Origin of the sequence: Arthrobacter sp. B10-11 (assembly GCF_033142195.1) — a bacterium.
GTDB classification, from domain to species: Bacteria; Actinomycetota; Actinomycetes; order Actinomycetales; family Micrococcaceae; genus Arthrobacter; species Arthrobacter oryzae_C.
Genome location: NZ_JAWMTH010000002.1, coordinates 851601 through 907959, shown reverse-complemented (window position 1 = coordinate 907959; position 56359 = coordinate 851601). Strand labels below are relative to the sequence as shown.

At 66.4% G+C, this 56359-nt stretch carries 53 protein-coding genes and 1 pseudogene (2 of these 54 only partly in view); 23 read left to right on the top strand and 31 right to left on the bottom strand.

Going from position 1 to position 56359, the window contains the following annotated elements; genetic code table 11:
- The 3 genes in view from RW112_RS09870 to RW112_RS09860 are tightly spaced (each overlapping or abutting the next) and all read right to left on the bottom strand, a layout consistent with a single transcriptional unit that may run on beyond the window.
- Positions 1 to 1191, bottom strand: the 5' portion of a protein-coding gene (locus tag RW112_RS09870) for an NAD(P)(+) transhydrogenase (Re/Si-specific) subunit beta (protein WP_317781563.1). The gene continues 183 nt to the left of window position 1, outside the view; 1191 of the gene's 1374 nt are visible here — the first part of the coding sequence; the start codon lies at positions 1189 to 1191; its stop codon lies off the left edge, out of view.
- On the bottom strand, positions 1188 to 1484 hold the full coding sequence (locus tag RW112_RS09865; RefSeq protein ID WP_317781562.1) for an NAD(P) transhydrogenase subunit alpha: 297 nt from the start codon (positions 1482 to 1484) through the stop codon (positions 1188 to 1190). Before RW112_RS09865 ends, RW112_RS09870 begins: the two co-directional genes overlap by 4 nt.
- Positions 1484 to 2656: a Re/Si-specific NAD(P)(+) transhydrogenase subunit alpha gene (locus tag RW112_RS09860; protein ID WP_317781561.1), complete on the bottom strand. Its 1173-nt coding sequence runs from the start codon at positions 2654 to 2656 to the stop codon at positions 1484 to 1486. Before RW112_RS09860 ends, RW112_RS09865 begins: the two co-directional genes overlap by 1 nt.
- A gap of 135 nt (positions 2657 to 2791) precedes the next feature.
- On the opposite strand from RW112_RS09860, the gene RW112_RS09855 reads away from it, so the two are divergent.
- From RW112_RS09855 to RW112_RS20875, 3 genes and pseudogenes are all read left to right on the top strand, one after another.
- Complete coding sequence (locus RW112_RS09855) at positions 2792 to 3778, top strand: TIGR03885 family FMN-dependent LLM class oxidoreductase (protein ID WP_317781560.1); 987 nt, start codon at positions 2792 to 2794, stop codon at positions 3776 to 3778.
- Positions 3775 to 5466 (top strand): alpha-amylase family protein, encoded by a 1692-nt coding sequence (locus tag RW112_RS09850; protein ID WP_317781559.1) that lies wholly within the window; start codon positions 3775 to 3777, stop codon positions 5464 to 5466. The genes RW112_RS09855 and RW112_RS09850 overlap by 4 nt, the downstream gene beginning before the upstream one ends.
- Positions 5427 to 5513, top strand: a pseudogene (locus RW112_RS20875) (hypothetical protein); the annotation flags it as partial. The gene RW112_RS09850 and the pseudogene RW112_RS20875, both read left to right, overlap by 40 nt.
- Before the next feature lie 121 nt (positions 5514 to 5634).
- Here RW112_RS20875 and RW112_RS09845 read toward each other — a convergent pair.
- Positions 5635 to 8796 carry a glucan 1,4-alpha-glucosidase gene (locus RW112_RS09845; RefSeq protein WP_317781558.1) on the bottom strand — a complete coding sequence of 1054 codons (3162 nt, stop codon included), beginning with the start codon at positions 8794 to 8796 and terminating at the stop codon, positions 5635 to 5637.
- Positions 8797 to 8952: 156 nt separating this feature from the next.
- On the opposite strand from RW112_RS09845, the gene RW112_RS09840 reads away from it, so the two are divergent.
- Both RW112_RS09840 and RW112_RS09835 read left to right on the top strand, forming a co-directional pair.
- Positions 8953 to 10203 carry an ROK family transcriptional regulator gene (locus RW112_RS09840; protein WP_317781557.1) on the top strand — a complete coding sequence of 417 codons (1251 nt, stop codon included), beginning with the start codon at positions 8953 to 8955 and terminating at the stop codon, positions 10201 to 10203.
- 191 nt (positions 10204 to 10394) lie between these two features.
- Entirely contained in the window at positions 10395 to 10631 is a 237-nt protein-coding gene (locus tag RW112_RS09835) for a hypothetical protein (RefSeq protein WP_305942854.1), read from the top strand.
- 5 nt (positions 10632 to 10636) lie between these two features.
- On the opposite strand, the gene RW112_RS09830 is transcribed toward RW112_RS09835, so the two are convergent.
- From RW112_RS09830 to RW112_RS09820, 3 genes are read right to left on the bottom strand one after another with little or no spacing between them, the layout of a single operon-like run.
- Positions 10637 to 10924 carry a MoaD/ThiS family protein gene (locus RW112_RS09830; protein ID WP_317781556.1) on the bottom strand — a complete coding sequence of 96 codons (288 nt, stop codon included), beginning with the start codon at positions 10922 to 10924 and terminating at the stop codon, positions 10637 to 10639.
- Positions 10925 to 10933: 9 nt separating this feature from the next.
- Positions 10934 to 12067, bottom strand: a complete 1134-nt coding sequence (locus tag RW112_RS09825) for an exo-alpha-sialidase (RefSeq protein ID WP_317781555.1) — start codon at positions 12065 to 12067, stop codon at positions 10934 to 10936.
- Between the two features lie 60 nt (positions 12068 to 12127).
- Positions 12128 to 12328 carry a hypothetical protein gene (locus RW112_RS09820; RefSeq protein WP_011693915.1) on the bottom strand — a complete coding sequence of 67 codons (201 nt, stop codon included), beginning with the start codon at positions 12326 to 12328 and terminating at the stop codon, positions 12128 to 12130.
- Positions 12329 to 12464: 136 nt separating this feature from the next.
- Between RW112_RS09820 and RW112_RS09815 the strand changes: the two genes are divergently transcribed.
- The 6 genes from RW112_RS09815 (at position 12465) to RW112_RS09790 (ending at position 18181) form a co-directional block, all read left to right on the top strand.
- Positions 12465 to 12971, top strand: a complete 507-nt coding sequence (locus tag RW112_RS09815; protein WP_317781554.1) for a universal stress protein — start codon at positions 12465 to 12467, stop codon at positions 12969 to 12971.
- Entirely contained in the window at positions 12968 to 13501 is a 534-nt protein-coding gene (locus tag RW112_RS09810) for a DinB family protein (protein ID WP_317781553.1), read from the top strand. Before RW112_RS09815 ends, RW112_RS09810 begins: the two co-directional genes overlap by 4 nt.
- Before the next feature lie 219 nt (positions 13502 to 13720).
- Positions 13721 to 14914 carry an MFS transporter gene (locus tag RW112_RS09805; RefSeq protein WP_317781552.1) on the top strand — a complete coding sequence of 398 codons (1194 nt, stop codon included), beginning with the start codon at positions 13721 to 13723 and terminating at the stop codon, positions 14912 to 14914.
- 41 nt (positions 14915 to 14955) lie between these two features.
- A complete protein-coding gene (locus RW112_RS09800; protein ID WP_317781551.1) occupies positions 14956 to 15303 on the top strand; it encodes a metal-sensitive transcriptional regulator in 348 nt (115 codons plus the stop codon).
- Between the two features lie 94 nt (positions 15304 to 15397).
- Positions 15398 to 15628, top strand: coding sequence for a heavy-metal-associated domain-containing protein (locus RW112_RS09795; RefSeq protein WP_305942864.1), 231 nt, complete (start codon positions 15398 to 15400; stop codon positions 15626 to 15628).
- Positions 15629 to 15748: 120 nt separating this feature from the next.
- A complete protein-coding gene (locus RW112_RS09790; RefSeq protein ID WP_411709890.1) occupies positions 15749 to 18181 on the top strand; it encodes a heavy metal translocating P-type ATPase in 2433 nt (810 codons plus the stop codon).
- Between the two features lie 29 nt (positions 18182 to 18210).
- On the opposite strand, the gene RW112_RS09785 is transcribed toward RW112_RS09790, so the two are convergent.
- Positions 18211 to 18483 (bottom strand): DUF2277 domain-containing protein, encoded by a 273-nt coding sequence (locus RW112_RS09785; RefSeq protein ID WP_309967734.1) that lies wholly within the window; start codon positions 18481 to 18483, stop codon positions 18211 to 18213.
- 231 nt (positions 18484 to 18714) lie between these two features.
- Here RW112_RS09785 and RW112_RS09780 point away from each other — a divergent pair, with 231 nt between their 5' ends.
- A complete protein-coding gene (locus tag RW112_RS09780; protein WP_305942867.1) occupies positions 18715 to 18978 on the top strand; it encodes a hypothetical protein in 264 nt (87 codons plus the stop codon).
- Positions 18979 to 19104: 126 nt separating this feature from the next.
- On the opposite strand, the gene RW112_RS09775 is transcribed toward RW112_RS09780, so the two are convergent.
- Complete coding sequence (locus RW112_RS09775; RefSeq protein ID WP_317781605.1) at positions 19105 to 20049, bottom strand: DMT family transporter; 945 nt, start codon at positions 20047 to 20049, stop codon at positions 19105 to 19107.
- 173 nt (positions 20050 to 20222) lie between these two features.
- Between RW112_RS09775 and RW112_RS09770 the strand changes: the two genes are divergently transcribed.
- Positions 20223 to 20765, top strand: a complete 543-nt coding sequence (locus tag RW112_RS09770; protein WP_317781549.1) for a CGNR zinc finger domain-containing protein — start codon at positions 20223 to 20225, stop codon at positions 20763 to 20765.
- Positions 20766 to 20792: 27 nt separating this feature from the next.
- Here the strand turns inward: RW112_RS09770 and RW112_RS09765 are convergent, their stop codons facing one another.
- From RW112_RS09765 to RW112_RS09755, 3 genes are all read right to left on the bottom strand, one after another.
- Entirely contained in the window at positions 20793 to 21185 is a 393-nt protein-coding gene (locus RW112_RS09765; RefSeq protein ID WP_317781548.1) for a hypothetical protein, read from the bottom strand.
- Positions 21186 to 21267: 82 nt separating this feature from the next.
- Complete coding sequence (locus RW112_RS09760) at positions 21268 to 21864, bottom strand: hypothetical protein (RefSeq protein WP_317781547.1); 597 nt, start codon at positions 21862 to 21864, stop codon at positions 21268 to 21270.
- A gap of 86 nt (positions 21865 to 21950) precedes the next feature.
- On the bottom strand, positions 21951 to 23303 hold the full coding sequence (locus tag RW112_RS09755) for an MATE family efflux transporter (protein WP_317781546.1): 1353 nt from the start codon (positions 23301 to 23303) through the stop codon (positions 21951 to 21953).
- 153 nt (positions 23304 to 23456) lie between these two features.
- Between RW112_RS09755 and RW112_RS09750 the strand changes: the two genes are divergently transcribed.
- The 3 genes from RW112_RS09750 (at position 23457) to RW112_RS09740 (ending at position 29988) form a co-directional block, all read left to right on the top strand.
- Positions 23457 to 23891 carry a DoxX family protein gene (locus RW112_RS09750; protein ID WP_317781545.1) on the top strand — a complete coding sequence of 145 codons (435 nt, stop codon included), beginning with the start codon at positions 23457 to 23459 and terminating at the stop codon, positions 23889 to 23891.
- Positions 23892 to 24404: 513 nt separating this feature from the next.
- Complete coding sequence (locus tag RW112_RS09745) at positions 24405 to 28880, top strand: fibronectin type III domain-containing protein (RefSeq protein WP_317781544.1); 4476 nt, start codon at positions 24405 to 24407, stop codon at positions 28878 to 28880.
- Positions 28881 to 28986: 106 nt separating this feature from the next.
- On the top strand, positions 28987 to 29988 hold the full coding sequence (locus RW112_RS09740; protein ID WP_317781543.1) for an acyl-CoA thioesterase: 1002 nt from the start codon (positions 28987 to 28989) through the stop codon (positions 29986 to 29988).
- Between the two features lie 3 nt (positions 29989 to 29991).
- On the opposite strand, the gene dnaB is transcribed toward RW112_RS09740, so the two are convergent.
- On the bottom strand, positions 29992 to 31374 hold the full coding sequence (gene dnaB, locus RW112_RS09735; RefSeq protein WP_043479700.1) for a replicative DNA helicase: 1383 nt from the start codon (positions 31372 to 31374) through the stop codon (positions 29992 to 29994).
- 682 nt (positions 31375 to 32056) lie between these two features.
- Between dnaB and RW112_RS09730 the strand changes: the two genes are divergently transcribed.
- Together RW112_RS09730 and RW112_RS09725 are read left to right on the top strand one after the other, a co-directional pair.
- A complete protein-coding gene (locus RW112_RS09730) occupies positions 32057 to 32524 on the top strand; it encodes a hypothetical protein (protein WP_317781542.1) in 468 nt (155 codons plus the stop codon).
- A gap of 2 nt (positions 32525 to 32526) precedes the next feature.
- The gene (locus RW112_RS09725; RefSeq protein WP_317781541.1) at positions 32527 to 33153 is read left to right on the top strand and encodes a hypothetical protein; all 627 of its coding nucleotides are present in this window, start codon (positions 32527 to 32529) and stop codon (positions 33151 to 33153) included.
- 59 nt (positions 33154 to 33212) lie between these two features.
- Here RW112_RS09725 and RW112_RS09720 read toward each other — a convergent pair whose 3' ends face one another.
- Both RW112_RS09720 and RW112_RS09715 read right to left on the bottom strand, forming a co-directional pair.
- Positions 33213 to 33587 carry a zf-TFIIB domain-containing protein gene (locus RW112_RS09720; RefSeq protein WP_317781540.1) on the bottom strand — a complete coding sequence of 125 codons (375 nt, stop codon included), beginning with the start codon at positions 33585 to 33587 and terminating at the stop codon, positions 33213 to 33215.
- A 75-nt stretch (positions 33588 to 33662) separates the two neighbouring features.
- Complete coding sequence (locus RW112_RS09715; RefSeq protein ID WP_317781539.1) at positions 33663 to 34289, bottom strand: FMN reductase; 627 nt, start codon at positions 34287 to 34289, stop codon at positions 33663 to 33665.
- Between the two features lie 148 nt (positions 34290 to 34437).
- Between RW112_RS09715 and RW112_RS09710 the strand changes: the two genes are divergently transcribed.
- On the top strand, positions 34438 to 34860 hold the full coding sequence (locus tag RW112_RS09710; RefSeq protein ID WP_317781538.1) for a DUF1801 domain-containing protein: 423 nt from the start codon (positions 34438 to 34440) through the stop codon (positions 34858 to 34860).
- A gap of 120 nt (positions 34861 to 34980) precedes the next feature.
- Here RW112_RS09710 and rplI read toward each other — a convergent pair whose 3' ends face one another.
- The 4 genes from rplI to rpsF all read right to left on the bottom strand — a co-directional run bounded on the left by rplI (position 34981) and on the right by rpsF (position 36753).
- The gene (gene rplI / locus RW112_RS09705) at positions 34981 to 35433 is read right to left on the bottom strand and encodes a 50S ribosomal protein L9 (protein ID WP_050057159.1); all 453 of its coding nucleotides are present in this window, start codon (positions 35431 to 35433) and stop codon (positions 34981 to 34983) included.
- 17 nt (positions 35434 to 35450) lie between these two features.
- Positions 35451 to 35690: a 30S ribosomal protein S18 gene (gene rpsR / locus RW112_RS09700; RefSeq protein WP_003800144.1), complete on the bottom strand. Its 240-nt coding sequence runs from the start codon at positions 35688 to 35690 to the stop codon at positions 35451 to 35453.
- Between the two features lie 126 nt (positions 35691 to 35816).
- Positions 35817 to 36392 carry a single-stranded DNA-binding protein gene (locus RW112_RS09695; protein WP_317781537.1) on the bottom strand — a complete coding sequence of 192 codons (576 nt, stop codon included), beginning with the start codon at positions 36390 to 36392 and terminating at the stop codon, positions 35817 to 35819.
- Between the two features lie 55 nt (positions 36393 to 36447).
- The gene (gene rpsF / locus RW112_RS09690) at positions 36448 to 36753 is read right to left on the bottom strand and encodes a 30S ribosomal protein S6 (protein ID WP_055802737.1); all 306 of its coding nucleotides are present in this window, start codon (positions 36751 to 36753) and stop codon (positions 36448 to 36450) included.
- A 268-nt stretch (positions 36754 to 37021) separates the two neighbouring features.
- On the opposite strand from rpsF, the gene RW112_RS09685 reads away from it, so the two are divergent.
- Entirely contained in the window at positions 37022 to 37690 is a 669-nt protein-coding gene (locus tag RW112_RS09685; protein WP_317781536.1) for a DUF1345 domain-containing protein, read from the top strand.
- A 216-nt stretch (positions 37691 to 37906) separates the two neighbouring features.
- Positions 37907 to 39166: a hypothetical protein gene (locus RW112_RS09680; protein WP_317781535.1), complete on the top strand. Its 1260-nt coding sequence runs from the start codon at positions 37907 to 37909 to the stop codon at positions 39164 to 39166.
- A gap of 68 nt (positions 39167 to 39234) precedes the next feature.
- On the opposite strand, the gene RW112_RS09675 is transcribed toward RW112_RS09680, so the two are convergent.
- Complete coding sequence (locus RW112_RS09675) at positions 39235 to 40578, bottom strand: M18 family aminopeptidase (RefSeq protein WP_317781534.1); 1344 nt, start codon at positions 40576 to 40578, stop codon at positions 39235 to 39237.
- A gap of 63 nt (positions 40579 to 40641) precedes the next feature.
- Positions 40642 to 41553: an intradiol ring-cleavage dioxygenase gene (locus RW112_RS09670; RefSeq protein ID WP_317781533.1), complete on the bottom strand. Its 912-nt coding sequence runs from the start codon at positions 41551 to 41553 to the stop codon at positions 40642 to 40644.
- Between the two features lie 259 nt (positions 41554 to 41812).
- Here RW112_RS09670 and RW112_RS09665 point away from each other — a divergent pair, with 259 nt between their 5' ends.
- Positions 41813 to 42304, top strand: coding sequence for an Hsp20/alpha crystallin family protein (locus RW112_RS09665; protein ID WP_317781532.1), 492 nt, complete (start codon positions 41813 to 41815; stop codon positions 42302 to 42304).
- Between the two features lie 77 nt (positions 42305 to 42381).
- Positions 42382 to 42627, top strand: a complete 246-nt coding sequence (locus tag RW112_RS09660) for a hypothetical protein (protein WP_317781531.1) — start codon at positions 42382 to 42384, stop codon at positions 42625 to 42627.
- A gap of 59 nt (positions 42628 to 42686) precedes the next feature.
- Here RW112_RS09660 and RW112_RS09655 read toward each other — a convergent pair whose 3' ends face one another.
- From RW112_RS09655 to RW112_RS09610, 10 genes are all read right to left on the bottom strand, one after another.
- Positions 42687 to 44102 (bottom strand): amino acid permease, encoded by a 1416-nt coding sequence (locus tag RW112_RS09655; RefSeq protein ID WP_317781530.1) that lies wholly within the window; start codon positions 44100 to 44102, stop codon positions 42687 to 42689.
- A 229-nt stretch (positions 44103 to 44331) separates the two neighbouring features.
- Positions 44332 to 45084, bottom strand: coding sequence for a response regulator transcription factor (locus RW112_RS09650; protein ID WP_317781529.1), 753 nt, complete (start codon positions 45082 to 45084; stop codon positions 44332 to 44334).
- A complete protein-coding gene (locus tag RW112_RS09645) occupies positions 45081 to 46397 on the bottom strand; it encodes a sensor histidine kinase (protein WP_317781528.1) in 1317 nt (438 codons plus the stop codon). The genes RW112_RS09650 and RW112_RS09645 overlap by 4 nt, the downstream gene beginning before the upstream one ends.
- 29 nt (positions 46398 to 46426) lie before the next feature.
- The gene (locus RW112_RS09640) at positions 46427 to 47353 is read right to left on the bottom strand and encodes an ABC transporter permease (protein WP_317781527.1); all 927 of its coding nucleotides are present in this window, start codon (positions 47351 to 47353) and stop codon (positions 46427 to 46429) included.
- Positions 47354 to 47356: 3 nt separating this feature from the next.
- Entirely contained in the window at positions 47357 to 48301 is a 945-nt protein-coding gene (locus RW112_RS09635) for an ABC transporter ATP-binding protein (protein WP_305942891.1), read from the bottom strand.
- Between the two features lie 162 nt (positions 48302 to 48463).
- Positions 48464 to 49972 carry a bifunctional phosphatase PAP2/diacylglycerol kinase family protein gene (locus RW112_RS09630; RefSeq protein ID WP_317781526.1) on the bottom strand — a complete coding sequence of 503 codons (1509 nt, stop codon included), beginning with the start codon at positions 49970 to 49972 and terminating at the stop codon, positions 48464 to 48466.
- Between the two features lie 67 nt (positions 49973 to 50039).
- Positions 50040 to 51242: an MFS transporter gene (locus RW112_RS09625; protein WP_317781524.1), complete on the bottom strand. Its 1203-nt coding sequence runs from the start codon at positions 51240 to 51242 to the stop codon at positions 50040 to 50042.
- Entirely contained in the window at positions 51239 to 52009 is a 771-nt protein-coding gene (locus RW112_RS09620) for a DeoR/GlpR family DNA-binding transcription regulator (RefSeq protein WP_317781522.1), read from the bottom strand. The genes RW112_RS09625 and RW112_RS09620 overlap by 4 nt, the downstream gene beginning before the upstream one ends.
- 197 nt (positions 52010 to 52206) lie before the next feature.
- Positions 52207 to 55032, bottom strand: coding sequence for an FAD-binding and (Fe-S)-binding domain-containing protein (locus RW112_RS09615; protein ID WP_317781521.1), 2826 nt, complete (start codon positions 55030 to 55032; stop codon positions 52207 to 52209).
- Positions 55032 to 56359: the 3' portion of an L-lactate permease gene (locus tag RW112_RS09610; RefSeq protein WP_317781520.1), read on the bottom strand. The gene runs 412 nt beyond the window's last position; 1328 of the gene's 1740 nt are visible here — the last part of the coding sequence; its start codon lies beyond the right edge, outside the window; it ends in the stop codon at positions 55032 to 55034. Before RW112_RS09610 ends, RW112_RS09615 begins: the two co-directional genes overlap by 1 nt.

Sequence of the window (56359 nt, the reverse complement as noted above, 5' to 3'; positions counted from 1 at the left end):
GGGCGATCCGGACGAGGTCTTGGCGGCGGGGTTGACCACGTCATTGGCGCCAACCACCAGGGCGACGTCCGCGGTCTTGAAGTCCGCATTGATCTCGGTCATTTCCCGGAGCTCCTCGTACGGAACGTTGGCTTCGGCAAGGAGCACGTTCATGTGCCCGGGCATCCGGCCCGCCACGGGATGGATGGCGAAGTCCACCTGGATTCCCCGGAGCTGCAGTGCCTTGGCCAGTTCCGCGGCGGTGTGCTGGCCCTGGGCCACGGCCAGGCCGTAGCCGGGAACAATGATCACGCGCTGCGCGTAGCCCAGCAGCACGGCGACGTCCTCCGCGCTGGAGGAGCGCACCGGGCGGTCACTGACCGCGGTGGAGCCCGCCGTCGAACCTCCCCTGAAAGCTCCGAACAGGATGCCCGCCACGCTGCGGCCCATGGCGGCAGCCATGGCCCGGGTCAGGATGGTACCCGAGGCTCCCACCAGGGTGCCGGCCACAAGCAGCAGTACATTGCCCAGCACCAGCCCCGAGGCCGCGACTGCCAGGCCCGTGAAGGCGTTCAGCAGCGAGATGACGATCGGCACGTCCGCGCCGCCCACGGGCAGCACCAGGAAGATGCCCGCGCCGAGCCCCAGGACCAGCAGCACCAATGCCAGCGGCAGCGAGCCGGTCAGGACGACGGCGACACCGGCGCCCAGCGCGGCCAGCAGCACCGCCGCCATGACCACGGGCAGTCCGGGGAACACCACCGGACGGGTGGTCATGAGCTCCTGCAGCTTGGCGAAGGTCACGGCGGAACCGGCGAAGGACACCGCACCCACCAGCAGGGTGAACGCGATGGCCAGACGGACCCAGGCTTCCGCCGTGTGCCCCAGTTCGAGGAGTGCCACGAGCGCAGCGGCACCGCCGCCCACGCCGTTGAACGCGGCGACGAGCTGCGGCATCTGGGTCATCTTGACGCGCCGGGCCACGGGGGCGGCAACCGCCGAACCCACGGCAATCGCGCCGAGGATCCAGGGAATGTTTTCCAGCCGGGCCGAGAGGAACACGGTGGCCACGCCCAGCACGGCGCCCGCGGCGCCCACGAGGTTGCCCCGGCGGGCGGTGCGGGGCGAGTTCAGGCCCATGAGCGCCAGGATGAACAACACGGCTGCCACCAGGTAGAGGAGGCCCGTCCAGGTGGGGTCCAGGATGCTCATTGCGGACCCTTCCCGTCCCTGCGCCCGCGGAACATCTCCAGCATGCGGTCGGTCACCACGAATCCGCCCACGAGGTTGGCGGTGGCCAGCACGACGGCGAGCAGGGCGACGCCGAGGACCCACGGGTCCGCGGCCTGGCCGGCCACGATGATGGCACCCACCAGGATGATGCCGTGGATGGCGTTGGCCCCGGACATCAGCGGTGTGTGCAGGGTGCTGGACACCTTCGAGACCACTTCGAAGCCCACGAAAACCGCCAGCACGGTAATCGTGAGCAGGCTGATGCCGTCCATCAGGCCACCCCCTCGTTGTCGAACTTCCGGTTCGCTACTGCCAGGGCGTCCGCCGTGGGCGCATGCCGCACCACGCCGTCGTGCGTCAGGCACGTGCCGGCCACCACTTCGTCGCCGAAGTCGAGGGCCAGGGTTCCGTCCCGGACCATCAGGGCCAGCAGGTTGGCCACGTTCTTGGCATACAGCCGGGACGCGTCCGCCGGCATGGCAGAGGCGGCGTCCTTCATACCCACCAGGGTCACGGTGCCCTGGCCGTCGGCGGTCTCCACCGCGATGTCCTGCCCGGGAACCGATCCCTCCACATTGCCGCCGGACTCCGCGGCAAGATCCACCACCACGGAGCCGGGGCGCATCCCCTGCACCATCTCCCGGCTCACCAGGAGCGGGGCCCGCCTGCCGGGGACAGCCGCCGTCGTAATCAGCACGTCCGCCTGGGCAACGTGCGGCGCCAGAAGCTGCCGCTGCAGGGCGCCGCGGTCGGCGCTTAATTCCCGCGCATAGCCGCCGGAGGCCTCGGCCGTCTCCAGGTCCAGCTTGATGAAGGTCCCGCCCATCGAGGCAACCTCGTCCGCCGAAGCGGGCCGGATGTCGTTCGCGGAGACCCGGGCGCCCAGCCGCTTTGCCGTTCCGATGGCCTGCAGCCCCGCCACGCCGACGCCGAGCACCAGGACTCGTGCCGGAGGGATGGTTCCGGCCGCTGTCATGAACAGCGGGAAAAAGCGGGGCAGGCGGATGGCCGCTTCCAGCACGCAGCGGTAGCCTGCCACGAGGGCCTGGGAGGACAGGGCGTCCATCGACTGGGCCCGGGAAATCCGGGGCACCAGTTCGAGTGCGAAGGAGGTTACACCGGCGGAGGCCAGCGCCTGTACAGCGGGCAGTTCGGACGACGGCGATGCGAGGCCAACGGTCACGGCACCGCGGCGCAGTGCCGCCGCCGTCGCCGGTTCCAGCGGGCGCACATGGGCGAGGACATCGAGTGAACCGGGATCCAGTTCGGGGACGATCCGCGCGCCGGCGCGGACGTAGGAGTCGTCACTGTGGCCGGCCGCGGTTCCCGCCCCGGATTGGACCAGGACCTCAAGCCCCAGGCCGATCAGCTGCTGCACCGTCTCCGGCGTCGCGGCAACGCGCCGCTCGCCCTCGCGGTGTTCCCGCACAATGCCTAACTCCACCCCGCCACTCCCTTTCCAGCGTCATCGCTGTCCGGTGTCCCGCTGTCCCGGGTCGGTATGGCTAGAGTCTATGCAGAATCCGTGTCCGCGCGTGCTTTCCTCGACACGCGCACTCCCCGCCGGTAGACATTAACGATGGCAACTATCGGATTTCACGCATCGCATGAACAGATCAGCCCGGGCCAACTGCTCCAGGACGTCCAATTAGCAGAGCAAGCGGGATTCGACGCCGCCATGTGCTCGGACCACATCGAGCCGTGGTCCGCGCGGCAGGGCCACTCCGGCTTCGCCTGGTCCTGGCTGGGGGCAGCACTGGCCACCACCTCGCTCCGCTTTGGCGTGGTCACGGCGCCGGGCCAGCGCTACCACCCGGCCATCATCGCGCACGCCTCGGCCACGCTGGCGGACATGTTCCCCGGACGGTTCTGGATGGCTCCGGGCAGCGGAGAGAACATGAATGAACACATCACGGGCGATGCGTGGCCAGCCAAGGAAACCCGCCAGCAGCGACTGGAGGAGTGCGTGGACGTCATCCGACGCCTGCACAGCGGCGAGGAGGTGACCCACCACGGCCTGGTCACGGTGGAACAGGCACGGCTGTGGGATGTCCCGGAGACCAAACCGCCGCTGATCGCCCCTGCCATCAGCGTGCAGACCGCACGGCGGGCAGCGGACTGGGCGGACGGCCTGGTCACCGTCAACCAGCCCCACGCAAAGCTGAAGGAAATGCTCGCCGCCTACCGGGACAACGGCGGCCGGGGCAAGGCAGTGCTCCAGATCCACCTGTCCTGGGCGCCGCGGGAGGAAGACGCGGTTTCGGTTGCCCTGGACCAGTGGCGGTCCAACGTCTTCGCGCCGCCCATCCCTTGGGACCTGCCCACTGCAGCCCACTTCGACGGCGTCAGCACCGACGTCGGCGAGGACCAGGTCCGCAGGGCCGTCAACATTTCCGCCAGCCTGGACCAGCACGCCACGTGGCTGCAGGAATACGCGGACCTGGGCTTCGATGAGCTGTACCTGCACTTCGTGGGCCAGGAGCAGAAACCCTTCATCGAGGCGTTCGCAGAACACGTCCTCCCCCGGCTCCGGGCCGGCAGCGCTTCCCGTGAGGTGACGGCATGAGGATCGCGGAAACATCCGACCTGTGGTGGAAGAACGCCGTGGTCTATTGCCTGGACCCGGAAACCTTTTTCGACGACGACGGCGACGGCACCGGGGATTTCGGCGGCCTGATCCAGCGCGTGGATTACCTGGCGGCGCTGGGGGTCACGTGCATCTGGCTCATGCCGTTCTACCCGTCCCCGGACCGGGATGACGGCTACGACATCACTGACATGTACGGTGTGGACCCGCGCCTGGGCACCCTGGGCGACGTGGTGGAGTTCATCCGGACCGCGAAGGACCGGGGAATGCGGGTGATCGCGGACTTCGTCATCAACCACACCTCGGACAAGCACCCCTGGTTCAAGGAGTCCCGGAAATCCGTGGACAACCCGTACCGGGACTACTACGTCTGGCGGAAGGACACTCCCCCGGACACGTCGGAACAGGTGGTGTTTCCCGGCGAGGAAACGTCCATCTGGACCCAGGACAAGGCCACCGGCGAGTGGTACCTGCACATGTTCGCCAAGCACCAGCCGGACCTGAACGTTGCCAACCCGAAGGTCCGGGACGAGATCGCCAAGTCCATGGGCTTCTGGCTGCAGATGGGCCTGGACGGGTTCCGGCTGGACGCCGTGCCGTTCTTCCTGGAGCTGCAGGGCGTGTCCAAGGAGGACGCGGGGAAGATCGATCCGCACGACTACCTGGCGGCCCTGCGCAGCTTCCTCAACCGGCGCAACGGGAGCGCTGTGCTCCTGGGCGAGGTCAACCTTCCCTACAAGGACCAGGTGAAGTACTTCGGCGGGCCGGACGGCAACGAGCTGAACATGCAGTTCGACTTCCTGAGCATGCAGAACCTGTACCTTTCCCTGGCCAGGGAGGATGCGCGTCCGCTGGCCAAGACCCTGACCGGCAGGCCGGCCATCCACCCGGACAACCAGTGGGCCATGTTCGTGCGCAACCACGATGAGCTGACGCTGGACAAGCTCACCGATGAGGAGCGGGCCGAAGTCTTCGCCGCCTTCGGGGCGGATCCGGACATGCAGATGTATGGACGCGGACTCCGGCGCCGCCTGCCCCCGATGCTCGACGGCGATCCCGCCCGGCTCCGCATGGTCTACTCGCTGATGTTTTCCCTCCCCGGAACGCCGGTCCTGTTCTATGGCGAGGAAATCGGCATGGGTGAGGACCTGCGCGCCGAGGGCCGGTCGGCGGTTCGGTCCCCCATGCAGTGGAACGACACCGACAACGGCGGATTCTCCACCGCGCCCGCGGACAAGCTGGTGGCGCAGGTGGTTGACGGCTACTTCGGGCCCAAGAACATCAACGCCGCGCAGGCCGTCCGGGACCCTGACTCACTGTGGAATTTCATCGCCACTCTCATCCGGCGCTACCGGGAAAGCCCGGAACTCAGCTGGGGCGACTTCGAGCTCATCAAGCAGGCCAATCCCGGGGTGCTCCTGCACAGCTGCACCCGTGCCGGTTCCACGCTGGTCCTGGCCCACAACATGGCCGCGCAGCCGGCCTCCGTCACTGCAAGGGTTTCGTCGCCGGAAGATCCCAAGGAGACGTTCGGCGGCGCCATCCTGCTGGACCTGCTAGACGGCGAAAACATCGCCCTGGCAGACGACGGCGGCTTCGAACTGGAGCTGGAGCGCTACGGCTACCGCTGGTTCAGGATCCAGCGTCCCGCCGACAGGCGGATATAGCGCAGGCGGATCGGACACAGGCGGATCTGACGCAGACGGATCTGACGCAGACGGATCTGACGCAGGCGGATATAGCGCAGGCGGATCTGACGCAGCAAAGCACGACGCCGGCGGCCCCGTTTCCGGGAAACGCCGGCGGCGTGTTTCCAGTTGCGGCGGTGACGGCTGCTAGGGCGTCAATCCCACCATCGGGACCACCACGGGCGATCCTGCGCGCCAGTCGAGGACGGTGGCCTGGCTCTGGCCGTCGCCCACGATCACGTCCAGGGCATTCGGATCCCTGGTGTCGGTGTCACGGGAGTCCAGGCCGCCGTCGAAGACTCCGGCGCCGCCGCCGAAGCGCCATTCCTTGATCCATGACGGATCGCCGGCTGCCCAGTAATCGCCGTCGTACACCGGACGGACGTTGCCGATCCCTTCGCCTGCCTCGGCGTTCCCGAACATCGCGACGGACATCCGGGCAGTAGCCGGATCAAGGCTGCCCAGTGCCGCTTTGGGCACACGGGTGACAATTTGCCGCGCCTCAGGGACAGCCAGCAGGCTCACGGCGGAGGTCCGCGTGCCGTCGGGCGAGAAGACACCGGCGCCGTCGAAGCGGCCGTCCGTGACGATGACCGCGTCCCAGGCGTGTTCAACATTGATGTTGGTGCCGGGCAGGCCTGGAGCAGGGCCGCCGGTGCCGGTGCCCAGGTAGATGTTCACGCGCTGGTGCGAGATGCCCTGGCCGCCCCAGGGGTTGGTGACCTCCCCGGCGATGGTGGTGATAAACGCGTAGTCCTCGCCGGCGTCGTACACCTCCACTCCGGTGAGGTCGAAGGCGCCGGGCACATAGGCCGGGTTGGTGGGGTAGGTGTAGCTGCCGGGACCGTTGTCGTCACCGCCCGGATCCGCGAGGGCTCCGAGGCGGGTGCCGTAGTAGAGCACGGTGGTTTCTTCCTGGGCGGTGCCTCCGTCAGCGGCCACGCCCGCGACGACGATCTTGTTTTTCGCCCCGGTCAGCGGAACATCGAGCGAGAAGGACCCGACGCCGTCCGCACCGGCCGTGACCGGCGCCTCGGTGACCGCGCCGTTCACGGAAACATACACCGTGGAAGCGTTCGTAGTGCCGGCGACAGTGGTGGTGGCGGCGTCCGCGGTGGACAGGGCAGCAGGGCTCGTCAGGTCCAGCTCCGGTGTGGAGACGGTGGCGCCGGAGGCATAGCGGGCAGCCACGTTGGCCGGCGTTTCCACCGGGGAACCGTTGTTCACGCCGGCCGCGAGCCGCACGTACTGGGCCATCGCCCAGGACAGCGGCGAGGCGGAGCCGGTGCTGCGTCCCAGTTCGTGGCCGTAGGAGGTGGGCTCTTCCGAGTCCCAGACCTGCTCCGGGATCATGAACCCGGCGTTGGCTGCCGAATGCATGGTCTGCAGGTACGGCAGTGCGTCCTCGCCGTTGGCCAGCGCGTACTCGCCGCGCTCACCGCTCAGCAAAGGCCAGAGCCGCCCGATCCCGGTGCCGTCCCACGGCGAGCCGTCCGCTTTTTCGCCATAGCCGTCGTAGGTGTAGCGGTGCCACATGCGGCCGCCGGGGGTCTCCTGGGAGATGGAGGCGTCCGTTTCAGCCAGCGAATCCGCCACAAACGGGTCGTCAGGAGCCTTGACGCCCAGGCGCACCAATTCGAGGAAGCCTGCGTCCAGCACTGCGTTCTCCGGATGCTGGCCGGCGCCGTTGCCCCAGTCACGGGACGCGCCGTCGTTCGGGTTGCCGCTCGCGCTGATACGGAGGTAGTAGCTGCCGTCGCCCACGGGACCGTTGGTGGTGAACATCCACTTCTCCGTGCTTCGCTGCCACTCGTCGGCCGTGGCGCGGTAGATCGCGGCTGACGCGGCGTCGTGGTTCTTCTCGGCGATGTCCGCAGCGGCGGCAAGCGCGGCGATCTGGGAGGCGAGAGTCGACGTCGAGTACCCGCCGGTCTCCTCCCAGCGCTCCTGGGGCGTCTTGGCACCGGCCGCCACGAGGTAGTCCGCGGCCGGTTTGAGTTCCTTGCGGTAGAAACCGCCGTCCGTGCGGCCCACCTGGTTGGCAAGCAGGATGGGGAAGGCCGTTTCGTCCAGCTGGATGCCGTTCTGGCCGATTGTTCCGTCCACCTTCGAGGTCTGCGGGAAATGTCCGTCCGGCTGCTGCTGGTACTCGAAGAGCCAGTCGACGCCGCGGCGGGCGGCCTGGGTGTCACCGGCGGCCAGGAGAGCCGTGACCGACTGGTACATGTCGCGGGCCCACACCGCGTGGTAGCCCTCACGGTGCGTTTCCGCGCTGGCAACCTGGCCCCACGGGATGGTCAGGGAAGCGATGAAGGCACCGGGGTAGGTCTTGTCCTCATGCGATTTCACGGTCATGAGCGAAACGTCATACTGCGTCCGGAGCCCGCCTTCCAGTCGGCCGGAGGGTTCGTTGAGCGAATCGAGGTACTTCCGCCATTCGCCGGTGTACTTCTGGGCAACCTTCGCGTAGCCGCTCTTGAGGCTGGCCGTGGCCGTGGCCAGCGCCTCCGCGGTATCGGCGCCGAAGCCCATGGCCAGTGAGAACTCCGTGCGACCGCCGGGAGTCAGCGGAATCTGCCCCGTCTGGGAGATATTGCCGGGGCCTGCGGCCGGATGTGCGCCGTCCAGCGTGCCGTCGGACGCGAGGTCCGTCCAGCCGTCGCTGCTGCCCACATAGCCGTTGCCCATGGCCGTGAAGCCGGCAGACGAGACCAAGGCTGTGGCCACCGGTGTGGCGGCATCTTCCAGGTCGGAGGCCAGCAGCGCGCCATCGGCAATGCTGGCAGTGTCCCCGCCCGAGGTCCCTGCCAGGGACGGATCGGAGAGCACGAACAGCTGGTAGTCGCCGCCGTCGAGGACTTCGAAGGTGACACCGAGCATGACGGTGGATCGGGCAGGGTCCGTGACGTACGTCTTGGTCAGCCGCCAGCGGCCCGCGTCGTCGGTGGTGATCTGCCGGTAGCTGAGGGCCTTGGGGTCGGCCAGCTCAACGGTGCGGCTGGCCTGGTCGCTTTCGCGCTGTGCCGTGGTGCCGTCGCTGACGGCGAACTGCAGTTCACGGGTGTTAGGCGTGTCGGCGCGGGGATAGTAGACCTCGCTCATGGTCCCCTCGGTCAGGGTGTACCAGACCTTTGACGCCGTGCCGAGGGCCGTGCCTACGCCCTCTTTGTCGCCCTTGGTCCAGGTGGCGGCTGATCCCGGTGCGCCCGGCGCATCAGCGGCTTCTGCGACGGCGGGGGTCAGGCCCAGGGCCGAGACCGCCACTGCCAGTACGGTTGCCGCGCAGGCAGATTTGAGGCGTTGCTTCATTGCTCTCCTCGAAGGTGGGTTGAGTGATGGCCAAGCCCGGACTCCCACGTCTGTCGGTCCAACTTGAGCCTGATGGGTATTTATTAGAGACTCTAATAAACCACTGCCAGTTAGTATGTGAGCTGGATGATTGCCACGTCAAGGGGGTGCTGGAAGATGTCCGAGCGACGCACCGCCGCCACAACACCCGTCCTGCGCCGCATCACGGCGGAGGCTGTGCTGAGCGCCCTGGTCACCTCAGGCGAACTCAACGCCAACGACCTCATCACCGCCACCGGCCTGTCCAGGCCGACAGTCCACTCGGTGTGTGACGAATTGATCGCCCTCGGCTGGGTGGTGGAGACCGGCGGGGCCGGGGGTACGCCAGGGGGTCCTCGGGCAGATGCCGCACCGGGTCCTGTCCGTTCCGGACGGCCGTCGCGCCGGTACTCCCTCAACGCCGGGGCAGGATTCGTGGCAGGCGTGGACCTGGGCGCCACCAAGGTCACGTGCTGCCTGGCCGACCTCAAGGGCCGGATCGTCGCGGAACGCACCGAGGCCTGGCGGGACGAACACGTGGGCGCGCCCGAGCGTCTCCGGATCACCCGGAAGCTGCTGCAGGAGCTGCTGCCGAAGGCCGGGATCGATCCCCGCAACGTGCTGTCCTGCGGCATGGCAGTACCTGCCCCTGTCACGTCGGACGGGCATGCCGTGGCCCTGGAGTCCTACCTGCCGGGAATGGCAGCCCTGGACCTGCGCGAATCCCTTCAGCCGGACTTCAGCTGGCCGGTGCTGGCGGAAAACGATGCGAACCTGGCCGTGCTGGCGGAGCGTTGGCTGGGGGTCGCCCAAAATGTGGACAACGTGATAGTCCTGCTGGCGGGCGAACGCCTGGGAGCAGGGATCTGCCTGGGCGGCCGGCTGATCCGCGGGGGCGGTGCCGCAGGCGAGATGCGGTTCCTGGAACTCGTGGAGGGCGTCGGCAACACGGACGCGGTGGGCGGGATGTGCCGCGAACTCGGAGCCGTCGCCGCAGCGGAAATCATTGCGGGCGAACGGGACGAAGCCCCCGGCGGCAGCGCCCTGGTGGCATTGTCCGGAGGGAACCCCGGCAGCATGACCGCCGAAATTGTGGTCGATGCGGCCCGGCGAGGGGACCCGGCCGCCGTCGAAGTCATCGCGGTGGTGATGGAGCGCACTGCCCGCGCTGCCGCCGTCGTAAGCACGCTCCTGGACCCGGAACTCCTGGTGCTGGCCGGCGGACCTGCGGGCGCCGGGGACGTCCTGCTTCCTGCCCTCGAACAAGAGCTGAGCCGGCTCGACTCCGCCCGGCCAAGGCTGGCGGCTTCCACGCTTGGCGACCACTCAGCCCTGACGGGTGCCGTCCGCCTCGCCCTGGACCACGCCTTCGAGGTTTTGCTGGACTGACACCGGACGAGCCGCTGGCGGCCACGGGTCCGGGGGACAGCCCGGTGGCCCGGGGGGCCGGAAACAGCGCGGGCGCGGAAAACTAACGCGGCCATTACCGGCATGAAACGCAGCGGCAACAATGGCGCCGGACACTGGATGTGCCGGCAATTGCAGGCACATCCACAAGCTCCGGCTCAGGAGGCCCCGCCATGTTGAAGGAAGCCAAAGCACATGTAACCCGCGTTCGCGCCCTGGACCAGCTGCACCGCGGCGACGAGATTGAAGCCCGCCTCTCGGTGGGGCCCAGCTATGACGATGTAGTGATCCGCCGGGGTCGCGTGCAGGAAACTGCGCCGGGCATCGGTGTGGTGTGGATCATGGATCGCCTGACCGGGATGCGCAAGGCGATCAATTCGGACGAGTGCAGCATTTGGCGAGTAGCCTGAGCCCTTCAGCCGCCGGCCACGGACTGGATGATCACCACTTCCTGCCCGGCAGCCACCTCAGTTTCCAGTCCCTGCAAGCGCCGGACCTCGTCCCCGTTGACGTAAATATTCACGTAGCGGCGGAGGGCACCGGTTTCATCCCTCAACCGCCTCGCAAGCACGGGATAGTCCCCGGACAGCGAGTCCAGCAAGAACCCCACAGTCACGGCGCCGTCGGCGGGTGTAGTCAGTATGGACTGCCCGCCGGCGAGCGGCTGGAGGACGCTGGGCAGCACCACGCTGATGTCAGCCACAACGGACCCTCAAGCGGGTACCGGAGCGCCCGGCACCAGAGCCGTGGACACCACGGCGGCGCGGACACACAGGACGTCCGGCAGATGTGAGGCCACTTCGGTGAAGTGCTCACCCTCGTCCGGGCTGGCGTAGACCGAGCCACCGCGCGTTCCGAAGTACACCCCGGCCGGTTCTGCGGAATCCACCGAGGCAGCGTCACGGAGCACCGCGTTGTATTCGCCCTGCGGCAGCCCGGAGTCCAGGCGTTTCCAGGTCTTCCCGGCATCGTCCGTCCGGTGCACGGCGAGCTTCCCGTCGGGCGGGATGCGTTCGCCGTCGGCCTTCAGCGGAATCACCCATGCGGTGCCCGCCCGCCGTGGATGGGTCAGCATGACAAAGCCGAAATCGGCCGGGAGGCCCTCCGCTATTGATTCCCAGTTCTCGCCGTTGTCGTCCGTGCGGTACACACCGTGGTGGTTTTGGGCGTAGAGGCGGCCCTCGACGGCGGAATCAGCCGCAATCTTGTGCACGCACTGGCCGAATTCCGGGTTGGGATCCGGCATGAAGTACGCCGAGATGCCCTTGTTCCGGGGTTCCCAGGAGGTGCCGCCGTCGAGCGAGCGGTAAACGCCGCCGGTGCTCATGGCGACGTGCACGTTGTCCCCGGACGGATTGACGACGATCGAGTGCGCGGCCGCTCCGCCGTACCCGGCGCCCCACTCGCTGCGGTGCGGATGGTCCCAGAGCCCGCGGTTCAGTTCGAAGTGTTCGCCGCCGTCAGTGGATTTCCAGACGGAGATGGGTTCGGCCCCGGCCCAGACCACGCCCGGGCGGGATTCGGCGTCGGGGTAGATCTGCCAAATGCGTTCCACGGCGGCGTCGGTGCCCTCCGGGAACGTGATGGCGCCCTGTTCCGGCTCGGTCCAGGTCGCCCCGAGGTCGTCCGAATGTGCAACGGTGGGTCCCCAGTGCTCGGAGCGGACACCCACCATGATCCGGGTTCGCCCGTTGCGGGTGTCGATGCCGATGCTGGGGACTTCGCTCATCAGGAAATGGGGGCCGGACAGGGACCATGACTGCCGGTCCTGGCTGGTCGCCAGCCATAGCCCTTTTTTGGTTCCGATCGCTAGGACATAACTCTCTTCGGTGGCCATGCACCCCATGCAACCACTCCGGCGCGGAGGCCGCAATGGTTTTGGCACGGCATTGTTGGCCGCGAAAAGTCAGTCCACGAATTCAGACTGGGTCTCGATAAAGTCCCAGTCCGCGTTCGTGAGGACCCCTGTGGCGGTGTCCGGGTGCGGGCCGCCGGCCTCGGCAATCCCCTGCAGCACGAACAACGGCAATTCATCTGCACGCAGGTTTTCGCGCAGCCATTCCTTGCTGGCCAGATCCAGATCAAGCCACCACATGTAGATTTCCACCGCGGACCACCTCTCCCTATGCCTCAACGTTATTCCGGGGGGAGGGGGTGTACAAGGGCCCAACGGCCGTGGCCGTGGCCGTGGCCGTGGCCGTGGCCGCACTGTTCAAGACCTGCAGGGGGGACCACAATGAAGTATGTCTCCTGAACGCTTCAGCGGCCCCCCTCCCCTGGTGGTCGGCGTGCTGCCGGGCCAGCACCCCGAGGTGCTGCAGTCGGCCACCGGCCTCGCGGAGAAGATGGGCGCTCCCCTGCTGTGCGCCTATGTGGACGAGGCAAGCTACCTGGTCGAGTGGGACCCCGCGCGGTCAGCGCACCGGATGTCCCTCCACCCGGACAAGGACGACGCCGACGTCCGCGCCGTCAGCGAAGAACTCCGCGGCACGGTGGGGGCCGCCTGCGCCGGAAGACCGGTCGAGTGGACGCTGCGCATCCTCTCCGGAGACCCGGCACGCGCCCTGGGACGGGTGGCGGCGGAGGCCAACGCCCCCATGATCATCGTGGGAACACCCGAACGCGGACTGGGGCACCGCATTTCGGCGGCCCTCAACGGCTCCGTGGCCGCATGGCTGACCCACCACCAGGACCGTCCCGTCCTGGTGGTCCCGGCCCGCATGGGCGCCCACCGGGACACACCGGAGTGAGCACGGCTCCGGGCACCATTCAGCACGGTTACGAGCGCAACTGCAGGGAACTCGAGCGATGGCTGGCCGCGGCGTCCGACGCGGACCTCCGCCGCCGGAGCGACGGCACCCGCTGGACCAATGAGGAACTGCTGTTCCACATGGTTTTCGGCTACATGGTGGTGCAGGCCCTGCTGCCCCTGGTCCGCATTTTCGGAGTGCTGCCGGCGCCTTTCAGCCGGGCGTTTGCCCGGATCCTCAACGCGGGAACAGCACCGTTCGACGTCGTCAATTACCTGGGTTCCAAGGCTGCGGCCCGGTATTTCAACCGCAGGAGGATGGCGGCGAAGCTCCGGCGGGTCACGCGCTCCCTCGAGCGGCGGATGGGACACGAGAGGGCCCGGGCTATGGCCCGGGGAATGTCCTTTCCCGACCGCTGGGACCCGTTCTTCACCCCGTGGATGTCCTTGGCGGATGTCTATGCCTACCCAATTCAGCACTTCGACTTCCACGCCACCCAACTCAGCCTCGGCCAAGGCACGGGGACGTGAAGGGCACGCTGGAAAAGGGTCAACAAAGAGGGACGAAAGACCCTGTAAAAGTAAAGCGAAAGTAGTTATTCGAGGTGGTGGCGTTCCCCGCAACCGCCACGTAAGCTGGAATCCGCAGGAAGATGTTGGACCTGCCCCATAAGCTGCTCCGGAGTGCGTATCCCCCAATAACGCACTCCGGAGCTTTTTAATGTCCAACCACCTGCCAGGAGCCGTCCCATGACCACAGCGCCAAGCCATATACCCACAGCGACACCCGCCGTCACCGCACCGCTCTACGCTGCCGGCTTTGTCACAGCTTTCGGCGCGCACAGCATCGCCGCCGGAATGGGCGCCCACAGCGGAGATATCGGGCTGAGCCTGCTCAACCTGGGCATCCTTCTGGCCGTTTATGACGTGGCGGAGGTGGTGCTGAAACCCGTATTCGGAGCACTGAGTGACCGCATCGGCACCAAGCCCGTGGTGGTTGCGGGGCTCTTCGCTTTTGCCCTGATGTCGCTGATCGGGCTGTGGGGCGCAAACCCCCTGATGCTCGGCCTCGCACGGATCGGCCAGGGTGCGGCCGCCTCGGCATTTTCGCCGGCCTCCTCGGCGATGGTGGCGCGGCTCGCCGGACGCAGCGCAGGCACGTATTTCGGCCGCTATGGTTCGTGGAAGAGCCTGGGCTACGTTGCGGGGCCGCTGATCGGGGCCGCGCTGATCTTCCTGGGCGGCTTCACCTTCCTCTTTGCCGCCCTGGCCATCCTCGCAGCGGCCACCGGAGTGTGGGCGATGGTGGCGCTGCCTCGACTGGACCCTTTGCCCAGGCCCCGGTACACACTGTTGGACCTTGCCCGCCAAGCCACTCACCGCAGTTTCCTCGTCCCGACTCTTGTTCTGGCAGCCGCCACCGGAGCCCTGGGCACTGCCATCGGCTTCCTCCCCGCGCTGGCCACCCGGCACGGCCTGGATCCGGTGGCGGCCGTGGCCGCCGTCAGCCTGCTGGCATTGGCTTCCGCTGCTACCCAGCCCTGGATCGGCCGGCTTCGCGATCAGGGCCGGCTGCACGACGGTCCCGGCATGACCGCCGGGCTGCTGCTGACGGCGGCAGGGATCGCCGGCGTGGCCGTGTCCCCCGGTCCGGTCACCATCTTCGCCGCCGCGGCAGCCATCGGCGTAGGGATCGGCACCGCCACGCCGCTGGGCTTTGCGCATCTCGCGGCAACCACACCGGCGGAGCGGCTGGGCCGGACCATGGGATCAGCCGAGCTGGGAAGGGAGCTTGGGGATGCCGGCGGCCCGCTTCTGGTGGGTGCCATAGCCACAGCTACCGCCCTGCCCCTGGGACTGGGAGTTCTGGCCGCCGCCGTGGCCGCCACCTCGCTGCTCGGCATCGGCAGCAGCCTGGGAAGCAACCAAAATGATACCCCCTAGGGGTACTTGTTTTATACCCCTCAGGGGTATATGTTGTGAGCATGGAATCGTCAGAAAACGCCGCCCCCCGGACCGCGGATGCCGAAACCGCCCCCCAGCATGGCTATACCTCCAACAAGGAGGCATACCTGCTGCGGCTCAAGCGCATTGAAGGCCAGGTGCGGGGCATCGCCCGGATGGTGGATGAGGACAAGTACTGCATCGACATCCTCACCCAGGTTGCCGCCGTAAACAAAGCCCTTCACGCCGTCAGCCTGGGACTCGTCGAGGAGCACATCGGCCATTGCGTCGTCGGTGCCGCCTCGGAACCCGACCCCGCACTCCGCGCGGAAGCCATCGATTTCAAGGTCAAGGAGGCCACCGATGCCATCGGGCGCCTGCTGCGGTAACGGAAACCCCGGCCACCACACCCTCCGGATGATCCAACCGGACCAATCCGCCACTACGGCACCATCGGCAACGCCGAAGAATAGGAGCACCACCATGAGCCCCGTATCCACCACCGTGAACGTGTCCGGCATGACCTGCGGACACTGCGTGTCCTCCGTCAGCGAAGAACTCGAGGCCCTGGAAGGCGTGGAAGCGGTCGACGTCGACTTGAACGCAGGCGGCATTTCCACGGTGACCATCACGTCCGACAAGGCGCTCTCCCGCTCCGAAATCGGTGAAGCCGTGGCGGAGGCGGGCTACCTGGTGGTGGCCAACGAAGCCTGAGCGCCGCCGCCCCACCTGCACCCCCAGCGAAACCGAAACTGACATCGAGGACACTCCGTGAGTAACGAGCAACTGTTGCACCAGCCGGGAACCCGGGTGATTGAACTCGACATCGAAGGCATGACCTGCGCGTCCTGCCTGGGCCGGGTGGAACGCAAACTCGGCAAGCTCGAGGGCGTGGAGGCTTCGGTGAACCTCCCGCTTGAGTCAGCCCAGGTCACAGTCCCGGCGGGAATCACCGACGAACAAATCACGGCCACCGTCGAAGCCGCCGGCTACAAAGCGAGGGTCCGTCCGCCGCGCTATCCAAGTCGCGTGGCCGGCCGCGAAACCGATGCGCTCGGCGTGCTCGCTCGTCCCTCGCTTGGACGCACGCTGCCGCGCACCGATTCCGCGCCCGCTGAGCTTGCGGACGCCCCGGAGATCAAACCTGTCGAAGCCTTCGGCACGGGTGAGCCGGCTACCGGCGTCGGCGGTGCCGGCATGCGGAAGCGTGCGTCTAAGGGAGGAACGACCGAGCACGCGGAGCATGGCGGACCGACGGCGCATGGCGCCGCGGGCACGTTACGCCCGCGACTCATCCTCGCAGCCATCCTGACCGTCCCCGTGTTCGCAATTTCGATGCTGCCGGCGTTCCAGTTCGCCAACTGGGGCTGGGTGGCGGGGATTCTGGCTTTGCCGGTGGTCACTTGGGCGGCCTGGCCGTTCCACCGTGCCGCCGGCATCAACGCCCGGCACTTCGCCTCCACCATGGACACCCTTGTTTCCATCGGTGTCATAGCCGCCTTCTTGTTCTCGGCCTGGCAGTTGCTGGTCGATCCCCGCATGACCGAACATCCCGGCATGGAGATGGGCACGGGCGGCCTCTACTTCGAGGTGGCCGCCGTGGTCACCACCTTCCTGCTCTTGGGCCGCTACCTGGAAGCCAATGCGAAGCAAAAAGCCGGTGACGCCCTGAAGGCGCTGCTGAATCTAGGGGCGAAGGACGCCACGGTACTGGCCGACGGCGCCGAGCTCAGGATTCCGGCTGAGCAGCTGGCCGTGGGCGACGTCATGGTGGTCCGCCCCGGCGAGAAGATCGCCACGGACGGCGTGGTGATCGAGGGGGCCTCTGCCGTGGACACCTCCCTGGTCACGGGTGAATCGGTGCCGGTCGAGGTGGGTCCGGACAGCCCGGTCACAGGCGCCACCATCAACACCTCCGGCCGCCTGCTGGTCCGCGCCACCCGGGTGGGCTCCGAAACCACGCTGGCCCAGATGGCCCGCCTTGTTTCGCAGGCGCAGACCGGGAAGGCTCCCATCGCCCGCCTGGCGGACCGCATCAGCGCGGTGTTCGTTCCGATTGTGCTTGTCATTGCTGTCCTCACCTTTGCCGCATGGCTGCTGCTTGCGGGTCCCGCCGTCACCGACGCCGAACTGCGCGCCGCCTTCACTGCCGCAGTGGCGGTCCTTGTCATTGCCTGCCCGTGCGCCCTGGGCCTGGCCACACCAGTTGGCCTCCTCACCGGCACGGGCCGCGGCGCCCAGCTGGGAATTCTCATCAAAGGTCCGCAGGTGCTTGAGGACACCCGCACCGTGGACACCATCCTGCTGGACAAGACCGGGACGGTGACCACCGGCCACCTTGCCGTGGACGACACACTGGCCTTCCGCGCCCGCGGCGCCGCGGACGTGCTGCGCCTTGCCGGGGCGGTCGAGGCCGCTTCCGAGCACCCCATCGCCCATGCCATTGCGGCTGCTGCGCTGTCCGCAGAGCGCCGGAACGACGACGGCGGCCGGCTACCCGCCGTCGACCAGTTCAGGTCCGCGCCGGGCGGCGGCGTTTCCGGCCGCGTGGGCGCCCGGCTGGTCATCGCCGGCCGGACGGGCTGGCTGCAGGAAAACGGCATACCGGTCACACCGGAACAGCAGGAGGCATTGCAGGCCGCCGAGGAATCCGGTGCCACCGCGATCTGGGTTGCCGTGGACGGCGAACCGGCGGGCATTGTCTCCCTGCGCGACACCATCAAACCGGGCTCGGCTGAGGCGATTTCGCAGCTGAAGCACCTGGGCCTCCGGCCGATCCTGCTGACCGGAGACAACGCCGCAGTAGCCGCGCAGGTGGCCGCCGCCGTCGGAATCGCTCCGGAGGACGTGTTCGCGGGAGTGCTGCCGGAAGGCAAGGTCGAGGCCGTGCGGAAGCTGCAGGCCGCAGGCGCCACGGTGGCCATGGCCGGCGACGGCGTCAATGACGCGGCTGCCCTTGCGCAGGCCGATCTTGGCATCGCCATGGGGTCCGGCACGGACGTGGCCATCGAAGCCGCCGACCTGACCGTAATGGGCAACGACCTGGCGCAGGTGGCTCAAGCCATCGAGTTGTCCCGGCGCACGCTGGCCACCATCAAGACCAACCTGTTCTGGGCCTTCTTCTACAACGCCGTGGGCATCCCCGTGGCGGCGCTGGGCTTGCTGAACCCCATGATCGCCGGAGCTGCCATGGCCGCGAGTTCAGTGCTCGTGGTGGCCAACTCGCTTCGGCTCCGCAATTTCGGCAGGCCCTCCGCCGGCAGGTAGCGGGCCCGGCGCCCCCTCACACATATCGTCTAGGCGGCGCCGAAGCGGACGGCAGACCTGGCACGCGCCTTGGCGGCTTCCTCGTCCCGGTCCTTGGCCGGGGCGTGCGTCACCAGCGAATCGAGCAGGTGCTGGGTGGCATGGGCGATCTCGTGCACAGCGCGGTTGAACGCTTCCTCGTTCGCCTTGGATGGCTTGGTGCTGCCGCTGATTTTGCGCACGTACTGCAGCGCAGCGGCTTCCACCTCGGCCGACGTGGCGTGGGGCTCGAAATTATGCAGGGTCCGGATGTTGCGGCACATATTCCCATGCTAGGCTCTGGACCGCCTGGGATCGAGGCCCGCAGCCCGTTTTGCCGACGCATGGCCCGTAAGCTGCGCTGCTGCACGGAAGGCGCAGCGGTGCATGGGGAGCGGTGCCCATCGACAGTGGTTTGGGGCGCGGGATAGTTTCTAGGTAATGGATCTTCCGGATGAGCCGGGGGCCGCTGGGGAGCCGATCGGATCGGGTCCGTTGACTGAAGGAGATAACTAATGGCTATTTGGGGTGCAGACATTGCCCAGCTCAAGGCGCTGGGAAGCAAGCTTCAGGCAGGTTCGTCCGAAATTGAGAAGGCGAAGTCGCAGCTGACGAAGGCTCTGGACAGCACTGACTGGAAGGGCCCGGACGCGGAGAAGTTCCGCAGCGAATGGTCCGGTTCGCACGTCACGAACCTGACCAAGGTGGCACAGGCGCTGGAACAGGCCGGCAAGCAGGCAACCAAGAACGCTGCCCAGCAGGAAGAGGCTTCCCGCTAGGAACGCCCCTCCCGCCAGGGACGGGTTCCGAGGAACTCCCGGATGTACCCGGATGCCCCGGACGCAACAATGCGTCCGGGGCATCCGCCTTTAACGGGTCTCATGGACGGCGGGGTGGTGGGCCGCTCAGGGGACGGGTTCGACGTCGTTCGCGTGGTCCAGCGGCGCAGGCACCGGCGCCGCGGGGTCGCCCGTGCCGCGAAGCTCATCGATGCGGACCAGGACCACGCCGCCCACAATCAGCACGCCGCCGAGCAGCTGGATGGGGCCGGGCAATTCACCGAGCAGGAGCCATGCCCAGATAACGGCGAAGAGCACCTCGGTAAGCGATACAAACGACGCCACCTTCGACCCCAGGGCCCGGGCAGCCACAATGCCCGAAACGTAAGCGAGGACGGTGGCCAGGACAATCAGTCCGCCCAGCGAAACCCACCACGGCGTGACCCACGGCCCGAGCTTGGTGTCCGCCGTGCTGAACGCCATGGGCAGCAGGCCGGTGGCTGCGGCCAGCCACATCACCGCCGCGCCGACCAGCAGTCCGCCGGACGCCAGGACGATCGGCGGAAGGGTGTCATTTTCCTTGGCCGTGATGAAGAAGTAGATCGCCAGGCAGACCGCTGCGGCGATGCCCCACAGGACACCGACGAAATCAATCGTGACCGCACCCGTCAGGTCCAGAACCAGGACGAGCCCGCCCAGTGAAAGCAGCGTTCCGGCAATGGTGAGCGCCTTGGGACGCCGGCGGCTTGCTGCCCACAGCCACAGGACGATGATCACCGGCGCCAGGTACTCGAGGAGCAACGCAACGCCCACGGAAAGGCGTTCGACGGCGTTGAAGTAGAAGAGCTGGCAGGCCGCCACGCCGATCAGTCCGAACAGCAGGATGGTCAGCCAGTTGTCCTTCAGCTGGTGCCAGCGGCCGCGCAAGGCCGGGACAGCGGGGATGGCGAGGATGATGGCAGCACCGGTCAGGCGGGCTGTCACTGCCGCACCCGGGGTCCAGCCGGTTTCGAGCAGTGACTTGGCAAACGATCCGGAGAGGCCGAAGACGGCCGAGGAAAACAGTGCCACGCCGAGCCCGGAGGCAAGGAAGCCGCCGGGCCGGTGCGTTGCACCGGAGCGGGAAACGGCGCCCTGGACGGACGCTTCGGCGCGTTTGCTTACGGCAGGCACGGCTGCCTCCTGTCAGGAGTAAAGTGAGGTAATGGTCATGACATTACGCCGGGAACCTGTAAGGAGTCAAGATGGTTTTTGCCCCTGACACTGAAGTGGCGCTCCGCACCGTGGTGGCGCTGATCAATAGCGCGGCCAACGGTGAGGAGCATCTCGCCACGATCGATGCCCTGGACCGCTTCCTCCAGGCGGAAGGTTTCTCCGGCGCGAGGACCCGGGATGCGGCGGAGCTGGCCAGCGTCCACAAGCTGCGGAGCCAGCTCGCGGGGCTTTGGACCATGGAGGAGGACGCGGCCGTGGAAACGGTAAACCGCCTGCTCCGGGAAGCAAACGCGCTTCCGCAGCTGATCAAGCACGATGAATGGGACTGGCACCTGCACGCCACCACCCGGGAGGCGCCGCTTGCGGACAGGATGGGCACCGAGGCCGCGATGGCACTGGTGGATGTGATCCGCAGCAAGGAGATGGACCGGATGCTGGTGTGCGCTGCGGAGGATTGCGATGCCGTGGTGCTGGACCTCAGCCGGAACCGGTCCAAGCGGTATTGCGATACCGGAAACTGCGCCAACAGGGCGCATGTGGCGGCCTACCGCGCCCGGAAGGCCGCTTCATAGCGGGAGGCGAATCTGGCGGGAGCGGACCTAGCGGGTGTCGCTGCCGGGCGAGGAATCCGTCGCGCCGGGAGCCTGGACGTCCGGTGCCTGGGGGCCGCCGGCCTGGGCGCCAGGCCGTGCGGAATAGCCGCCATGTCCGGCGGACTTCTTGGAACTCAGGTTGACGCCGGAACCTTTGCCGAGGTGGTCGGCATTGTCTTTGTGGCTCATCGAAAGCATCGCGGCAATCACCAGCGTCACGATGAACGCAATGCCCGCTCCCGTGAACGCGAGGTCGAAACGGGGCGCCCGGGCACTACCGCCGGAGGCGAAAATCAGCACAGCGACGAAGGCAAGGACAGCCCAGAATGCCGAGAACATGAGGGGTCCCTTGACCGAGGTCCGCAGATTGCGCGGTTCTCCTGGTTTCTGGTGTGCCAAGGTGTTTCCTCCCGTGCAGCGCGGCCGGAGCCCCGCCGCTTAAGTCAAGCGTTTGTTCTACACGAAGTAGAACCGTTCGCTACTAGTTTACGGCCTCGCTGGAAACCGACCGCGCATCGTGCCGCAGGGTCAAGGCCGCCAGAATCCAGAGGACGCCGGAAATGATGGCTCCGCCGCCGGCAACGCCGAGCAGGGCATGCGCTCCGAGGCTGATGAAGAACGGCAGAGCCACGGCAGTCCCCACCCCTATCACCCCGGAGGCCAGCCAGTCACGGGCCAGGACGCTGCGGCCGCGGTACCGGAAGCCGAGGTAGAGTTCCGCCGCCCCCAGCACGCCCAGGCCAAGGGCCCCCAGGACACCGAAGACAAGTTCGCTGCCCAGGAATGCCACGGCCACACCGGCTCCGGTCAGGACGGCGCCGGCGGCTGCCATGACCTTGCCTGCCGGTTGCCCGCCCGCGAGACCGAACTTCCCGAGTCCTCGGAGCAGCGTCACGCCGATGGCCAGCAGGTAAAGCCCGGCCGCCCACCCCATTTCGGACGCCGAGGGCGACGCCCAGAACACCGTCACCGCGCCGAAGGCGAGGGCAACGACGGCCCGGGTGAGCACCGGCTTCCACAGGTCCGCGGCGGGAGCCGTGAGGGAAGCGGGATCGGCAGGAGATGCGGGGAGGGTCACGGGTCCAGTTTAGTGCGCCGCGGAATCCACGCGAACCGGGGGAAGCCGGCCCCTGCCGGCGACAGGCAGGACCGTTCGGAGTCCGCCTAGGGCGAACCGACAACCATCCAGGTGTCCATCCTGGCCCGCAGGCCCAGCGTCACCGCCCGGGCGGACATATAGCCCACCGAAAAAGCCGCCCACAGCCACGCGAGTCCTGCGGCCCCCTCGACGTCGGAGAGCCGGACGGCCGCCAGCAGCGGCAGGTATACCGCAAGGTTCACGACGCCGGCAATCGCCAGGTACTTGGCATCGCCGGCCCCGATCAGGACGCCGTCCAGCACAAATACATAGCCGGCCACAGGCTGGCCGGCGGCGAGCACCCACAGGGCGAGCATCAGCGCCGACTGGACGCCGGCGTCGGACGTAAACAACGCACCGGCCCAAGGGGCCGCAGCAGCAAGCAACACTCCGGTGACCACGCCGAATCCCGTACCCCAGCGGATCATTGTCCGGGTCAGTTCGCGTACGACGGCGGGGTTCGCTGCCCCCAGTTCCTTGCCGATCAGGGCCTGGGCGGCGATCGCCAGGGCATCCAGCGCGAAGGCCAGGAAGGTGAAGATGGTCATGGCCAGCTGGTGGGCAGCCAGGTTGACGGGTCCCTGCGCCGTGACCACCAGCACTGTTGCGAGGATCGCAATGCGCAGGCTCAGTGTGCGCAGCATGAGCCAGGACCCCACCTTGGTCATGGCACGCACTCCCCGCCAGTCGGGCCGGAGGCGCACTCCATGGTCGCGTGCATTGCGCCGCAGGATCACCAGGTACACCAGGGCCATGCCCCACTGGGCAATGCTGGTGCCCACGGCGGAACCGGTCACCGACCAGCCCAGGCCGTAGACCAACCCCAGGTTGAGGAGGATGTTCAGGGCGAATCCCGCCGTGGCCACCGCCAGCGGTGTGCGGGTGTCCTGGAGGCCCCGCAGCACGCCGGTTCCGGCAAAAATCAGCAGCATGGCCACGAGCCCGGGCATGGACCAGCGGAGGTAGTCGACCGCAAACTGGCGGACGTCGCCAGTGGCACCCATCAGGTCGACAAGAAACTCGGCACCCGCGAACCCCGCCACCGCGATCAACAGGCCCAGGACGAGTGCCAGCCAGACGCCGTCCCGGCCGGCCGCAAGGGCCTTGGGAAGCTTTCCCTCGCCAATGGCCCTGGCAACCGCCGGGGTGGTGGAATACGCCAGGAACACCATCAAGCCCACGGCCGTATGAAGCACCGCCGATGCCAGTCCCACGCCGGCCAGCTGGGACACGCCGAGGTGTCCGACGATCGCCGAGTCCGCCAGCAGGAACAGTGGCTCTGCGATGAGGGCGCCGAACGCCGGGACGGCAAGGCGGAGGATTTCCCGGGCGTTCCGGCCGGCGGGGACGGCCCGGGGAGCAGTACGTGATTCAGGCACGTGATTCAGCCTAGCCCGAGATTCCCGTCACAGGCCGACCTATTTAGTTGACTCTTCAAGTAATCATTGGCACAGTTAACTATTGAAGCTACAACGGCGCCCCTCGGGGGGCGCGCGGCCACATGTCCCCGATTCCCGAAACGGTAGAACTCCATGAACCAGTCCACCCTGACCACCACAGCACTCACCATCCTGCGCGTCATCGCGGGCTTCCTCTTCGCAGCCCACGGCTGGCAGAAATTCAACGAGTGGACCATCGCCGGCACCCAGGCTGCTTTCGCAAAAATGGGCGTTCCCGCCGCCGAACTGGCAGCCCCCGCCGTAGCCACCCTCGAGCTTGTTGGCGGCATTGCCCTGATCCTGGGCGTACTGACGCGCGTTTTCGCGGCGCTCCTCGCCCTTGACATGCTCGGCGCCCTCTTCCTGGTCCACGCACCCGCCGGCGTTTTTGCCGCGACGGGCGGTTACGAGCTGGTGCTGCTGCTGGCAGCGGGAGCCCTGGCCATTGCCCTGACCGGCGCCGGCAAAGTGGCAGTGGACCGGGCGCTGTTCGGCCGCAACAACTCAAAGCTAAGCGTCCTCGCCTAAGCGAAAATCAACCCCTCGGGCCAAGCCCCGAGCAAAGCGGGCCGGTCACGCAAGTGGCCGGCCCGCCGTCGTCCATGACCGAAACACAAGCCATTCGCCTGGAATTGTCAGGGCTGGACACTGCGGGAATCTTTCTGCCCTGGCATGAGTATCAACTCACGGCAAACACTTTTGACTAGGTTGTGACATCACCGAACAAAAACTCACAGAAATGAAACAAAAATCCTTGACCTTTGAAACGATCCACTGATAAACCTGTTCCAATACCTCAGGGCAATACAGGCCTTGCCTGCAGGCAACTCCAGCACCACCTGGCTGCAGCCTTGGACCGCGCGGATGAAATGCCAGATATTAATCACTGGCACCATTCGATGCCGCCGGCGCACTGAACGCCCCGGGGATCCATGGTCCGACTCCACTTCCGTCCCGTTCCGTTCCGCATCGAAGTATTGAAACGATACAAAGCCCAACACTGTGGTTGGTATTTTCCACAGGCCATCAAAGGAGATGTTCGTGAGCTATCCCCCGCAACAAAGCATCCGGCAGGACGGCCGTTCCGGCCTCCCGCCGGAAGGACGGTCCGCAACCCGTAACGGGAACGACGACGGGAACGGCCGCGTCGCCCGCGGAGCCGGCAAAGGCCGTTTCTCCGGAGCGCGGATCCCCGGCGCCAGGACCGTCACAGCCGCAGTGGCGGCCGCGGCCGTAGCGTTCACGGGCCTCCCCGCGGTCCACGCGGAAACGCCGCTGCCGCCCGCCGGTTCAGGCTTCCGCTTCGACTTCGGACCGGGGGCCGCCGCTGACGGCTATACCCGGGTGGAGGCCGGTCAGGCGTACAGCGCCGCAGCGACGTTCGGTTTCACGGACACCACCCTGACGTCCGGTGAAGACCGCGGCACCCCCGACCCGTTGCGGTCCGACTTTGTCCAGACCCAGGGCGGCAGCTTTCTGGTGGACCTCCCCAACGGCGATTACACCGTCAAACTCATTGCCGGCGACGCCGCAGCGGCAACGAATATCGCCATCACCGCCGAGAAGATGGCCAAAGTCCAGCTCACGGACAAGCCGGCGGGCCAGTACCTGGAAATGGAATTCCCCATCTCGCTTGTGGACGGGCAGCTGAACCTCGATTTCAGCGGCAGCGCGGCCAAGATCAACTCACTCGTCATCGCTGCCCGTGCACCGCGGACCGCCACTGCGGATCCTGCCGTCTACCTCGCGGGCGACTCCACCGTGCAGACCTACGACGCCGGCTACATCCCGCAGGCCGGCTGGGGCCAGATGATCAACCGCTACTTCGATGACGAGGTTTCCTTTTTCAACCACGCGATCGGCGGACGCAGCTCCAAGAACTTCATCAGCCAGGGCCGGCTGGATGAAATCCTGCGCGTCATCAACCCCGGCGACTACCTGATGGTGCAGTTCGGCCACAACGATGCCACGGTGGGTGTTGATGACCGGTACGCGTCGCCTGCGGACTACAAGGAGTACCTCCGCACCTACGTCAACGGAACCCGCCAGCGGGGAGCCACACCTGTCCTGGTCACACCGGTGGGACGGCGTGACTTCGACGAGGCCACCGGCAAATTCAACGTCAGCTTCCCCGAGTACGTGGCCAAGATGAAGGAACTGGCCGCCGAAGAGAACGTGGCACTGGTGGATCTGTCCGCCCTGAGCCGCGCCTATTTCGATGAAATCGGCCCGGAGGACACCAAGTCGGTCTTCCTCCACGTGGATGCCGGCGTGTACCCCAACCGGCCGAACGGAACCGTGGATAACACCCACTTCCAGGAGTACGGCGCCATCCAGATGGCACGCCTGCTGGCGGGCGGCGTCAAGCAGCTCAGCATCCCGCTGGCCGCACGCGCCAAGGAGGTCATCCCGCCGTCGGCCGTTCCCGCCAAGCCCCTTGGCCTGGTGGCCGGCAGCATCTCCAATGCCGGCGCCCTGCTCAAATGGCAGCCCACCGACGGCGCGGACATCTACAAGGTGTACCGGAAGCTGGCCTCCGAACCGGACAGCGCCTTCACGCTGGCCACTACGGCAACCGTCCCGACAGCAAACCTCGCGGGCCTGGCTGAAGGAACCGCCTACAGCGTGCGGATCGCTGCCATGAACGGAAAGGGCCTGTCCGAGCCCAGCGATGCCCTGGCCCTCACCACCAAAGAGGCCAAGTACAAGTTCGACTTCGGCCCCGTGGGCGCCCCCGTGGAGGCCGGCTACACCGAAGTCAACCGCACCATGGCGTACAGCAAGGCTCGCGGTTACGGCTTCAAGGATCTCTCGGTCCTCGGTGACCGGGACCGCGGTGACGTCACCACCAACCTGCTCCGCGACTTCGTGCTCAGCGGCTCCAGCTTCGAATTCCAGCTGGACGTGCCCAACGGAACCTACGCAGTGAAGACCTATCACAGCGACTGGATCGGCTCGACCCGCACGGACGTGGCGGTGGAAGGCAAGGGCTATGGGCAGGTCTCATCCGGCAAGGCCTCCTCTGCGGAGAAAATCGTCAGCCAGGTCCTGGTGACCGACGGCCAGCTCAATGTCACCATCAGCGGTTCCGGCCAGCGGCTCAACGGCCTGGAAGTCACACCCCTCCTGGTGGGCCCCACCAACCTGCGGACCACCGCCGTGGATGCCGCGGCTGATCCGGCGGCAGTGGAACTCGCCTGGGACGCCGTTGCCGACGCCGCCAGCTACAAGGTGTTCCGGCAGGCAAACTTCGAGGCGCAGCCGCAGCTTGTTGCTGAACACGTCACCGAAACGGCCTTCAAGGACACCACGGCGTTCGCAGGGCTCCCCTACAAGTACTACGTCATCGCCGTGGACAACACCGGCCTCGAGTCAGTGCCGTCAAACACCGTGGAGGTGTCCCTGACGGACCCGAACACGCCACGTCCCGCGGCCCCGGCCAAGGTGGACATCAAGGGCATCGAGAAGAGCAGCGTCAGCCTCAAGTGGCAGAAGGTTAGCGGGGCAGCGGCCTACCATGTGTACCGTTCGACGTCGGCAGACGGCACCTTCGCCTACGCCGGACGCGCCACCGAGGTGACCTTCACGGACACAACGGTGCTGACCACCATCAAGTACTACTACCGCGTTACGGCTGTCAACAAGGGCGGCGAGTCGGCACCGTCACCCGTGATCGGCACGGACAGGGTCACGGTGGTGAACCGGCAGGCGGAGACGCTGGACCGCGCCCCCGTGGCCCTGCTGACGGAAGAAGGCGTCCGCGTCAGCTGGCGGATGCTGGGCCTGGATCCCGAACAGATCGGCTTCCACGTCATCCGCGACGGCGTCCAGCTCACCGTGGATCCGGTCCGGAACAGCACCTCCTACCTTGACGCCGGCGGAACGGCCACATCCACCTACGTGGTCAAGGCTGTGGGCGCCGGCGCAGACCAGCTGACGGCCGAGTTCACGCCAATGTCCCGGAACTACCTGGCCATCAAGCTGGACAAGCCCGCGGACGACTACACCAAGGACGGGCAGCCCTACAGCTACTCCGCCGGAGATGCCAGCGTGGCCGACGTCGACGGCGACGGCGCCTACGAAGTCATCCAGATGTGGTCCCCCTCCAATTCCAAGGACAACTCGCAGGCCGGCTACACCGGCACGGTGTACGTCGACGCGTACAGGATGGACGGCACCAAGCTCTGGCGCATCAACATGGGCCCGAACATCCGTGCCGGCGCCCACTACACCCAGCTGCTCGCCTACGACTTCGACGGCGACGGCAAGGCCGAAATCGCCATGAAGACGGCGGACGGCACCCGGGACGCGGCCGGAACAGTGATCGGCAACCCGAACGCCGACTACAGGACAAGCAGCGGCTACGTCCTCACCGGCGACGAGTTCCTTACCGTTTTCCACGGACAGACCGGCACCATCATGGACACCGTGAAGTACGACCCGCCGCGCGGCGACGTGGCGGCCTGGGGCGACGGCTACGGCAACCGCGTGGACCGCTTCCTCGCGGCAGTGGCATACCTTGACGGCGAACACCCGTCCATGATGTTCAGCCGCGGCTACTACACGCGCGCCGTGCTGGCGACATACGACCTCGTGGCGGGCAAGATCATCAAGCGCTGGATCTTCGACTCGGATGTATCCGGCACGCAGTACCGCGGGCAGGGCAACCACAACCTTTCCGTGGCGGACGTGGATGCGGACGGCAAGGACGAGTTCGTCTTCGGCTCCATGACCATCGATGACAACGGCCAGCCGCTCTACACCACGGGCCTGGGCCACGGCGACGCGATCCACACCAGCGACCTCGATCCGTCGCGGCCCGGGCTGGAGACTTTCGCGGTGCACGAGGACATGGGTTCCAGCGGGAACCGCGGCGCGACATTCCGGGATTCCCGGACCGGTGAAGTCCTGTGGAGCATCCCGGCGTTGAAGGACACCGGCCGCGGCGCAGCCGGCGACATCGACCCCCGCCATGCGGGAGCCGAAGGATGGGCCATCGGCGGCACCGCGGCATGGAACTCGCCCGTGGGCCAGCTGATGTCAGCCAAGGGTGAGCTGATCGCTGAGAAGATTCCCGCCGCCAACTTCCTGGCATGGTGGGACGGTGACCTGCTGCGCGAGATAGTGGACCACGATTTCGACGACGCCACGTACAGCGGGGTGCCCACCATCAGCAAGTGGAACTGGAATACCGCCTCCAGTGACAAGCTGCTGACGGCCGCTGGCGCCAAATCCAACAACGGCACCAAGGGCAATCCAGCCATCCAGGCGGACCTCCTGGGTGACTGGCGTGAGGAAATCGCCTGGCCGTCGTCGGACAGCTCGGAACTGCGGATCTACACCACCGCAGCCGCCACTGACGTCCGCCTGCGGACCCTGATGCACGATCCCGTGTACCGCCTCTCGGTGGCCCGGGAGAACGTCTCCTACAACCAGCCCCCGCACCCGGGCTTCTTCATCGGTGAGGGCATGGAGATGCCGTCCCAGCCGGACATCGCCTACACCGGAGCCCGCTAAGGAACCCACCCCCGAACGGACGCCGCCCCACCCGCATATGGCGGGTGGGGCGGCGTTTGTGTCAGTCCGACCCGCCGGTATGCCGGGTGATCAGTAAACTCTCAGCATGAGCGAGACTGCCGCCAATTCAGTGACCCTCCGCTTCCTTGCGGCCCCCATGGACGTCGGCCACAGCGGCTCCGTGGACGCCGGCACGGTTCTTGAGTGGGTGGACAAGGCGGCCTACGCCGCAGCAGTCGGCTGGGCCAAGTCGTATTGCGTCACGGCCTACGTGGGCAACATCCACTTTGCGGATCCGGTCAACAGCGGCGACATGGTGGAAGTCACCGCCACGATCGTCTACACCGGGCGGTCTTCCATGCACATCCGCACGGTGGTGTCCTCCGGCGATCCCAAGGGCGGACCGGCCACCATGCGCAGCCAGTGCATGGTGATTTTCGTGGCCGTCGGCCCTGACGGCAAGCCTGTGCCCGTGCCGCAGTTCGAACCTTCCACCCCGGAGGAGATCGAGCAGCGGGACCACGCCCTGGCCCGCATCAAGGTGCGCGAGGACATCGTCCAGGCGATGAACGCACAGGAATATACGGACGCCGGCACCGCCGAACGCGTGGTCCTCCGCTTCATGGCAGCCCCCACGGACGTGAACTGGGGCGGCAAGGTGCACGGCGGCATCGTCATGAAATGGATCGACGAGGCCGCCTATGTCTGTGCTTCCCGGTACTGCGGCAGGGACACCGTCGCGGTGTTTTCGGGCGGGGTGCGCTTCTACCGGCCGTTGCTGATCGGCCACGTGGTGGAGGTGGAGGCGCGGCTCGTGTACACCGGCACCAAGGGGATGCATATTGCTGTCCACGTCCGGTCCGGGGATCCCAAGGGCCGGGAGATGAACCTGACCACGTATTGCCTGACCGTCATGGTGGCGAGGGACGCAGCAGGAAACTCGGTGCCGATTCCGCCGTGGGTTCCGGTCTCCGACGAGGACAAGCGCCTCCATGCCCACGCCCGGGAACTTCTGGAGATCCGGGGCCGGGCGCCGGGGAACCGGCTGCCCAATCACCTTCTCACCACGGGCGGAGTCCAGGAGACCCCGTGGGCCGGTGGCCAGTAGCCGCTAGAAGCCGCCGCCTCCGGCGTCGGCCGCCATGTTGGCGAACCGCGAGTAGTGGCCCTGGAAGGCCACCACGATGTCCTTGGTGGGGCCGTTACGGTGCTTGGCGATCAGGATGTCCGCCTCACCGGCCCGCGGCGATTCCTTGTCGTAGACGTCCTCACGGTGAAGCAGGATGACCATGTCGGCATCCTGCTCGATGGAGCCCGATTCACGGAGGTCAGAGACCATCGGCCGCTTGTCCTGGCGCTGTTCAGAGCCACGGTTCAACTGCGACAGGGCAATCACGGGCACCTGGAGTTCCTTGGCCAGCAGCTTCAGCGCACGGGAGAACTCGGAGACTTCCTGCTGGCGGGACTCCACCTTCTTGCCGGAGCTCATGAGCTGCAAGTAGTCAAGGATGACCAGCTTGAGGTCGTGCTGCTGCTTGAGCCGGCGGCATTTCGCCCGGATCTCCATCAGCGACATGTTGGGGCTGTCGTCAATGAACAGCGGGGCGTCGTTCATCCGGCCCATGGTGGTGGCGATCTTGGACCATTGCTCGTCCTTGATGGTGCCCTTGCGGAGGTCCTGGAGGCCAATGGTGGCTTCCGCGGAGAGGAGGCGCATGGCAATTTCGTTCCGGCCCATTTCCAGCGAGAACATCACCGTGGCCAGGTTGTTCTTGATCGCAGCGGACCGGGCGAAGTCCAGTGCGAACGTGGACTTACCGACTGCCGGGCGGGCCGCGATAACGATCATCTGGCCCGGGTGCAGGCCGTGGGTGAGCTCATCCAGTTCGTAGAAGCCCGTGGGGACGCCCACCATCCCCTCGCCGCGGTGGCCGGAGGCCTCAATCTCGTCCACCGTGGATTCCATGACGTCCTTGAGGACCACATAGTCTTCGGCGGTGCGCCGCTCGGCCACGGCGTACACCTCGGCCTGCGCCTGGTTGACGAGGTCTTCCACTTCGCCGTCAGAGCCGTAGCCAAGCTGGACGATCTTGGTCCCGGCATTGACCAGCCGGCGCAGGACGGCACGCTCCGCAACGATTTCCGCATAGTATCCGGCGTTGGCCGCCGTGGGGACGGTCTGGATGAGTTCGTGCAAGTACGCGGGTCCGCCGATCCTGTTGATCTCGCCGCGCTTGGTGAGCTCGTCGGACACCGTCACGGCATCGGCGGGCTCGCCGCGGCCGTAGAGGTCAATCACGGCCTCGTAGATGGTCTCGTGGGCGGGACGGTAGAAGTCCTGGCCCCGCAGGATCTCAACGACATCGGCAATGGCGTCCTTGGACAGCATCATGCCGCCCAGGACGGATTGCTCGGCGGGAATGTCCTGCGGCGGCTTGCGGCTGCCTTCGGAACTCCGGGTGCCCTCGATTGAGTCCAGGTGCGTAACTGACAAAGCTGCCGTCCTCCGTTGTGTACCGCGGCGGGTTCTCTTGCCGTCGGTGCTGTAGCTATCTGTCGTCGGGTGGCCTGCGCAGCGGAGCCCCGCTGCCTGGCAGGTCCAGTACTACCAGCCGGCACTGACAGCCCTTCCAAGGGCCGGGCCGGCACCGGCTGTTTCGGCGGTAAATCCAGTTATCCCCAGTTTGCGGAGGTTATCCACAATCGAGCATCCGGGCCCGCCGCCTGGTGTACGCCGAAGGCTTCGGCCGGACGGTGGAAATCACGTGCTTATGCCCCAAAAACAGGTATCCCGCTACGTTAGTACCCCTTGTCGCGGCCACCAAGCCCACATACATGCACAGCTGTGGATAAGTTGTGGACTACGTGCCCCTGCTTGTGCACAGCCTGTGTGGCAACCTGTGGAAATAAAAAAAGTTTGGCGACCGGCAGGCCCCTGACCTGCGGAAACGTTCCAAATGACTTGTGGATGAAAGATATTTTTGGGGAACATTCATCCACAGCTTTCAGGTTCCCACTGGGGATACCGGCCAGTAATCCGGCGCGTCAGGAGCCAAACATGCCCATTCTGTGATGTACGCCACCATCGCGGGGGCGAATTGACGCCTGCACCGCGGCGCTGTATGCGCCCGTCAGAATATGCTGTGGATAACGGCGAACTGGCATAAGCTCTTGGTATGGGCGATGTGTTGATAGTTATCCTGCCTGCCCTCATCCTTGTGGCAGTGATCTGGGCGGTTTCCACGGCACTCAAACCGCGGGACTCCGGCATCTCCGACGCAGAGCGCTACCAGCTGGAACTGGCCCTCCGGTCCCAGGCGCACTACGCCTCACAGGTGAAGGCCGCCACGGCGGCGAGGGCGCGCGTTGATGCGGCCACCCGCCCTAGCCAAAACGAGCAGCAGCAATCACAGCAGGCCGACCATGCGCGTGCGGCCTTGCGCGCCCAGGCCGGGTCAGGCCCGGGCGTGGGAATGCACGGCTACCAGGGTCCTGTGCTACCCGGCGGCCAATTGAACCCGCAGTTCGCCCTGCAGCTTCAGTCCATGGTCCGCAATGGCCGGAAACTCCAAGCCATCAAAATGCTGCGGCAGGCAACGCATTCAGATCTTTTGACCGCCAAGAATTACATAGATCGGCTGTAGCAATGGAATCGCTAGTCATCCCCGTCCTGATCCTGCTGCTTGCGGGTGCCGCCGTCCTGCTGGTGGCACGCGCCTGGGGACGGCGAACCGCCGGCTCCGGGGTTTCCACCGCCGGCGCAGGCGGGGCGAAGGCGGACAGCGCCAAGGGGTCCACGACCCCGGCAGGCGGCACCACCGCGCCCGGAGATCCGGTGGAACGCGCCCGTGCCGCGGCAGCCAAGCTCACTGAGGACCAGCACCGGCGCCTTTACGCCCTCATCGCCCAGGGCCAGGCCATGGCGGCCATCAAGCTGTACTACGAAGCCTCTGGCGAGGGCCTGCGGGCCTCCCGCGACGCCGTCGGCGCCCTGGCCGCCCATCCGCAGCCGTTCCGTTCAGCGGCCCCTGAGGCGCCGGATCCCGACGACGACGACACTCCCCAGCACTTCCCCTACCGCTACCGGGCCATCGCCAGCAAGGGCGATGTGACCCGCGAGGTCAGCAGCAACATGCTGAACGACGAAATCTACGGCCGGATCCGCACCCTGGCCAGGAGCGGCGACACCGAAGCGGCAGCAACGGCGCTGACGCGGCACTCAGACATCTCCATGAAACAGGCCAGGGAGTTCATCGCCCTGCTCGACGATTGATCCACCGGGACGATTGATCCACCGGGACGCCGGTACTGGCAGGCCGCAGAAATCAGGCCTCAGAAATCAAAGAGCTCGCCGAGCCAGCCTTCCTTCTTCTTGGGCCGCCGGCGGTCGTCATACCGGCGGTCGTCATAGCGCGGCTGGTCGTACCGGGGCCGTTCCCGGCGGTCGTCATAGCGTCGATCGTCCGGCCGCCGGTCATCCCGGCGAGGGTCCAGGTTGCCGTACAGCGGCGGCGGAATAAGCCCGGGAGCAGGAGGGGTGGCCGGCGGAGCCGCGGGAGCCGGACCTGCCATCTCAGCCGCGCGGTCTATGATCTTGTCCAGTTCACCGCGGTCAAGCCACACGCCCCGGCACTGCGGGCAGTAGTCGATCTCCACGCCGCTGCGCTCACTCATTACCAGGTCTATAGAATCCACAGGACATTTCATGTCCCGCTCAACGACTGGAACCTTCGATTAGTTCGGCGGGCACCGGGCTGCTGCCGGGGACCTGGCGCCGGCAGCCTAGCGGCCGCCGGAGATCCCGGCCAGGAGCTGCTCAAACGGCAGCGACCCGGCGGCCTGCGGCGTCCGCCGCGGCCGGGCGTCCTTGACGAGTCCGGCGAACTCATCCGCTGCCCGGTCGATCCGCACCGAAAGGGGCGAGCCGCCGTCGTCCGTGCTGCCCCAGTCCTGGGGACCGGCGAAGACGCCCGTGGCGGCTGTGCGGGTCCGCAGGTAGCTGAAGAGCGGGCGCATCGCATAGTCCAGAACCATCTGGTGGCGGTCGGTGCCCCCGGTTGCGCCAAGGAGGACAGCCTTGCCCTCGAGCGATTTCGGATCCAGGACGTCGAAGAAGGACTTGAAGAGGCCGCTATAGGAGGCGCTGAAGACCGGGGTGACGGCAATGATGCCATCTGAGTCCGCCACGCCGGCAATCACGTCGGCCAGCCGGGGCGCCGCGTAACCGGTCACGAAATTGTTGGCAATGTCCACGGCGAGATCGCGGAGTTCCACCACGTCAACGGTCACTGCAAAGCCGGCAGCAACCAGCCGGCGTTCGACTGAAGCAGCCAGTTGATCGGCCAGCAACCTGCTCGACGACGGTACGCCAAGTCCGGCGGAGAGGACGGTGATGCGGCGGGTTTCCACGGTTTGCTCCTGAAGGTAAGCGGTTCTCTTAGATTATATGCGTTTGCATCTATCCACTCAACCAGCCAACCCTCGGGTTTATTCCGCGGCACCGCCCCCCGAGGTCGGGCCTGCTGACAAGCGCAGCGGCGTCTGCCAGACTGCCGTCATGGCTGAAAACAAGACCCAGGCAACCGACGCCTCCGTGGAGGACTTCCTAGACGGCGTGGAGAACCCCACACGCCAGCGGGACGGCCTGAGGCTGCTGGCCCTCATGAAGGAAAACACCGGCGAAGTGCCCGTGATGTGGGGTCCCGGCATCGTGGGATTCGGCAGTTACCACTACCGCTACGAAAGCGGCCGCGAGGGGGACACAGTGGCCGTCGGTTTCTCACCGCGGAAGGGGAGCATTTCACTGTACGGACTCACCTACGCGCCCGAGGCCGCAGAACTGCTGCCGCGGCTCGGCAAGCACAAGGTGGGCGCTGGATGCCTCTACGTCAACAAGCTCGAGGACGTGGACGAAACGGTCCTGGCGGAACTCATCCGGGCAGGCCACCGGCACTCCACCACCGTGATGCACCAGGACTAGCCCCGGGACCGACGGGCCTTAAGAACAAAGGCCCCCGCGTCCGGTTTCCCAACGGAATCCGAATGCGGGGGCCTTCAGCAGTTCAGGACTGCGTAGAGCTCTGGCGAAAAGCCGGAAGAACTACTTGCCTGCGACTACGTCGAGTTCGATCACAGCGGCAACGTCGTCGTGCAGACGAACGTTGGCCTGGTAGGAACCGACCGACTTGATGTGTGCCGGCAGTTCAACCTTGCGCTTGTCGATGCGGCCGAGGCCAGCGGCCTCAACAGCGTCGGCTACGTCGCCCTGCTTGACGGTGCCGAACAGGCGTCCGGTCTCGCCAGCCTTGACAACGAGCTTGACCGGCTTGGCGGAGAGTGCAGCGGCCTGCTTCTGAGCGTCTTCCAGGGAAGCGTGCTCGCGGGCGGCACGGGCAGCCTTGATGGACTCAACCTGCTTCTCGCCACCCTTGGACCAGGTCAGGGCGAAGTTGCGGGGCAGCAGGTAGTTACGTGCGTAACCGTCCTTGACCTCGACAACGTCGCCAGCAGCACCGAGACCGGTTACTTCGTGGGTCAGAATGAGCTTTGCCATTTTAGTTAATCCCTTCCTTAGCCGCGGCCAGCGCCGGAGTAAGGCAGCAGGGCAACTTCGCGGGCGTTCTTGATTGCCTGTGCGATCTTGCGCTGTTCCTGCACCGTGACGCCAGTGACGCGACGGGCGCGGATCTTTCCGCGGTCGGAGATGAACTTGCGCAGCAATGCTACGTCCTTGTAGTCGATGACAGTGATGTCAGCGGCCTTCAAGGGGTTGGACTTTGGTTTGGGCTTACGGAGTTCAGCCTTAGCCATCGTGGAGCTCCTATTCTAGGGAGCCCGTGGATATTGATCCACGGGATGGTGGTGGTTCGACGGCGGCACTCACCCGGGAGCCGTGAGGCATCCCGGCGGGTTCCGGCGCCGGACCTGAATTATTGGTTAGAAGGGAGGTTCGGAATCCGGGCCGTTGCCCCAGCCGCCGCCTGCATTGCTGACACCAGGCGTTGCCCAGGGGTCTTCCTGCGCTGCGGGCTGGTTGCCGCCCCAGTTTCCTCCGGTGTTGCCGCCCTGGTTTGCACCCTGGCCGCCACCGAATCCACCGCCGCTGTTGCCGCCGCCGAAGCCACCCTGACCACCCTGACCGCCGGAGCGCTGGGTGCGGTTGACCTTGGCGTTGGCGTAGCGCAGGCTCGGGCCGATTTCATCGACTTCGAGCTCGATAACGGTGCGCTTTTCGCCTTCTTTGGTTTCGTAGGAACGGCTCTTCAAACGGCCGGAAACGATAACGCGCATGCCCTTTGTAAGGGATTCCGCGACGTTTTCGGCTGCTTCACGCCACACCGAAGCGCGGAGGAACAGGGTTTCCCCGTCCTTCCACTCGTTCGACTGGCGATCGAAGGTGCGGGGCGTAGAAGCGATGGTGAAATTCGCTACTGCCGAACCTGACGGTGTGAACCTCAGTTCGGGGTCATTGGTGAGATTACCGATGACCGTAATAGTGGTTTCGCCTGCCATCTACTGCCTCCTTGTTCGTTCCTGCGGGGTAAAGATTGAATGCCGGGAGCTGAAATTACTCAGCAACGACCTTCTGCTCTTCGGGGCGGGTGATCTTGGTGCGCATGATGGTCTCATTGAGACTCAGCTGGCGGTCAAGTTCCTTGGCGGTGTCCGGCTTGGCGGTGAAGTTCACCACTGCGTAGATACCTTCAGACTTCTTCTTGATTTCGTAAGCCAGGCGACGACGGCCCCAGATGTCAACCTTTTCGATGGTTCCACCATCGTTGGTGATGACGTTCAGGAACTTCTGAAGCGTTGGCTCAACGGTACGCTCTTCGACCTCGGGGTCGATGATTACCATCAATTCGTAAGGACGCATATGTGAACCCACCTCCTTTGGGCTAAGCGGTTACGGCATTTCCGTAACAGGAGGTTCATTTGCGATGCCGTGCACGCCCGGTCACCAAAACGGAGGCAGGACGCAGCACAGACTTCAATATCTTAGTGCATTTAGGCCCGTTTCGGCGATTCGTGACCCGTTCAGGCTAGCCCCGGGGCCGTGCCGGGTGGAAACGCCCCCGGACGCTATGTGGAAAAAGCCGTCCGGAGCCCGGTCCGACGTGTTTGTTTGGCTAGAGTATCGACACATGGACACCAGCCCTCTGCCCGCCAAGGTCAAACGAAGCCGGCTGCGGTTCCTTGCCATGGTTGCTGCCGGCCTGGCCGCCGCGGCGGCCACCGGGCTGTCCGGGCATTGGGTGCAGGCGCCGGCCGTCGGATGGGGCAGCGCCGCACTCGTCTACGTTGCCTGGGTGTGGCTTGTGGTGGGGAGGCTCGGCCCTGCGGAGACTCGCGCCCACGCCACTTCCGAGGACCCGTCACGCAATACCACCGACCTGCTGATCCTGGTGGCCAACTTTTCCAGCCTGGCCGCAGTCGCCGTCGTCGTCGTGGACTCCCACCGGTCCGACGGCGGAGAGCAACTGAGCGGCGGGCTGTTGGCCCTGGCGTGCGTCGCGGTGTCGTGGGTCCTGGTGCAGACCCTTTTCACCCTGCGCTACGCCGAGCTGTACTACAGTCCCGGGAAGCGGGGCGCAAAAGATGCAGGCGGCATCGATTTCAACCAGGAACGGCCGCCGCAATACACGGATTTCGCCTATTTGGCCACGAGTCTTGGCATGACGTACCAAGTGTCGGACACGAATCTCCAGAACCACCTGATCAGGGCTGAAGCGCTCAAACACAGCCTGCTTTCCTATCTCTTCGGCACCATCATCCTTGCCACGACCATCAATCTGGTGATCGGACTCGCCTGACTGCTGCACTGTTTCCGACTCCCCGTCGGCGACCTTGACTAGCCGCGGTCCTTGACCCATCGGAGCCCGAAGAGGACCATGTCACAAGTACCGGTCTCACCTCGGCGACGTTAGGGGTAGGCCATGGGCAAAAACACTCATCGGAGGACGGTTAAGGCCGAACGAATTGGCCTCGGCGTCCTCATTGCATCCGCATTGCTTGCCTCAGGTCCGTCCTTGGTTTGGGATCAGGCGCAGTCCTCGGCCGCCCCGGCCCTGGCCGCGGACGCTCCCGGCCCCGCGCAGCTGCGACAGGTTGACGGCGGCCCGGACTACTTCGCGAAGTTTCCCAATTCGCTGCCCTCCGATCCCTCGTACTTCCCCGTCGGAGTCTGGCTGGAAAGCCTCATGGAACCCACCGACGCGCCGAAAGACCGTCAGGCCGGGCTCAATCTCTACGTTGACCTGACCAGCACTTCCGACATCACGCACGCCACCAACCAAGGCATGCGCGCCCTGACCAGCGTTGCAGTATCGTCTGCCGCAGGATGGGTCATCGCAGACGAACCGGACATGTGGGCCGGTCCCGGAAATGCCGCCTGGACCGGTAACTGGCCGGGAATGGGTCCGATTTGCGCCCCGGAGACCGAACGCTGCGGCTATACGGTCCAGCGCGAAGCCCGCAAGAGCGTTCCCGCGGGAGCGCTGGTCTATGGCAATTACGGCAAAGGCGTGACCTTCTGGGAAACCAATGAGCAGGCCGCCGTCTTCGTCAATGAATTCCAGGACGTGGTGTCCGCGGATAACTACTGGTTCACCGACCCCTACATTTGCGGCCCTTCAGAGGGCGGCGGCGTATTCGCGGCCGGAACCGGGCTGGCACCTGAGAAATGCAGGCTGGCCGCCAACTACGGCTGGACTGTCGACCGCGTGCGTTCCCTGGTGCAGCCGGCCATGAGCAAACCCGTCTGGGCATTCGTGGAAGTGGGCCATCCCTTCACGGACCCTAATGCCCCCACCATCTCCGGACCGCAGATCCGCGCTGCCGTGTGGAGCAGCCTCATCCACGGTGCCAGGGGGGTTGTGTACTTCAACCACAACTTCGGCGGCGACTGCCTGTCCCAGCATGTCCTGAGGGACCCCTGCGGAGAGGCGGTCAGGCCGTGGGTGACTGAGGTGAACGGGCAGATAGCCCGGCTGGCACCCGTGCTCAACGCGCCGTTCCTGGACAACGCCCTGGCCCACGGCGACGGTGTGGACGCGGCTGTGAAAGTCCATGGCGGCTCGCTGTATGTCCTTGCCGGATCGGCGCAGGCAGGGCAGCAGGATGCACTGTTCCGGCTGAACTGCCTGGCGGGCACGGACGCCGCCGTGACCGTCCTGGATGAAAACCGCACCGTGTCCATGACCAAGGGTGCCTTCACCGACCACTTTGCCGACGGCAACGCCGTCCATCTTTACCGGATCGACGGAGCCGCAGCGTCCTGTCTCAGGTGACGGGGCCCTGTGTCAGGTGACGGGCGGCCGCTGACTCTTGCCAGGCACCGACATTCCGATTTCCCGGGCTATGCCGCCGTCCGGAAGAACAACCCGGTCACACGGGACAGCCGGAACGGGTCTTCCACGCCGCACAGTTCACGGGCGGAGTGCATGGACAGCAGCGGCACGCCCACGTCCACGGTCCTGATGCCCAGGCGCGTTGCCGTCAGCGGCCCGATGGTGGACCCGCACGGCATCACGTTGTTGGAGACGAACTCCTGGTAAGGAACCTCCGCCTCGGCGCACAACCGCGCCCAGAAGGCGGCGCCCGGCGCATCGGTCGCGTACCGCTGGTTGGCGTTGATCTTGAGCAGCGGGCCGCCATTGAGGACCGGCCGGTTGACGGGGTCGTGGCGCTCGGCGTAATTGGGGTGCACTGCGTGGCCGGCGTCGGCGGAGACACAGAAGGACGCCGCGAGGGCCTGGCGCCGCTGGCTCGCCGACGCACCAAGGCCGTCAGAAATGCGCACCAGGACGTCCTCAAGGAGGGGTCCGCAGGCGCCGGAACGCGAGTTGGAGCCAATTTCCTCATGATCGAAGGCCGCTAGCACCGCAATCGGCGCACCGTCCGCCTGTTCCCCGGCCTCTCCGTGTGCGATGAGGGCGGCCAGGCCGGCATGGGTGGCGGACAGGTTGTCCAACCGCCCGGAGGCAAAAAACTCACCCTTGGCCCCGAACACCGCGCCCGGCTGCGTATCCGCCACAACGACGTCGTATCCGCCGATCCGTGCCGGATCCACCGGCGGGGAGCCGGGGGCCGCTGCGCTGGCCCGTTCGGCCAGCAGCGCAAGGAGGTCCACGCCTGCCGGGTCGCCGAGCCCGAAAACGGGATTCATGTGCTGCTGTTTGTCCAGCGCCAGGCCCTCGTTAACCGCCCGGTCCAGGTGGATCGCAAGTTGCGGGAACCGCAGCAGCGGGCCGGTGGAGGTCAGCCACTGTGTCCCGTCAAGCATCACCAGCCGGCCGGCCAGCTGAAGTTCCCGGTCCAGCCAGGAGTTGAGGAGCGGGCCGCCATAAACCTCCACGCCTGCCTGGAGCCATCCGAACTTCCCCGTGGTGGGCTTGGGCTTGAGCTTGAAGGACGGCGAGTCGGTGTGTGCTCCCAGGACGTTGAATCCCGTAGTGGGGCCGGCCGTCTCCGGCGTCACCCAGGCGATCAGGGCACCGTCGCGGACCACGTAGAACCGTCCTGCCGTCCCGGAACCCGTGGCCGCGCCGGCCGGCCAGGCCGCCAGTTCGTCCAGGCCCGTGAAGCCTGCCTCGTCCAGCCGCCTCGCGGCTTCATGCACCGCGTGGAAGCTCGACGGCGACGCGTTAACGTACGCGCCGAGGTCCTGGATGTGGTCTGCGGCAGTGGTGTGGGAAGGCATGGCTCCGAGTCTAGCCGCGCGACAGCGGGCCGCGTCGAGGCGCCCGTCCCTGACGTTCTGTGCCTACACCGTGACGTTGAGTCCTGCCGTGTAGCCGCCGGCTACGGAGCCGGACATGGTAGCCAGCTGGTGGATACCGCCGTCGTCGCCGAAGACGTTGTCCGAAGTGAGGGTGGTGTTGGGAAAGTTGCGGGCGCTGGATTCGTAGCCTGCCGTGGCGTAGACCACGTTGCAGGTTGCCTCCGTGAGAGCGATCTGGGACACCGCCAGGACCTGGCCGGCCGCCGTGGCATTGCTCATGGACTCGAAGACCTCGAAATGGATGTGCGGCCAGCGGCCGTTGTATGCCCCCGGAAAGATAGTGGTGAAGGTGACCTGCCCGTTGGCATCCGCCTCCTGGACGCCGCGGAGGAAGTTCTCGTTTTCGAGGCCGGCGTCGTACATCGAGTACTTGCCGTCGCGGTCGCAGTGCCAGGCGTAGACGGCGGCTCCGGCCAGGGGTTTGCAGCCGTTGGCATTGTCCAGGAGAGTCAGGGTGACCGTCAGCGGGACCCCTTCGGCCCTGGTGATGGAGGTTCCGAAGCTGGCCGTAATGTCCTGCCGGACCACGCCCGAGGCCTCCAGGACGTTTGGGCCGTTGGAACCGTCGCCCGGATAGGGGCCCGCTGTTTCCTGCGGAATTTCCACCCCGCATTCCGCGATGGCGCGGGTCAGCGTGGGCGACGCCGAGGGCGTAGCGGACGCTGACCCTGAGGGGGTCGCCGCACTGCTCGCGGATGTTGTTGCCGCGGCGGAACTGCTGGCTGCTCCCGAGGTGGAGCCGCCCGGGGTGCAGGCTGCGAGAGCCGCTGCCGCCGTGCCGGCGCCGAAGAACAGGCCCAGGGAACGCCGGCTCATCAAAGTGGAGAGGTCGAATTCGAGGCCGCGGTCGTGGTCGGGGTGGGGTTCATGCGGCGGCTGCGGTGAAGTAGTCATGGACCCATGGAACCCCGAGTGGCTATGCCGCGCATAGGCCTTTCCTGTGAGCGTGCTGTGCCACCTGCCAAGTCCCGTGAATGACCCGGCCATCCGGGGACTTTGGGCCCTGTTGCACGTTCCGGAGATAGGTATCTACTGGAGATTCAGCCAGGGCCGCAGCGGTGCGGTCCTGCTAATGAACTGCTTGCCACTCCCCACCCCTGCCGCCACCGCTAGCCAGCAAACCGCCTTGCCAAGAGACACCCAGGAGAGACCCATGTCCGGTGCGTTGAAATGGTCCCCGTTCGAATCGGCGCAATGGCCGTCTGCCCACGAGGGGGCGGGCAGGAACCCATCGCAGCTCGCCGGCACAAACGGGCGGCCCTTTGAGCCCGCCGGCAGGCCAGCCCCCGTCCTTGTCGAGGAGGTCAGCGTCGACGAGTACGTCGACGCTGAGGCACTTGTGGTCCGGGCCCAGCTGCCGGGAGCGGACCCGGACAGGGACATCGAGGTCTTCGTGGCGGGGGGCGTGCTGCACATCCGGGCGGGGCGCAACGACTCCGGCGGCCACGCCGAGGGCAATGGAACCGGCCTTCATTCCGGGGCGCGGTACCGCCCGTTCGCCCGCAACCTCCCGTTGCCGGAGGGGGTTACCGACGCGGACATCAAGGTGACTTTCAGGGACGGCGTTTTGGAAGTGAGGACGCCGCTGCCGGGAGTACCCGGCACGGCTGCTGCGGAGAAGCGGCTCCCCATCAGCCGCGATTAGCTGCGGCTCCAGCACCAACAGCACAACAGCCGGGCAACCGGGAAAGAGGTAACTAAACACATGGAACGGCTCGGCTCATGGAACTGAAATCACAGTGGCACCGGCTTGATCCCGCCACCCGCCGATGGCTCATGGACAATCCCGGCTGCGTGGTGCTGCCAAGGACCATTTCCACGATCGTTGCCCGGGTTGCTGATGAGCCGGTGGTCCGCGACCAGCACGGCACGATCCAGCTCAGCGCTGCCGACGTCAGCTTCATCCGCACCCGGGTCCTCAGTTCTTCGGCCGGGGCGGAAAGCGCGGAGTCCGGCCCCCTCGACTAAGGGTGGCCGGACTCCGGTTCCGCCGGGCAGCGCCCGCTCCTGCTGCGCCAACCCCGAATTTACGACGCCGGGCCGGCGCCCACCGGGGCTTCTTCCGCCGTGATTTCTTCCGCAGCCGGTCCGGCACTGGCACCCTTGCGGTAGCGCCAGACGCCGATCCCCACCACGACCGCGGCCAGCGCCAGCGAGAGGAACAGGGACTCGCGGGTGGACTCAAGGATCACCATGCCGATAATCAGCGCAACGATGCTGACGATGGCCACCCAGGTCAAGTAGGGGAAAAGCCACATCTTGAGGGCAAGCTCCTTGGCGGCGGCACCCATGCGCCGGCGGAGGATCAACTGCGAGGCAGCGATGACCAGCCAGACGAACAGCGCAATGGCCCCCGAGGTGTTCACCAGGAACAGGAACACGGTGTCCGGCGCAATGTAGTTCAGGCCCACGGTGATGAAGCCGACCACGGTGGAGGCCAGTACGGCAGCGGCAGGTACGCCGCGCTTGGAGATCTTCGTCCACGCCCGTGGCGCGTCCCCGCGGCGGGAGAGTGAAAACAGCATGCGGCTGGCCGTATACAGTCCCGAGTTCAGGCAGGACAGCACCGATGTCAGCACCACAATGTCCATGATGGTGCCCGCGCCCGGAATGCCGAAGAGTTCGATCACGGCAACGTAGGGGCTCTTGGCCACGGAGGCGGAGTTCCACGGCAGCAGGGTGACCACAATGGCGATGGAGCCGATGTAGAACACCAGGATGCGCCAGACCGTGGACTTTACGGCCTTCTTCACGGCGTCCACCGGGTTCTCGGATTCGCCTGCCGCGATGGTGGCGATTTCGGCGCCGAAGAAGGAGAAGACCACCACAAGGATGCCGGCCAGGACCGCGCCCGGGCCGTTCGGCAGGAACCCGCCGTTGTTGACCAGGTTGTCCAGCCCGGGTGCCGGAACGCCCGGAATCAGGCCCAGGATGGCGGCAGCGCCGAAGAGCAGGAACAACACAATGGCAGCCACCTTGATGGAGGCGAACCAGAACTCGAATTCTCCGTACGACTTCACGGAGCCGAGGTTGGTGAGCGTCAGCAGCACCATGAGGATCAGGGCCCAGATCCACTGGTCGATGCCCGGAACCCAGCGGTGCATGATGGCAGCACCCGCGGTCGCTTCGATTCCCAGGACGATGATCCAGAACCAGGCGTAGAGCCAGCCGATGCTGAATCCGGCCCAGCGTCCCAGGGCTTTGTCCGCGTATGTGGAGAAGGATCCGGTTTCCGGGTTGGCTGCAGCCATTTCGCCGAGCATCCGCATCACCAGGATCACCACGATGCCTGCGGCCATGTAGGCGAGCAGGATGCCGGGGCCGGCCTGCTGGATGGCGGCGCCTGATCCCACAAAGAGGCCGGCGCCGATGACCCCGGCAATGGCGATCATGGAAAGGTGCCTGGGTTTCAGGGACTTGGAGAGCTGTTGGTCAGCGTGCATGGAAGCGCCGTCCTTCGTTGGGGGTGTGGGCCCTGGACGGACACGGATTGCCGTGTGTCAGGCCACATTTCTTTTTCACCCTAGACCGGATGGCGGGACGCGGATCTTGTGCACTCGAACATTTTGACGCTGACGGAAAAGGAGCTTCCCACAATGGATGATATCCCGAGGCAACGAAAGTTATTTTCAGTGCAACTTTGAAATGTGTTTGAAATCTACCTCCGGGTAGCTAGTAGTCCGGATTGCTGGGGACCACCAGTCCCGTTTCGTAGGCGTAGACCACAGCCTGCACCCTGTCCCGGAGATGCAGCTTGGCCAGGATCCGGCGCACGTGCGTTTTGACGGTCGCCTCGGAGAGGAAGAACCGGTGGGCGATCTCGGCGTTGGACAATCCTTCGGCCATGGCTTCCAACATTTCCGTTTCGCGCGGCGTCAGCGCCTCCAGCAAGGGGTCCCTCTGCTGTTCCTCGCCATGCGGGTGCCGGCCCCGGCCTGTTCCCGGCGTGGAGGCACCCGTTCGCTGTCCGGACACAGCCGCCGGGTGGTTCCCGCGGACATACGCTTCCAGCAGGCGTCGCGTGACGCGGGGTGCCACTACGGCATCCCCGCTTGCCACCACGCGCACGGCACTCACCAACTCAGCCGGCGCCACGTCCTTGAGCAAGAATGCCGAAGCTCCTGCCTGCAGCCCGGCAAAGGCGTATTCATCGAGGTCGAAGGTGGTCAGGATGATCACCTTGGCGCGGGACCCTGACGACGTCACGGCCCGGGTTGCCTCAATTCCATCCAGGACCGGCATCCGGACATCCATCAGCACCACGTCGGGGTTCACCTCCCGGACCTGCCGGATTGCGTCCGCCCCGTCCGAGGCCTCGCCCACAATACGAAGGTCGTCCTCGCCCTCGAGGATCAGCCGGAAGCCCATCCGTAACAGCGGCTGGTCATCCACCAGCAGGACGTTGATCGGTGCATTGCCGTTCATGATTTTCCTTGGTCCCCATTCCAATTCAGTACCGCGCTGACGCGCCATCCGCCACCGGCAGTGCGTCCGGCCTCCACCGTACCGCCGTAAATCCCCGCACGTTCGCGCATACCGGTCAGGCCCTGTCCGGAACCCGCCGGCCGCATCCCGGCGGAAGCTGCCTCCGGCCCGCTACCCACGGTGCCCTTGCCGTCGTCGAGCACTTCAATGGTGACCATGCCGTCAGTGCGGACCATGCTCACGTCCACCCGGCCCAGCGCCCGGCCGTAGCGGAGCACGTTCGTGAGCGACTCCTGCACGATCCGGTAGACGGTCAGCTGGAAGGCTGCGTCCTCGGGCAAGGCTGGCCCGGTGTGTGAGTAGTGCAGCGGCAACCCCGCCGTGCGGAAGCCCTCAAGAAGCTTGGCTAGGCTGTTTCCCGCGCTCAGGGGCTGGCGCGGCGCCAGGCCCGCCGGTGATTCGTCGCGGAGGACGCCCAGCACCCGGCGCATGTCCGCCAACGCCGTTCGTCCGGTCCGGGAAAGCTCGCCCAGGACCTCCGCGGCGCGGTCAGGACTCTTCCTGACCACCACCGCGGCGCCGTCGGACAAGGTGAGCATCACCGTGAGGGAGTGGGCAACGACGTCGTGCATCTCCCTGGCGATCCGGTTGCGTTCAGTGACCGAACCCAGCTCCGCGGTCCGCGCGGCCCAGGCGGCGATTTCCCGTTCGTGTTCCCGCCGCTGCCGGACGGAGATGCCGATTCCGGCGGCGATGATGTTGGACAGCGTGATGGTGATGCCGGCAACGATTCCGAAGACCAGCTGGGAATTCTCCGGTGCGGCGGGACCTCCGTTGGGAAGAGCGCGTTCCAGCGGACCCACCAGGGTCAGGAAGTACAACAGGGACAGCGGGGTGTTGGCCAACGCCAGCGCAGTGATGGCGAACCTGCGGGACCGCTGCACCGCAAGGGCATAGAGGGCAAACCACAGGCCGGCGGAGACGTTGGAGCCCCAGGGGTGCAGAAAAGTAATGCCCACTTCCAGGACAGCCACGGCGGCAACAACGGTCACCGGGTGGGACCGGCGGAAGACGAGCGCCGCGGCGACAGCGGCGAGCAGCGCGACCGCAGCCCAGTCGCCGTCGAGCACGGCATCCACGGCGGTGGGAGTGACCAGGAGCAGGTAGCACAGCACCACCACCGCATCCATGACCCGGGGGTGCCGGTGGAGGTACCGGCGGAGCCGTCCGCGCCGCCGGTCGGCGAGTTCGGCAAAGGACGCATCAACCTGAGTCAGGGCTGACACGTCCTTTGCCGGTGGTTCGTCATGCATGTGTTGAGCCTAGACGGCGATCCGGCCGCTCAAATGTCCCGCTTCTTCAGCAGGACCATGGCCAGCACAGCCGGAACCGCCACCCATGCGCCAAGTACGAGCGCCGCCTGCCATGCCTCAAGGGTCCCTTCCACATGTTCGACGGCGGTCAGCGGGGTCACGGTGTTGCCGGGGAGGTACTTGCGGGCTTCCTCGAAGAAGTCGCCGGGGATCAGCTGGAAGGCGATCGGCGCCACGAAGAACAGGCCCACCAGGCTCATGATCCCGCCTGCAGAGTTGCGGATGATGCTGCCCAGGGACATACCGATGGAGGCCACCGCCGCCACATACAGGCTGTTGACCACCAGCAGTTTGACGGACTGGGAACTGGCCAGGTCCAGGCTGAGGCCGTAGTTGTCCAGGATCGGGACGGACACCAGGCCGGCCAGCAGCGTTGACACGCCGGTGAGGACGAAGGACACCACCACCACCACGAGGAGCTTCGCCACGAAGGCCGGAATCCTCTTGGGTACGGCCGCGAACGTGGAACGCGCCATGCCTGTGGTGAACTCGGAGCTCATCAGCAGCACGCCCAGGGACCCGAGGATCAGCTGGGCGAAGGCAATGCCGGACGTTGGAGCGCTGACGGCGATGTCACCGCCCTGGGCAGCCATCTGGGCTGCGGCTTCAGGATCGGAGGCCATCTCCTCGCGGAACTGTCCGGTGGACCAGGCCGCCAGCGCACCGAAGCCCACCATCACCAGCATGGTGGAAGCGAGCAGGATCAGGGTGGACAGCAGGGTGCGGAACTTGATGAATTCCGAGTGCAGAACGCGCAGGAAACTGGGGCCGGGGCCGGGCGAAGCCGGGCTGCCACCCGAGCTGACGGCCTCTCCGGAGGGACCGCCGGCCCGGGGTGCCGCGCCGCCCTGCGCCCTGCGGCCGGAAGGGTTGGGTTCCAAAGTTGTTGAGCTCATGGCTTACTTGCCTCCGGTCTGGGTGGGAACGGGGGCTCCCGTGGTGATCAGCGAGTGGTATTCGACCTCATCCTTGGTCAGTTCCATGTACGCCTCTTCGAGGCTGGCCTGGAGCGGGGTGAGTTCGTAGATCATGATGTGGTTTTCCAGGGCGGTACGGGCGATCTGCCGCGGGTCCAGGCCCCTGACCTCCAGCAGTTCGTGCTCCTGGGCTTCCACCGAAACTCCGGTTCCGGCAAGGAAACGCATGAGCTGGTCCGGCTGGTCGGTGCGGACACGGGTGCGGACCGCGCCGTTGCCGGTGATGATGTCCTTGATCGGGGCGTCCGCGATGATTTTTCCGCGGCCGATCACGATCAGGTGGTCTGCTGTCACGGCCATTTCGCTCATGAGGTGGCTGGACAGGAAGACAGTGCGACCCTCCGAGGCCAGGTACTTCACCAGGTTGCGGACCCACACCACGCCCTCCGGATCCAGCCCGTTCACCGGCTCGTCCAGGATGACGGTCTGCGGGTCGCCCAGCAGTGCCGCGGCAATTCCCAGCCGCTGGCCCATGCCGAGCGAAAAGCCCTTGACCTTCTTCTTCGCGACGTCTGACAATCCGGTCATTTCGATGACCTCGTTGACGCGCTTCTTGGGGATGCTGTGTGTGGCGGCCATGGCCAGGAGGTGGTTGTAGGCTGAACGGCCGGTGTGGACGGCCTTCGCGTCCAGGAGGGCGCCCACCTCACGCAACGGCGCCGCGTGCTTGGTGAACGGAACTCCGTTCACGGTGACCGAGCCCGACGTCGGGGCGTCCAGTCCCATGATCATTCTCATCGTGGTGGATTTGCCGGCTCCGTTGGGGCCCAGGAAACCGGTGACCCGGCCCGCCTGAACCGTGAAATCCACTCCGCCCACGGCGGTTTTGTCGCCGTAGACCTTGGACAGGCCTCTTGCTTCAATCATGGAAGCGTTCCTTTGCGTAGCTGTGGATGCGGTGACGGCTTCTGCACGCCGCAGATCCGTTCGTACCACCCACGCTACAGACGCCGGGTACGCATTTCGCCGGTCTCAGGGATGATTCAGGGTGGAATCAGGGTAGTCCCAAGGGATGACCGCAGCTGCCCCTCAGGAAGCCGGCGACGGCTGCGGGGTGTAGTAGGTCAGTGCTCCAGGCAGCACCGAGAATTCGACGCGGCGTACCCCCGACAAAGCTTCACCGTCCACGGCAAGTGCCATGGGCGGCCCTGCTGCTTCCACGGTTACGGTGGTCGATTCCGTCAGATGCGTGATCCTGGACGTGGCCACCGTGCCGGTCAGCACGGACCAGAGCAGCCGGAGTCTCGCGAAGGACTCATCGGCTGTGATCATCCGGAGGTCCAGGACGCCGTCGTCCATCACCGGGCGCACCAGCGGTGCATGGTCGCGGGGGTAGTAGCGGCCCCGGCCCACGTACAGGATCCACAGCTTGTGGCGGACGCCGTTCACAGCCATGGTGGTGGGTCTGCCGGCCGCGAAGGTCCGGAACATTGCGGCCACCCCGGCGAGCGGTTTCCCAAGGGCCGGCTGCAGCTGTTCCCGCCGGCGGACCAGGTTTGGATACAGGCCGATGCTTGCCGTGTTGAGCATGATCCGTTCCAGTTTTTCGGGACTTTCGGGAAGGCCGCGCTCAACGAGCACATGCCCCACGTCCGCCTGGGCCGCCGCCCCGGCCGAAGCAGCCTCCACGGCATCCTCAAGGCTGGAGGTTCCGGCGTCGCGGGCAAAGTGGTTCAGCGTTCCGCCGGGAAGCACGAGCAGGGGGAGGGAAAGTTCGACGGCGACGGCCGCGGCCGTTCCCACCGTTCCGTCGCCGCCCCACACCCCGAGCGCGGCAGCACCGGGACGCCCGGCAACCGCCCTGATCTCGGCGGCAACGTCCCCGTCTTCGTCGATCTCCTGTATATGCGCTAATGGGAATACATCCTGCAGCGCCTTGATGGTCTCAGGCGCATATGATCCGCCCAAGGTGTTGACGGCGATGCTGAGTCCTTCGCCCCCGGGCAGCTTTGCGGCGCGGGTGGCCGTGCGCGTGGTCGGCGGGAAGGGCGGCCGGACGGGCCACCATTTGCGGGTGATCATGGCGGCGCCGGCCCCGATGGCTGAACCGAACAGCACATCCGACGGCCAGTGGGCCCCGGTATGAACGCGGGAGTAGGCAACGCCGGCGGCGAGCGGGGCCAGGGCGGCGCCGATCGCAGGCTGGATCAGCCCGACGCCCACGGCAAAGGCGGCCGCGGACGCGGAATGGCCGGACGGCATCGAGGAGCTGGTGGGCTGCGGATTCACGAACCGGAACACGGGCAGATGCTCGGGCAGCGGCCGTGCCCGCGGAAGCAGGGTTTTGAACACCACGTTGGTGACTGCCGAGGCCACACCCTGGGCAATCAGCCCGTGGAGTGCAGCGCGCCGGGGCTTGCCGGGGATGAGGGCCAGCCCGCCCGCCACAGCGAACCACAGTTTTCCGTGGTTCGCAGCCGCGGAGAGCCGGCGGAACAGGACGTCATGGTTTCCGCCGGGCAGGCCGGAGACGGCTTTGAGTAAGGTCCGGTCCAGCCCCGCCACCAGGCCAGGGCCTTTCCTCAGCATCCTTCGCATTTCCCCACCCTACCGCCGCCCGGCGCCGATGCCAGCGGTGCACAGCAGGGGTGGTGCGTGCCAGATGCTACTCGTTGCGGAGCGGTGCCCCTGGCAGCGGCTTCGCCGCTCCGGCGAGCACGAGCGCCACCAGGATGGGCACCATGATGGCAAGGAGGGCCAGGTGGATGCCTGTGAGGTCGCCCAGGTATCCGAGCAGTGGCGGGCCTGCCAGGAAGGAGATGTAGCCCAGCGTGGACACCACCGAAACCCGCGCCGCGGCCTTCTTAGGGTCGTCCGCAGCGGCGGACATGCCCATCGGGAAAGCCAGCGCCGCGCCGATGCCCCACAGGGCGGCTCCCGCCGTGGCCAGCCAGACGTTGCCGGCGAGGACAAAAAGGCCGAGGCCTGCGGCGGCCGCGGCCATGCTGGCGCGCAGCACGGCAACGCGGCCGTACTTGTCAATCACGAAACCGCCGCAGAACCGCATTGCCGTCATGGCCAGGACAAAGACGGCGAACATCAGTGCGCCGGTGGATTCGCTGGTGCCCAGGCCGTCCACGGAAGCTTTGGCGATCCAGTCGTTGCCGGCACCTTCGGTCAAGGTGGCACCAAGGACCACAACACCAATCAGCAGCGTGCGGCTGTCCCGCCAGGCGGACTCGCCCTTTGGCGCCGCGCCTTCCCCGCCGGGGTGGACCTCGGCGGCGGCGTGCGGAAGGAAGTACCGGGGAGCCACCATGGTGAGCACTGCCACGACTGCCGCAATGACCAACAGGTGGGCCGGCAGTCCTACGCCCAGTCCGGAGAGGCCGGCGCCGATCAGGGCGCCCACAAATGCGCCGCCGCTGAAAGCCGCGTGGAACTGCGGCATGATGGTGCGCTTAAGCCGGTGCTCGACGTCGGCCCCTTCGATGTTCTGGGACACGTCCCACAGTCCGACGCCGATGCCAAAAAAGAACAGCGCCACCGCAGTCCCGGGCACAGACTCGGCCAGCAGCGAGAAGGCGATCCCCACCCCGGCCAGGGCGGCCAAAAGCCCGCTGGCGCGGACGGCATTGGCGGTTCCGATCCGTCCTACCACCCACCCTGCCGTGGGAAGGGCAATCAGGGAACCGACTGCGGTGCACAGAAGCAGCGTGCCCATCTGTCCGGAGGTCACGTTCAGGATTTCGGTGACGGCAGGGATTCGGGCCGCCCAGCTGGCAAATACGAGTCCGTTGATCCCGAAGACCAGGAACGTGGCGGCGGCCGCGGCGTTCAGCTTCTGGGTGGAGACGGCGACGCTCATACGTTGACTACTTTCACTGAGTGTTTTCCAAGTTGTTCGAGTTCCTGCGGACTGAAGGCCCTGTCCGTGACGATGACGTCCACCGTGTCCAGAGTAGCCACCAGCGCCACGGCGGCGGCGTTCCATTTGGAGCCTGCACAGGCGGCGATGACCCGGCCGGCCGATTCGAGCCCCGCGCGTTTCACGGCGGCATCGTCAAGGTCGTGCGCCAGCAGCCCGTCTTTGAGGTTGACTGCGCAGGGTGTCACCACCGCGGTGTCGAAGCGGAGGGAGCGGATGTTGGCCTCGGCCAGCGGACCCCGGAAGCACAGCTCGCCGGGGATCAGGCTTCCGCCCGGCACAAGCACGGCGGGGCGGCGCCCGGCCGGGCCTTCGGCAGTCAACGCGTTGAGGGCGGGCAGCGACATGGGCATGAGCGTCAGCTCGCGTTGACGCAGCTGGCGGGCGATCTCCGTGGCTGTCGTGCCGCTGTCCAGCCAGACGTGTTCCCGGTCCTGCAGCAGGCCCGCCACGCCGGCGGCGATCCGCACCTTGGCGTCCTGCTCTTCCAGCTCCCGCTGCCCGTACCCGGGATTCTCGCCACGGAGCAGCAGGCTTTTGGCTCCGCCGTGCACGCGGCGTAGGACGCCTTGGACGGCCAGGGTGTCCAGGTCACGGCGGATGGTGGCTCCGGATGCTCCGCATTCCGCCATCAGCTCGTCGACCGTCACCTCTTCGCGGCTCCGCAGCAGCTCACCGATCAACCGGTGCCGCTCGTCAGTCCTCATGTTCAAATGCTAAGCGAAAATGATCATTTGATCAAAGTTGCTGATTATCTGAGCGGCAGCATTTTCGCCAACCCTCTCTCACGTCCTGCCGGAAAAGCGCCAACCCTCTCTCACGTCCTGCCGGAAAAGCGCCAACCCTCTCGCACGGATGAGAGAGGGTTGGCGCAAAACAGGCAGGAAGTGAGAGAGCGTCAGGTTTAGCGGGTGACCTCTTCCAGCAGTTCCAGCACGTGGCGGTACTGCTCACCTGTGGCCCGGGTCATGCCCAGTTCGCAGGTCCGGTTGCACGAGGCGTGCGCTACGGCACCCATGTCCGCCACCTCGGCAGCCTGTTTCGCCGTTGCCGACGCCGTCAGTTCGGGATGCAGCATGCCCCGGTCCCCGGCGAACGCGCAGCAGCCCCAGTTTTCCGGAACGTCGACCCGCTCGGCGACGGCACCGGCCACCGCGCCGAGGGCATCGTTGAGGCCCATCCGGGTGGACGAGCAGGTGGGGTGCAGGGCCAGCGACTCCAGCCTTCCGTGGTCCGGCAGCCGGGGCAGGATCCGTTCCGCGGCGAAATCCACGGCGTCCACCATGCGCAGGGCTCGCTGCCCGGGAGCGGGCGCGTCCGACTCGACGGCCTGGCGCAGGCCCTCGGTGCAGGAGGATGCGTCGCAGACGATGGAGAGTTCACCGTCCCGGGTTGCCTCCCGGAGGGCCGCAAAGGTCTTTTCCCGCATCGTCTTCCGGCCGGCGTCCATCCCCTTGGAGGACCAGGGTGTGCCGCAGCACAGTCCGTCGATGCCTTCCGGAACGAGGAGCGTGAGCCCTGCCCGGTCGCACAGTTGTTCGAAGCTGTACTGGACGCCGTGTCCTTTGGTGTCCCCGCCCGCGTCAGCCGGGCCGAACATGGTCCCCACGCACGCCGGGAAGTAGACGGCGTCCGGTGCCCGGTCCGGCGTCGGACGTTTCCGCACGGAACCGCCTGCCGGCAGCTCCGCCGAGTACAACGGGACTGTGTCCGTGCCCAGGACCGCCCTGGCAGCCTTGTTGGGCGGGACCAGCGCGGCGGCCGGCAGCTTGTTGACCACGGTGAGCGCCAGCGAGGCACCGCGGGTCACCCCTTCCCAGTGCTTGGCAGCCGCGTTCCAGGCGCCGTTGGCCACGGGACCGGCCTCGGAACGCCTGATCCGCTTGACCAGGAGCCCTGTGTTGATCTCCACCGGACAGGCCGTCTGGCACATGCCGTCCACGGCGCAGGTCTGCACCGATTCGTAGTCGTAGTCCTTTTCCAGTTCCTTGACCAGCGCCGTGTCCCCGGCCAGCCGGGCGGACTCGATGGCGCGCAGCGTCACGATCCGCTGGCGCGGAGTGAGGGTGATGTCTTTGCTGGGGCACACCGGCTCGCAGTAGCCGCAGGAGACGCAGCGGTCCACTTCCTCCGCCACGGGCGGCGCCGTCTTGATGTGCCTCAGGTGGGCCAGCGGGTCGTCGTCCATCAGCACGCCCGGGTTGAGCATCGCGGCAGGGTCGAAAAGCCGCTTGATGCTGCGCATGACGTCGTAGAGCTCGTCACCGTACTGCCGGCGCACGTAGGGGGCCATGACGCGCCCGGTCCCGTGCTCGGCCTTCAGGGATCCTCCCTCGGCCAGGACCAGGTCCGCCATGTCCTCCGTGAACGCGCTGTAGCGGTCCAGTTCTGCCGCGGTGGCAAAACCGTCGGTGAGCATGAAGTGGACGTTGCCGTCCTTGGCATGGCCGAAGATCACGCTGTTGCCGTAGCTGTACTTGTCGAAGAGCCGGATCAGTTCCCGGCAGGTGCGGCCCAGCACGGGCACGGGCACCACAATGTCTTCCAGCAGCGCGGTGGTGCCCCGGGGCCGCGCCCCGGCCACCGAAGCGTAGAGGCCTTTGCGCAGCTGCCAGAGCTGCCCGCGTTCCCGGGCGTCTCCGGTGAACCGGGCAGGGGCGGACAGCCCGAGGCCCGGAAGGATGCCCTCGCCGCTGCCCTGGAGTTCCGCCAGGTGCCCGGCGCTCCCGGCGGAGTACTCCACCAGCAGGGCGGCATGGTCCCGGACCGCCAGGTCATGGACGACGGCGGGCGTCCCCTTCAGCGTCTGGCCCACCTTCAGGGACAGCGCATCCATCAGCTCGATGGTCGCGGCGCCCGTTTCAACGAGGGCAGGCAGCGCGGCGTTGGCTGCCTCGAGGTCGGGGAACACCAAGAGGCCGGCGGCGGCGTGCTGGAGCCGCGGAATGGTGCGGAAGACCGCCTCGGCCACAAACCCCAGGGTGCCTTCGCTGCCGACGATCAGGTGGGCCATGATCTCCACCGGGGTCCGGAAGTCCAGCAGGGAGTTCAGGCCGTAGCCCATGGTGTTCTTCATGGCGAACTGCTGGCGGATCCTGTGCACGGAGTCCGCGTTGTTCCGGACCCGCTCGGCCAGCCGGGACAGTCCTTCGTAGAGTTCCGGTTCCTGGGCGCGGAACTTCCGGTCGGCGTCGGGCGCTCCGGTGTCGACGACGGTGCCGGACGGCAGCACCACGGTCAGGGATTCCAGGGTGCGGTAGGTGTTGTCCACGGTCCCGCAGTTCATGCCGGAGGAATTGTTGGCCACCACCCCGCCGATCGTGCATGCCGCCTCACTGGCCGGATCCGGGCCGAATTTCCGGCCGTACCGGGCGAGCCTCGCATTGAGCGCCCGCACGGTGACCCCAGGCTGGACGCGCACCCGGGCGCCGTCGTCGAGCACTTCGATATCCCTGAAGTTGCGCCGGACGTCAACCAGCACGCCGTCGGTGACCGCTTGGCCGCTCAGGCTGGTTCCGCCCGAGCGGAAGGTCAGCGGAACGCCCTGGGCTGCGCTGGCCCGCAGCAGTCCGCCGACTTCGGCAGCACTCCCGGCTGTCACCACCGCCTGGGGGACCATCAGGAAATGCGAGGCGTCATGGGCGTTCGCATGCAGGTCGATGGCCCGGGTCTTCACCTGGCCGGGATCGTGCACTGCCGCGCGCAGGCCCGCCATGTCCAGGGGAGCCATCAGGGGACCATCCAGCCGAGCACGGGGGTGGACTGCAGGAAGATCAGCACGGTGATGAGTGCCAGCAGGCCCAGGCTCCAGCCCAGGAGCTTCCGGAAAAGGGTTCCCTCGGCGCCATCAAGGCCCACCGCAGCCGAGGCCACGGCAAGGTTCTGCAGCGACAACATTTTGCCCATCACGCCGGCGGACGAGTTGGAGGCCGCCATCAGCACCGGAGACAGGCCGGTCTGCTCGGCGGCGGTGGCCTGCATCTGGCCGAACAGGGAGTTGGAGGACGTGTCCGAGCCGGTGAGGGCCACACCGATCCACCCGATCAACGGCGAGAGGATGGCAAAGAAGCCGCCCGCGGAGGCCAGCGCAAAGCCCAGGGTGGTGGTTTGGCCGGACAGATTCATCACAAAGGAGAGCCCCAGGACGGCGGTGACGGTGACAATGGTCCAACGCAGCTGGACCAGGGTGTCCCGGTAGATCCGCAGGCCGTGTGATGCAGTGATTTTATACAGCAGCATGGTGAGCAGCCCGGAGAACATCAGCAGCGTGCCGGTGGCCTTGAGGTGGTCGAGCTTGAATTTGGTGGCCGCCACCGGCTTACCGGCCGAATCGGTGATTTCCAGCCCGGGCCAGGCAAACGTCACGCTGCCTACCTGGCCCAGCCAGGTCTTGACGAACGGAATCTGGGCCACGGAGAACACCGCGATGATGATCAGGTAGGGAGCGATCGCCATCCAGATCTGCCGTGGTTCGGGCCGGGAGTTGTCCGTGGGGACCGGGGCAGCAGTTGCAGGGCGCTCCGTGCCGCGCCCGACGGCGGAACCGCCGGCGGCGCTGACAGCGGCACCGCTGTCACGGGCGCCGGTCCCCACGGCGGCGGCAGCGTGCTCCGCCGCCGGCACTGTTTCCACGGCGCCGCCCATTCCCACGGTTTCCTTCGGCTGCCAGACCTTGAGCATCAGCAGCACTGCGGCCACCGTGACGACGGCGGCAACAACATCGGTGAGCTCCACGGCGAAGTAATTGGAGGTGACAAACTGGGCCGCGCCGAAGGCCACGCCGGCCACCAGGGCCACCGGCCAGGTCTGCTTCACACCGCGCCGGCCGTCAACGATGAACACGAGCAGCAGCGGCACGATCAGGGCAATGAAGGGCGTCTGGCGCCCGGCCATCGAGGAGAGATCATGCAGCGGCAGGCCGGTGACGCCGTTCAGGGCGATGATCGGCGCGGCCATTGCGCCGAAGGCCACGGGAGCAGTGTTGGCGAGCAGCGAGACGATGGCCGACTTCAGCGGCTTCATGCCGGCTGCCATCAGCATGGCGGCGGAGATCGCCA

Excerpts from the sequence above, each read along its gene's own strand:
- RW112_RS09865 (WP_317781562.1), bottom strand. The coding sequence starts at position 1,484 with ATGGACGGCATCAGCCTGCTCACGATTACCGTGCTGGCGGTTTTCGTG.
- RW112_RS09855 (WP_317781560.1), top strand. The coding sequence starts at position 2,792 with ATGGCAACTATCGGATTTCACGCATCGCATGAACAGATCAGCCCGGGC.
- RW112_RS09850 (WP_317781559.1), top strand. The coding sequence starts at position 3,775 with ATGAGGATCGCGGAAACATCCGACCTGTGGTGGAAGAACGCCGTGGTC.
- RW112_RS09845 (WP_317781558.1), bottom strand. The coding sequence starts at position 8,796 with ATGAAGCAACGCCTCAAATCTGCCTGCGCGGCAACCGTACTGGCAGTG.
- RW112_RS09840 (WP_317781557.1), top strand. The coding sequence starts at position 8,953 with ATGTCCGAGCGACGCACCGCCGCCACAACACCCGTCCTGCGCCGCATC.
- RW112_RS09835 (WP_305942854.1), top strand. The coding sequence starts at position 10,395 with ATGTTGAAGGAAGCCAAAGCACATGTAACCCGCGTTCGCGCCCTGGAC.
- RW112_RS09825 (WP_317781555.1), bottom strand. The coding sequence starts at position 12,067 with ATGGGGTGCATGGCCACCGAAGAGAGTTATGTCCTAGCGATCGGAACC.
- RW112_RS09815 (WP_317781554.1), top strand. The coding sequence starts at position 12,465 with ATGTCTCCTGAACGCTTCAGCGGCCCCCCTCCCCTGGTGGTCGGCGTG.
- RW112_RS09805 (WP_317781552.1), top strand. The coding sequence starts at position 13,721 with ATGACCACAGCGCCAAGCCATATACCCACAGCGACACCCGCCGTCACC.
- RW112_RS09800 (WP_317781551.1), top strand. The coding sequence starts at position 14,956 with ATGGAATCGTCAGAAAACGCCGCCCCCCGGACCGCGGATGCCGAAACC.
- RW112_RS09795 (WP_305942864.1), top strand. The coding sequence starts at position 15,398 with ATGAGCCCCGTATCCACCACCGTGAACGTGTCCGGCATGACCTGCGGA.
- RW112_RS09790 (WP_411709890.1), top strand. The coding sequence starts at position 15,749 with ATGACCTGCGCGTCCTGCCTGGGCCGGGTGGAACGCAAACTCGGCAAG.
- RW112_RS09785 (WP_309967734.1), bottom strand. The coding sequence starts at position 18,483 with ATGTGCCGCAACATCCGGACCCTGCATAATTTCGAGCCCCACGCCACG.
- RW112_RS09780 (WP_305942867.1), top strand. The coding sequence starts at position 18,715 with ATGGCTATTTGGGGTGCAGACATTGCCCAGCTCAAGGCGCTGGGAAGC.
- RW112_RS09770 (WP_317781549.1), top strand. The coding sequence starts at position 20,223 with ATGGTTTTTGCCCCTGACACTGAAGTGGCGCTCCGCACCGTGGTGGCG.
- RW112_RS09750 (WP_317781545.1), top strand. The coding sequence starts at position 23,457 with ATGAACCAGTCCACCCTGACCACCACAGCACTCACCATCCTGCGCGTC.
- RW112_RS09740 (WP_317781543.1), top strand. The coding sequence starts at position 28,987 with ATGAGCGAGACTGCCGCCAATTCAGTGACCCTCCGCTTCCTTGCGGCC.
- RW112_RS09730 (WP_317781542.1), top strand. The coding sequence starts at position 32,057 with ATGGGCGATGTGTTGATAGTTATCCTGCCTGCCCTCATCCTTGTGGCA.
- RW112_RS09725 (WP_317781541.1), top strand. The coding sequence starts at position 32,527 with ATGGAATCGCTAGTCATCCCCGTCCTGATCCTGCTGCTTGCGGGTGCC.
- RW112_RS09720 (WP_317781540.1), bottom strand. The coding sequence starts at position 33,587 with ATGAAATGTCCTGTGGATTCTATAGACCTGGTAATGAGTGAGCGCAGC.
- RW112_RS09710 (WP_317781538.1), top strand. The coding sequence starts at position 34,438 with ATGGCTGAAAACAAGACCCAGGCAACCGACGCCTCCGTGGAGGACTTC.
- rplI (WP_050057159.1), bottom strand. The coding sequence starts at position 35,433 with ATGGCAAAGCTCATTCTGACCCACGAAGTAACCGGTCTCGGTGCTGCT.
- rpsR (WP_003800144.1), bottom strand. The coding sequence starts at position 35,690 with ATGGCTAAGGCTGAACTCCGTAAGCCCAAACCAAAGTCCAACCCCTTG.
- RW112_RS09695 (WP_317781537.1), bottom strand. The coding sequence starts at position 36,392 with ATGGCAGGCGAAACCACTATTACGGTCATCGGTAATCTCACCAATGAC.
- rpsF (WP_055802737.1), bottom strand. The coding sequence starts at position 36,753 with ATGCGTCCTTACGAATTGATGGTAATCATCGACCCCGAGGTCGAAGAG.
- RW112_RS09685 (WP_317781536.1), top strand. The coding sequence starts at position 37,022 with ATGGACACCAGCCCTCTGCCCGCCAAGGTCAAACGAAGCCGGCTGCGG.
- RW112_RS09675 (WP_317781534.1), bottom strand. The coding sequence starts at position 40,578 with ATGCCTTCCCACACCACTGCCGCAGACCACATCCAGGACCTCGGCGCG.
- RW112_RS09670 (WP_317781533.1), bottom strand. The coding sequence starts at position 41,553 with ATGACTACTTCACCGCAGCCGCCGCATGAACCCCACCCCGACCACGAC.
- RW112_RS09665 (WP_317781532.1), top strand. The coding sequence starts at position 41,813 with ATGTCCGGTGCGTTGAAATGGTCCCCGTTCGAATCGGCGCAATGGCCG.
- RW112_RS09660 (WP_317781531.1), top strand. The coding sequence starts at position 42,382 with ATGGAACTGAAATCACAGTGGCACCGGCTTGATCCCGCCACCCGCCGA.
- RW112_RS09655 (WP_317781530.1), bottom strand. The coding sequence starts at position 44,102 with ATGCACGCTGACCAACAGCTCTCCAAGTCCCTGAAACCCAGGCACCTT.
- RW112_RS09650 (WP_317781529.1), bottom strand. The coding sequence starts at position 45,084 with ATGAACGGCAATGCACCGATCAACGTCCTGCTGGTGGATGACCAGCCG.
- RW112_RS09645 (WP_317781528.1), bottom strand. The coding sequence starts at position 46,397 with ATGCATGACGAACCACCGGCAAAGGACGTGTCAGCCCTGACTCAGGTT.
- RW112_RS09640 (WP_317781527.1), bottom strand. The coding sequence starts at position 47,353 with ATGAGCTCAACAACTTTGGAACCCAACCCTTCCGGCCGCAGGGCGCAG.
- RW112_RS09635 (WP_305942891.1), bottom strand. The coding sequence starts at position 48,301 with ATGATTGAAGCAAGAGGCCTGTCCAAGGTCTACGGCGACAAAACCGCC.
- RW112_RS09630 (WP_317781526.1), bottom strand. The coding sequence starts at position 49,972 with ATGCGAAGGATGCTGAGGAAAGGCCCTGGCCTGGTGGCGGGGCTGGAC.
- RW112_RS09625 (WP_317781524.1), bottom strand. The coding sequence starts at position 51,242 with ATGAGCGTCGCCGTCTCCACCCAGAAGCTGAACGCCGCGGCCGCCGCC.
- RW112_RS09620 (WP_317781522.1), bottom strand. The coding sequence starts at position 52,009 with ATGAGGACTGACGAGCGGCACCGGTTGATCGGTGAGCTGCTGCGGAGC.
- RW112_RS09615 (WP_317781521.1), bottom strand. The coding sequence starts at position 55,032 with ATGGCTCCCCTGGACATGGCGGGCCTGCGCGCGGCAGTGCACGATCCC.